This is a genomic window from Collinsella aerofaciens ATCC 25986, from assembly GCF_964259375.1.
Classification (GTDB): domain Bacteria; phylum Actinomycetota; class Coriobacteriia; order Coriobacteriales; family Coriobacteriaceae; genus Collinsella; species Collinsella aerofaciens_BO.
On record NZ_CAXVJM010000001.1, the window covers coordinates 173,015 to 230,685 of the forward strand.

At 58.5% G+C, this 57,671-nt stretch carries 40 protein-coding genes (2 of these 40 running past the window's edge); 22 read left to right on the forward strand and 18 right to left on the reverse strand.

The genetic code is table 11. The features are described 5' to 3' along the window. A protein-coding gene (locus tag ACEXKH_RS00765) for a formate--tetrahydrofolate ligase (protein WP_373572706.1) crosses the window boundary here: on the forward strand, positions 1-1,309 show its 3' portion. It extends 359 nt beyond the left edge of the window; the window shows 1,309 of its 1,668 coding nt (coding positions 360-1,668); its start codon lies beyond the left edge, outside the window; the stop codon is at positions 1,307-1,309. Between the two features lie 236 nt (positions 1,310-1,545). Next, entirely contained in the window at positions 1,546-3,579 is a 2,034-nt protein-coding gene (locus tag ACEXKH_RS00770) for a zinc ribbon domain-containing protein (protein ID WP_373572707.1), read from the forward strand. Between the two features lie 292 nt (positions 3,580-3,871). Here ACEXKH_RS00770 and ACEXKH_RS00775 read toward each other — a convergent pair whose 3' ends face one another. Next, positions 3,872-4,108, reverse strand: coding sequence for a hypothetical protein (locus ACEXKH_RS00775; RefSeq protein WP_035137347.1), 237 nt, complete (start codon positions 4,106-4,108; stop codon positions 3,872-3,874). A gap of 138 nt (positions 4,109-4,246) precedes the next feature. Between ACEXKH_RS00775 and ACEXKH_RS00780 the strand changes: the two genes are divergently transcribed. After that, the gene (locus tag ACEXKH_RS00780; protein ID WP_373572708.1) at positions 4,247-5,203 is read left to right on the forward strand and encodes a hypothetical protein; all 957 of its coding nucleotides are present in this window, start codon (positions 4,247-4,249) and stop codon (positions 5,201-5,203) included. A gap of 110 nt (positions 5,204-5,313) precedes the next feature. Here the strand turns inward: ACEXKH_RS00780 and ACEXKH_RS00785 are convergent, their stop codons facing one another. After that, on the reverse strand, positions 5,314-6,495 hold the full coding sequence (locus ACEXKH_RS00785) for a cation diffusion facilitator family transporter (RefSeq protein WP_217750896.1): 1,182 nt from the start codon (positions 6,493-6,495) through the stop codon (positions 5,314-5,316). 253 nt (positions 6,496-6,748) lie between these two features. On the opposite strand from ACEXKH_RS00785, the gene ACEXKH_RS00790 reads away from it, so the two are divergent. The 3 genes from ACEXKH_RS00790 (at position 6,749) to ACEXKH_RS00800 (ending at position 10,384) form a co-directional block, all read left to right on the forward strand. Further along, positions 6,749-8,086: a hypothetical protein gene (locus tag ACEXKH_RS00790; protein WP_373572709.1), complete on the forward strand. Its 1,338-nt coding sequence runs from the start codon at positions 6,749-6,751 to the stop codon at positions 8,084-8,086. A gap of 208 nt (positions 8,087-8,294) precedes the next feature. Further along, positions 8,295-9,854, forward strand: a complete 1,560-nt coding sequence (gene xerA / locus ACEXKH_RS09660) for a site-specific tyrosine recombinase/integron integrase (protein WP_445012649.1) — start codon at positions 8,295-8,297, stop codon at positions 9,852-9,854. Next, positions 9,851-10,384, forward strand: coding sequence for a restriction endonuclease subunit S (locus ACEXKH_RS00800; RefSeq protein ID WP_373572710.1), 534 nt, complete (start codon positions 9,851-9,853; stop codon positions 10,382-10,384). The genes xerA and ACEXKH_RS00800 overlap by 4 nt, the downstream gene beginning before the upstream one ends. On the opposite strand, the gene ACEXKH_RS00805 is transcribed toward ACEXKH_RS00800, so the two are convergent. From ACEXKH_RS00805 to ACEXKH_RS00825, 5 genes are all read right to left on the reverse strand, one after another. Continuing rightward, positions 10,356-11,555: a restriction endonuclease subunit S gene (locus ACEXKH_RS00805; RefSeq protein ID WP_373572741.1), complete on the reverse strand. Its 1,200-nt coding sequence runs from the start codon at positions 11,553-11,555 to the stop codon at positions 10,356-10,358. The two genes, ACEXKH_RS00800 and ACEXKH_RS00805, sit on opposite strands and share 29 nt — an antisense overlap. Continuing rightward, the gene (locus ACEXKH_RS00810) at positions 11,545-13,068 is read right to left on the reverse strand and encodes a type I restriction-modification system subunit M (RefSeq protein ID WP_373572711.1); all 1,524 of its coding nucleotides are present in this window, start codon (positions 13,066-13,068) and stop codon (positions 11,545-11,547) included. Before ACEXKH_RS00810 ends, ACEXKH_RS00805 begins: the two co-directional genes overlap by 11 nt. 14 nt (positions 13,069-13,082) lie before the next feature. Next, the gene (locus ACEXKH_RS00815; protein WP_373572712.1) at positions 13,083-16,172 is read right to left on the reverse strand and encodes a type I restriction endonuclease subunit R; all 3,090 of its coding nucleotides are present in this window, start codon (positions 16,170-16,172) and stop codon (positions 13,083-13,085) included. 765 nt (positions 16,173-16,937) lie between these two features. Next, the gene (locus ACEXKH_RS00820; RefSeq protein ID WP_373572713.1) at positions 16,938-17,726 is read right to left on the reverse strand and encodes an ADP-ribosylglycohydrolase family protein; all 789 of its coding nucleotides are present in this window, start codon (positions 17,724-17,726) and stop codon (positions 16,938-16,940) included. A 63-nt stretch (positions 17,727-17,789) separates the two neighbouring features. Continuing rightward, positions 17,790-18,803, reverse strand: a complete 1,014-nt coding sequence (locus ACEXKH_RS00825; protein WP_373572714.1) for a PDDEXK nuclease domain-containing protein — start codon at positions 18,801-18,803, stop codon at positions 17,790-17,792. A gap of 203 nt (positions 18,804-19,006) precedes the next feature. Between ACEXKH_RS00825 and ACEXKH_RS00830 the strand changes: the two genes are divergently transcribed. Continuing rightward, positions 19,007-19,276: a hypothetical protein gene (locus tag ACEXKH_RS00830; protein WP_022095134.1), complete on the forward strand. Its 270-nt coding sequence runs from the start codon at positions 19,007-19,009 to the stop codon at positions 19,274-19,276. A gap of 95 nt (positions 19,277-19,371) precedes the next feature. Here ACEXKH_RS00830 and ACEXKH_RS00835 read toward each other — a convergent pair whose 3' ends face one another. The 3 genes from ACEXKH_RS00835 to ACEXKH_RS00845 form a co-directional block, all read right to left on the reverse strand. Continuing rightward, complete coding sequence (locus ACEXKH_RS00835) at positions 19,372-21,861, reverse strand: phosphatidylinositol-specific phospholipase C (RefSeq protein WP_373572715.1); 2,490 nt, start codon at positions 21,859-21,861, stop codon at positions 19,372-19,374. A 306-nt stretch (positions 21,862-22,167) separates the two neighbouring features. Beyond that, positions 22,168-22,761, reverse strand: a complete 594-nt coding sequence (locus tag ACEXKH_RS00840) for a hypothetical protein (RefSeq protein WP_373572716.1) — start codon at positions 22,759-22,761, stop codon at positions 22,168-22,170. Between the two features lie 242 nt (positions 22,762-23,003). Further along, the gene (locus ACEXKH_RS00845; protein WP_373572717.1) at positions 23,004-23,606 is read right to left on the reverse strand and encodes a hypothetical protein; all 603 of its coding nucleotides are present in this window, start codon (positions 23,604-23,606) and stop codon (positions 23,004-23,006) included. A gap of 338 nt (positions 23,607-23,944) precedes the next feature. Here ACEXKH_RS00845 and ACEXKH_RS00850 point away from each other — a divergent pair, with 338 nt between their 5' ends. Beyond that, the gene (locus tag ACEXKH_RS00850; protein ID WP_373572718.1) at positions 23,945-24,775 is read left to right on the forward strand and encodes a zinc-ribbon domain-containing protein; all 831 of its coding nucleotides are present in this window, start codon (positions 23,945-23,947) and stop codon (positions 24,773-24,775) included. Between the two features lie 303 nt (positions 24,776-25,078). Here the strand turns inward: ACEXKH_RS00850 and ACEXKH_RS00855 are convergent, their stop codons facing one another. Further along, entirely contained in the window at positions 25,079-26,572 is a 1,494-nt protein-coding gene (locus ACEXKH_RS00855) for an InlB B-repeat-containing protein (RefSeq protein ID WP_373572719.1), read from the reverse strand. A 440-nt stretch (positions 26,573-27,012) separates the two neighbouring features. On the opposite strand from ACEXKH_RS00855, the gene ACEXKH_RS00860 reads away from it, so the two are divergent. The 7 genes from ACEXKH_RS00860 (at position 27,013) to ACEXKH_RS00890 (ending at position 41,479) form a co-directional block, all read left to right on the forward strand. Then, positions 27,013-27,645: a cyclodeaminase/cyclohydrolase family protein gene (locus tag ACEXKH_RS00860; protein WP_373572720.1), complete on the forward strand. Its 633-nt coding sequence runs from the start codon at positions 27,013-27,015 to the stop codon at positions 27,643-27,645. A 2-nt stretch (positions 27,646-27,647) separates the two neighbouring features. Further along, the gene (locus ACEXKH_RS00865; RefSeq protein WP_373572721.1) at positions 27,648-28,502 is read left to right on the forward strand and encodes a bifunctional 5,10-methylenetetrahydrofolate dehydrogenase/5,10-methenyltetrahydrofolate cyclohydrolase; all 855 of its coding nucleotides are present in this window, start codon (positions 27,648-27,650) and stop codon (positions 28,500-28,502) included. A gap of 366 nt (positions 28,503-28,868) precedes the next feature. Continuing rightward, positions 28,869-30,392, forward strand: a complete 1,524-nt coding sequence (locus ACEXKH_RS00870) for a C69 family dipeptidase (protein WP_373572722.1) — start codon at positions 28,869-28,871, stop codon at positions 30,390-30,392. Between the two features lie 148 nt (positions 30,393-30,540). Further along, positions 30,541-30,957: a hypothetical protein gene (locus ACEXKH_RS00875; protein ID WP_368155735.1), complete on the forward strand. Its 417-nt coding sequence runs from the start codon at positions 30,541-30,543 to the stop codon at positions 30,955-30,957. An 8-nt stretch (positions 30,958-30,965) separates the two neighbouring features. Next, on the forward strand, positions 30,966-32,729 hold the full coding sequence (locus tag ACEXKH_RS00880; RefSeq protein WP_368155733.1) for an ABC1 kinase family protein: 1,764 nt from the start codon (positions 30,966-30,968) through the stop codon (positions 32,727-32,729). 665 nt (positions 32,730-33,394) lie between these two features. Then, positions 33,395-40,594: a DUF4430 domain-containing protein gene (locus tag ACEXKH_RS00885; RefSeq protein ID WP_373572723.1), complete on the forward strand. Its 7,200-nt coding sequence runs from the start codon at positions 33,395-33,397 to the stop codon at positions 40,592-40,594. Between the two features lie 9 nt (positions 40,595-40,603). Beyond that, positions 40,604-41,479 carry a DUF4430 domain-containing protein gene (locus ACEXKH_RS00890; RefSeq protein WP_373572724.1) on the forward strand — a complete coding sequence of 292 codons (876 nt, stop codon included), beginning with the start codon at positions 40,604-40,606 and terminating at the stop codon, positions 41,477-41,479. 592 nt (positions 41,480-42,071) lie between these two features. Here ACEXKH_RS00890 and ACEXKH_RS00895 read toward each other — a convergent pair. The 3 genes from ACEXKH_RS00895 to ACEXKH_RS00905 all read right to left on the reverse strand — a co-directional run bounded on the left by ACEXKH_RS00895 (position 42,072) and on the right by ACEXKH_RS00905 (position 45,089). Beyond that, the gene (locus ACEXKH_RS00895; RefSeq protein WP_195520714.1) at positions 42,072-42,479 is read right to left on the reverse strand and encodes a GtrA family protein; all 408 of its coding nucleotides are present in this window, start codon (positions 42,477-42,479) and stop codon (positions 42,072-42,074) included. A gap of 219 nt (positions 42,480-42,698) precedes the next feature. Beyond that, positions 42,699-43,094, reverse strand: a complete 396-nt coding sequence (locus tag ACEXKH_RS00900) for a GtrA family protein (RefSeq protein ID WP_373572725.1) — start codon at positions 43,092-43,094, stop codon at positions 42,699-42,701. A 78-nt stretch (positions 43,095-43,172) separates the two neighbouring features. Continuing rightward, positions 43,173-45,089 (reverse strand): fructose-1,6-bisphosphatase, encoded by a 1,917-nt coding sequence (locus tag ACEXKH_RS00905; protein WP_373572726.1) that lies wholly within the window; start codon positions 45,087-45,089, stop codon positions 43,173-43,175. Positions 45,090-45,409: 320 nt separating this feature from the next. Between ACEXKH_RS00905 and ACEXKH_RS00910 the strand changes: the two genes are divergently transcribed. Then, complete coding sequence (locus tag ACEXKH_RS00910) at positions 45,410-46,300, forward strand: DegV family protein (protein WP_373572727.1); 891 nt, start codon at positions 45,410-45,412, stop codon at positions 46,298-46,300. A gap of 80 nt (positions 46,301-46,380) precedes the next feature. On the opposite strand, the gene ACEXKH_RS00915 is transcribed toward ACEXKH_RS00910, so the two are convergent. Further along, positions 46,381-47,472, reverse strand: a complete 1,092-nt coding sequence (locus tag ACEXKH_RS00915) for a hypothetical protein (protein ID WP_373572728.1) — start codon at positions 47,470-47,472, stop codon at positions 46,381-46,383. Positions 47,473-47,663: 191 nt separating this feature from the next. Between ACEXKH_RS00915 and ACEXKH_RS00920 the strand changes: the two genes are divergently transcribed. Further along, positions 47,664-47,834, forward strand: a complete 171-nt coding sequence (locus ACEXKH_RS00920; RefSeq protein ID WP_373572729.1) for a hypothetical protein — start codon at positions 47,664-47,666, stop codon at positions 47,832-47,834. A 24-nt stretch (positions 47,835-47,858) separates the two neighbouring features. On the opposite strand, the gene ACEXKH_RS00925 is transcribed toward ACEXKH_RS00920, so the two are convergent. Together ACEXKH_RS00925 and ACEXKH_RS00930 are read right to left on the reverse strand one after the other, a co-directional pair. Further along, positions 47,859-48,962 carry an RsmB/NOP family class I SAM-dependent RNA methyltransferase gene (locus ACEXKH_RS00925; protein ID WP_373572730.1) on the reverse strand — a complete coding sequence of 368 codons (1,104 nt, stop codon included), beginning with the start codon at positions 48,960-48,962 and terminating at the stop codon, positions 47,859-47,861. Between the two features lie 59 nt (positions 48,963-49,021). Next, on the reverse strand, positions 49,022-51,172 hold the full coding sequence (locus ACEXKH_RS00930; protein WP_373572731.1) for a class I tRNA ligase family protein: 2,151 nt from the start codon (positions 51,170-51,172) through the stop codon (positions 49,022-49,024). A gap of 132 nt (positions 51,173-51,304) precedes the next feature. On the opposite strand from ACEXKH_RS00930, the gene ACEXKH_RS00935 reads away from it, so the two are divergent. The 3 genes from ACEXKH_RS00935 to queA all read left to right on the forward strand — a co-directional run bounded on the left by ACEXKH_RS00935 (position 51,305) and on the right by queA (position 53,794). Beyond that, on the forward strand, positions 51,305-51,874 hold the full coding sequence (locus ACEXKH_RS00935; RefSeq protein ID WP_373572732.1) for a DUF3267 domain-containing protein: 570 nt from the start codon (positions 51,305-51,307) through the stop codon (positions 51,872-51,874). Positions 51,875-51,936: 62 nt separating this feature from the next. Continuing rightward, a complete protein-coding gene (locus ACEXKH_RS00940) occupies positions 51,937-52,512 on the forward strand; it encodes an epoxyqueuosine reductase QueH (protein WP_373572733.1) in 576 nt (191 codons plus the stop codon). Between the two features lie 70 nt (positions 52,513-52,582). Beyond that, positions 52,583-53,794 carry a tRNA preQ1(34) S-adenosylmethionine ribosyltransferase-isomerase QueA gene (gene queA, locus ACEXKH_RS00945; RefSeq protein ID WP_373572742.1) on the forward strand — a complete coding sequence of 404 codons (1,212 nt, stop codon included), beginning with the start codon at positions 52,583-52,585 and terminating at the stop codon, positions 53,792-53,794. Between the two features lie 297 nt (positions 53,795-54,091). On the opposite strand, the gene ACEXKH_RS00950 is transcribed toward queA, so the two are convergent. After that, the gene (locus ACEXKH_RS00950; RefSeq protein WP_373572734.1) at positions 54,092-55,873 is read right to left on the reverse strand and encodes a hypothetical protein; all 1,782 of its coding nucleotides are present in this window, start codon (positions 55,871-55,873) and stop codon (positions 54,092-54,094) included. 294 nt (positions 55,874-56,167) lie between these two features. Here ACEXKH_RS00950 and ACEXKH_RS00955 point away from each other — a divergent pair, with 294 nt between their 5' ends. Then, positions 56,168-56,968 carry an SDR family NAD(P)-dependent oxidoreductase gene (locus ACEXKH_RS00955; protein WP_118079591.1) on the forward strand — a complete coding sequence of 267 codons (801 nt, stop codon included), beginning with the start codon at positions 56,168-56,170 and terminating at the stop codon, positions 56,966-56,968. A 430-nt stretch (positions 56,969-57,398) separates the two neighbouring features. After that, positions 57,399-57,671: the 5' portion of a tRNA guanosine(34) transglycosylase Tgt gene (gene tgt / locus ACEXKH_RS00960; protein ID WP_195622157.1), read on the forward strand. Its footprint extends 867 nt past the window's final position; 273 of the gene's 1,140 nt are visible here — the first part of the coding sequence; its start codon is at positions 57,399-57,401; its stop codon lies off the right edge, out of view.

The following is a 57,671-nucleotide window of genomic DNA, read 5'->3' on the forward strand; positions in this document are numbered from 1 at the left end:
CATCAACCTGCACTTTACCGGTGACTTCCATGCCATCGGTGCCGCCAACAACCTGCTGGCAGCCATGCTCGACAACCATATTCAGCAGGGCAACCAGCTCGGCATCGACGTTAAGCGCATCACCTGGAAGCGCGTTGTCGACATGAACGACCGTCAGCTGCGCCATGTTATTGACGGCATTGGCGGCAAGGCCCAAGGCGTGCCGCGCGAGGATGGCTTCGACATCACTGTTGCCTCCGAGGTCATGGCGATCCTGTGCCTGTCCACGAGCATCAATGACCTCAAGGAGCGCTTGGGCGAGATCGTTGTCGGCTATAGCTATGCCGGCGAGCCCGTCCGCGCCCGCGACCTTAAGGCTCAGGGCGCCATGGCGGCCCTGCTCAAGGACGCGCTCAAACCCAACCTGGTTCAGACACTCGAGGGCACCCCTGCGTTTGTCCACGGCGGTCCCTTCGCCAATATTGCCCACGGCTGCAACTCCATCATGGCCACCCGCATGGCCATGCGCTTTGGCGACGTTGCGATTACCGAGGCCGGTTTCGGCGCCGACCTGGGTGCCGAGAAATTCCTGGACATCAAGTGCCGCATGACGGGCGTTCGCCCCAGCGCTGTCGTGGTCGTCGCCACTGCCCGCGCGCTTAAGTACAACGGCGGTGTTGCCAAGGCCGACCTCAACGAGGAGAACCTCGAGGCCCTCAAGGCCGGCATGCCCAACCTGCTGCGCCACGTCGACAACATTCAGAATGTCTACGGTCTGCCCTGCGTGGTCGCCATCAACCGCTTCCCGACGGACACCGAGGCCGAACTCGAGCTCATCGAGTCCGAGTGCCAGAAGCTCGGTGTCAACGTTAAGCTGTCCGAGGTTTGGGCCAAGGGCGGCGAGGGCGCGCTCGACCTGGCCGATGAGGTCATGCGCCTGATTGAGCAGCCGAGTGAGCTCAAGTTTGCCTACGAGGACGGTGCCGATGTGGCCGACGCCCTCGAGGCCGTTGCCACCAAGGTTTACCGCGCCGACGGCGTCGACTTTACGCCGGCTGCCAAGCGCCAGCTCGCCGAGCTGCGCGAGAACGGCTTTGGCAACCTGCCGGTGTGCGTGGCCAAGACGCAGTACAGCTTTAGCGACAACGCCAAGGCGCTGGGCGCTCCCGAGGGCTTCCGCATCACCGTGCGCGAGCTCAAGGTTTCCGCCGGTGCCCACTTTGTGGTCGCGCTGACTGGCAGCGTTCTGACCATGCCTGGCCTGCCCAAGGTTCCCGCGGCCGAGAACATCGACGTCGACAACGACGGCAACATCACCGGCCTGTTCTAAGCCCGCTGCTCATAGCCGCTTGCCCACCCCGCCGCGCCTACCAAGGCCCGGCGGGGCTTTTTGATCCCAAGGGGACGGAGGAAAACGGATCATTTTGCGGCTGTTGGGTCAATGAGGCTATCCGTATAGGGTCGTTGCGGCAATGTTGCGCAACAAGAATCACGATTTCTCCCGTACGGTGTAGTTGGAAGAACTGCGCGGGCGCATTGCGGCTGCGACGAGAGACGGGAGATGCGATGTATTGCACCAAGTGCGGAGCTCAAATACCCGATGGCTCCACGTTTTGCACGAGCTGCGGAGCACGCGTGGACGGAGTTGAGGACCAGGCGGAGCCTGTGGCATTTCCGGTAGGGGATGCGCCGGCGACCGCTCCTGCGGGGCAGCACGCCCCTCAGGGTGCCTCGACTCATATGGAGGCGCAGTCTCGTTATGAGGAACCTATGGCCGAGCCGGTCGAGCCCTCTCAGCCGTTTGTTCCGACGCCGCAGCCCAAGAAGCCCAAGCACAGGGGCCGTATCGTCGCTGCCGTTTTCGGCGGTGTTGCCGTTGTCGCCATTGTCGCCGCTATCGTGATCGTGCCGCGCATCGGCTCGTCGTCCGAGGTGACTTCGGGCGGCAAGGGCTACGTTGTCTGCGCGTGCGAGACTAAAGTGCTACCCAAGAACAGCAAGGGTAAAAAGCTCAAGAGCTATACCGTCGAGCTGGCGCCCGCGAATGGCAAGGGCAAGAGCTACACCATTAAGGTCGATGGCGAGGACGGCTTTGCCATGGAAGACTTTGGCGAGCTGCCCGACCAGAAGTACCAGATGACCATCACCTCGGGCAAGGGCAAAAAGAAGAGCACGACCACCATGAAGGTCGACTATACCAAGGAAGGTTCCGACGCCCCCAAGAACGTCGAGCTCACGCAGTCCAAGAAGGAGGCCAAGGCCTCTGCCAAAGCAGCGGTCAAGACGGCAAACGAGCTGTTCACCGACAAGATCCTCGAGTACCAAAAGAAGTACGGCGAGGGCGAGGCCGTCGCGATTGATGAATACACATATGGAGCCCAGGGAGTTGCCTACGCCAAGCTTATAGACTTTGATGGCGATGGTCAGGATGAGCTCTTGATTGAGTATTCTGACGAGCCGCTCGAAAACAGCAATGGCGCCACCGCCGCTAAGGCCGAGGTTTGGGCATACCGCGACGGCAAAATTGAGAAAGTATATGAGCCCGATATCTGGGTTGACGTTATGTGCGTTGGCGTTTCGCTCCGTGTATACGATTACGATGGCACCTATGGGTTCAGGCGATATTTGCATGACGGGGAGAAGATCAACGTCAAAGAGGTTCCAGTCGGGATGGACGAATCTCGTGATGGCTATGAGTGCGAATTCGATGCCTACGATGGTAAGGCGTTCAGCGCCGTTGCCGGTCCGGTGCCGATAAGCGATTCGAAGATTGCCGGCACCAATGAAGTGTCCGAGCTGAGCGCCGTGCTTACCAGCACCGAAGAGAGCGTAGCCGGCACCATCGCAACGGTGGCCACGACGCTGGAGCAGCTGAAGTCGAAGGACGCCGGCGACGATACGCAGGTGAGCTACGAGGCCGTCTCTGCCACGCAGGATGTCGACTTTACGGCCGCGGTTGGCGAAGGCCCGCTGGACCCGTCCCCCGATGACACGTGCCAGATCACGGCTACGTGGACCTATCCCCAGGTGAAGGGGCAGGGCGTGGGCGTCGCCAAGTTTAACAAGGATATGGTCCAGCTCGTCGCGGATACGCTCGACGCGAGCAAACAGGCCTCGATGGACGACGAGGACAGTCGCGTGACCATGATGTATACCGCCGAGATCGTCTCGATTGACGGCGATATTGCCTGCGTGCGAACCTACACCGATAGCTATCAACCTCCGTATCGATCGGAGCGAGTGACAAGGTCGGCGTACTACAACCTCAAGACGGGTGAGCAGGTTTCGCTCGAGGATTCGCTTGCGCAGCACGGGCTTTCGTTTGACACGCTCAAGAGTGAGGCAAAGCAGGCAATTAGGACGGCAAAGCCGGATATAGACTCCGTGTCTGAGGACAACATCGACGATGACGATAACTACACCGAGGATCATTTCTACTACGACGGCAAGGGCTATATCGTTGTCCTCGATACTGGCGAGTTTGACTGCATGGCATGGGATACCCACGACTTGGTTGCGCACGCCTTCGACTCGAGCTATTCCAGCGGCCAGGACGTAACGCCCGAGCGGGCTAGGGCCACGTACGTACCCAACGAGTAGAGTAAAGCCGCAAGAAGCGAATTACAAAGTCCCCCGGTGAAGCAAAACGCAGCGCCACCGGGGGCTTTTTGATCCCAATTGGCTCCGAAATAAGCTATCTGGGCCAGCCGCGCCACGAAAAGCGCCCATCTACTACGTTTGCCAGGGTTGGACCGACCATGGAGCGTTTTTTAACAATGCGGCAAGACGTTTACCTGCGGTTTTGTTAACACAAATATGGCTATGGTTGGCACCCTTGGGTTAAACGTAGTAGATGGGCGCATTTTTTGGCGCACAGCCCAAGAAGAGATCATTAGCCGCGCTGGAGGCCGAAGAGTTTGGCGTTGCGCTCGGCGACCATCATGTTGATATCGGCGATTTCCATCTCGCCGTCAATGTAGGGCTGGTAGGTGCCGTACGGGTCGCCGGCTCCCAAGCTGCAGCTTCCGCAGTTATCGCAGCTGCCGTTGCCGCAGCCCGCGAGTGCCAGCTTAATGATCTCCTCGCGCTCGGCGCGCGTTGTGTCTTTGATGAGCTTGCTTTTTGCCATGACGTATCCTCGATTCGCTTATGACCGTCGGCCGCGCATGTCTTGTAGATACCGGCGGGCTTTGCCCATCATAGGCTTTTGCGCGGGTAGAATGCATGGATAACTTGATGCTTACGGGCGACGGAAAGGAATCGTTGCATGGACCAGGACAAGACGACCGTAATGGGTGGCTACGACTCCCCGCGGACGGGCAATGGCGCCGATGAGACCCGCGTCGTGCCGAATCCCGGCTACGCTGCTCCCGATACGACGCAGGCGTCGGCCGATCCCACGCGCGTTGTGAATTACGGAAACGCAGCGCAGGACCCGTATGGCGCCTCGTCGCAGAGCCCCTACGGCAACGCGGCGGCAGACCCTTATGATGACCTGCTGCAAAATCCCATTCCGCAACCTCAGCAGACGACATATATGCCGCGCACGGCACAACCGCGCTACGAGTCGCGCGACCGATATGCGCGCGAGCCGTATCGTGAGTATCCCAAGTCCATCCCCCAGTATGGCGAGGACGAGGAGAAGAAGCCTTCGCGTTCGTCGGGCGTAATCAAGAAGATCCTCATCGTGCTGGCGGTCTTCTTTGCCCTGTCGGTTGTGTTCGCCATCGTGTCGGGCATGCTCAACAAGCGGAGCGCCACGACTGATACCACAGCCGAGCAGACCGAGACTACCCAGTCCGGCACTGTCGACCTGAGCGATATCCCGGGTCAGTACTGGTCCAACGCCAAGAAGCTCCTCAAGTCGCGCGGGGCCGATCTTTCGAACGCCGTGATTCTGACCGAGGATGGCTCGACGCCCGTTGTCGATGCCAATTGGGTCGTAACGTCTGCCTACTATAACGACAACGGTAACCTGGAGGTTCAGCTTACGCGCAAGGACAGTTCGTCGGGCAATGTGTCCGGCGATCAGAGCGGTACGGACAGTTCGAGCTCTAATACGCTGGAAGACCTGAGCAACAAGGCCCAGGAGCTGGGAGACAAGGCCCAAGAGCTGGGCGATACGGCCCAAAACCTCGGCGACACCGCGCAGAACCTGGGCGACATGGCGACGGATGCCTGGAACGCGCTGCAAAACGGCATTTCGGGCGCACAGGGGAACTAGCGGCTGAGCTGCTAGAGCCTTAGCGGTGCAAACAAAAACGGGACGCAGTGTCGCGTGACCGGGCGCATGTGCGCGCTGGTCGGCGGTCCTGCGTCCCGTTTTGCCGTCGATTACAGTTGCTCGGCCGGGCGCTCGGGCGAGCTAAAACCCGAGTCAAACGTGACGACGCACGAGGCGTCGGGCCGGCGCTCGTGCACGATGCGCGTGACGAGTTCCAGCAGCTCCTCGTCGGATATGTCAAAACCGTCGGGGCGCACCAGGTCAAACGAGACGAAGCCGTCGTGCTCGTGCAGGTCGTGGATGGAAAGTGCGGGGTCGATCTGCATGATGCCGCGCTTGACCCAGCCGCGCAGGTCGTCGCCGGTTGTCGCGATGGGGTCGCAGTGCAGCGTAATATCGATGCCCATTTGATGCTTGATATCGTGCTCGATGGTGTCCAGAATCTCGTGGTGCTCAAACGCATCGCTCTCGCCGGGCATCTCCACGTGTGCGCTGGCAAACTGGCGACCGGGGCCGTAGTCGTGCACCATGAGGTCGTGGGTGCCTAGCACTTGCGGATAGGACATGATTTTGTCGCGAATCTCCTGCACCAGCTTGGGGTCGGGAGCCTGTCCCAGCAGCGGGCTGATGGCATCGCGCACCAGGCCCATGCCACTGACGCAGATAAAAATGCCCACGCCCAGGCCGGCCCAGCCGTCGAGGTCGAAGCCGGTTGTCTGTGAGATGAGCGCCGCCGCCAAGACCGAGCCCGAGGTGATGACATCGTTTTTGGAATCCTGCGCCGTGGCGATGAGCGTCTCGGAATCAATACGGTCGCCCAGCGCGCGGTTGAACGCGGCCATCCAGAACTTGACGAGCATGGACGCGACCAGCGCCGCAACGGAAATGAACGTGTAGGCGGTGGGAGAGGGCTTGATGATTTTGGTGATGGATTCGAGCACCAGGTTGATGCCGACGGCGCAAACGAGGACGGCGACAAACAGGCCGGCGAGGTATTCGTAGCGACCATGGCCATAAGGGTGACCTTCATCGGCCGGGCGACTGGCAAGCCGGAACCCGAGCAGGCTCACGATGTTGCTCGAGGCATCGGAGAGGTTGTTGAAGGCGTCGGCGACAAGCGACACGGAACCGGCGAGCAAGCCCGCGATGCCCTTGGCCAGGCACAGGGTGATGTTGAGGCCGATGCAGATGAGGCTTGCGGCAAAACCAGCATTGGTGCGGCAGGAGGTATCGACCGGCTCGCTTTCGCTGCCGGGAACAAGCGTATGTACCAGCTGATTTACAAATAGCATAACGGTCTTCCTCACAATCATGGTTAAGGGGATAGTGTAGCTCGAGCGGTCGCATTGCGTGCCAATGTTCAGAAAATGCAGTAATGGTCTACCTGCGCTAACGAGTGACGTGGGGCGGGCTGCCGGCGGATTTTCGCTGCCGCCCCTAAACGTTTGTCCTAGCGTCCAATTTTGGGCCACATGGGTATGGGCATGCGTCTGTTTGCTCGACATACTTAATGTCGACAGTCCCTGTGCAAAGGAGGACGTTTCCATGGACGAGATGTTTGCCATTAAATGCCAAAACTGCGGCGGTCCTATGTACTCGCACCAGGCAAAGCGCAGCTTTGAGTGTGCCTATTGCGGAACAGTCATTCCGTGGGAGGCCGATGCGGGGGAGCCCAAGAGCGCCCTGGGCATTCGCCATACGCCGCTAACGGTGGTGGACGGGCTGCTCAAGCTCACGCATGTCTCGCAGCTCGAGCGCCCGGAGGACCCGGACTGGTATTTCTTCAATTCGCACTGGCGCAATCAGTCGGTTCTTGAGCATCTGCTGTGGGAGGACCGCGGTACCGCGCAGGAGTTCCAAGAGGCCACACACGTGAGCATTCCCTGCCCCTTCTGCGGCGCGTCCTTTGAGGGCGAGTCCACCCAGCGTGTATTTGAATGCCCGTCGTGCGGCAACAAGATTGGTGTGGCCGACTTGCTCAAACCCGGCACGTTTAGCAAGCGCCTGACCATGGGCGTGGGTGCCGAGTATGTGCCAGAGCAGGGCATTCCGTGTGAGATTTCCCCACAGCAGGCGCGTGCCAACGCGCTGCAACTGGTGCGCCAGTATCCGGACGCGTTTGCCGGACACGATGTAGAAGATGCGATTCAAAACGACATGATGCTCTTCTATTTCCCCATGGCGCTGGCGGACCTGCGTATGATGGCGTCCTTCCCGGGCAAGGGCCTGAGCAAAGAGACCCTGGTGTACTACGAGGTGCTCGATTGGGCATACCCCAGGGCCAACTACCTGGACGTTCGCCTTATGGGCATTTTGGAGCCGTGGGACTTTGCCAAGGTGGGGCCGTTCGATCCTGCCATGCAGGAAGGCGACTTCCGCGTCGTCTCCGTCGATGCGTCCACCAAGGACCAGGTGGTCATTGACAAGCTGGCGCTCGACGTTGCGGGCAACGATGCCGAGGCGACCCTGGGGCTCAATAAAAAGAGCATCCGCACGTGGGCGCGCAAGGCTCGCAAGCATAAGGACGGTCTGGTGATGGTGCCGGTCTACTTTGTCGATCGCCCGGCGTCGGATGATCGTGATGGCGAGCAGGTGCGAATTGCCGTGAACGGTCAGACGGGCCGCGCAGCCGCGGTGGTGTTTAGCGACAAGCGCGAGACGCATATCGTGGCGCCGCTCAATCCAAGTGTGATGCTGTCGAGTGAAAGCACCGTGCACGCCACGCCCATCGAGGTCAAATACGTCAAATCGCCGTTCCTATACCAGATCGTCCGCCGCGGAGGCGGCGAGCAACCGCGCCAGGTGGCAGCCGCAGTCGAGGGCTCCTACCGAGAGGAAAAGCCCAAACGCCGCGGCCTGCTGGGCGCGCTATTTGGGAAGTAGGGGAGTGGTGCTGGTTAGTCTTATGACGCGATAGCTAGGGGTGCGGGGCAGTTCGCAGAAGCGCGAGCTGCCCCGTTTTTGTGCGGCGAGACATGGCGTCCGAGCTGCCGTAGAGACTTAGCTAAATGGCTATTTAGAAGAACAGTGCGAAGCGGTTGCCAATCACGAAAAAGGCCTCGCTGTCGAGCTTTCCTCGCTATGCGATTTAGTGAAAGAAAAAGCCGATTACAATGAGGCTGACTTTGATACCTACGTTTCAACAGAGTCTCTGCTCCCTGGCAAGAAGGGTAGGCAGGCACCGTCGTCCCTGCCCCAAACCGGAAAAGTTACGGTCTACAAGGCCGGGGACATTCTGGTTTCGAACATTCGCCCATACTTTAAAAAAATTTGGTATGCAGACCGAACTGGAACCTGCTCGGGTGATGTCCTAGTGTTTAGAGCCAAGCAGCCGGAGCAGTCCGGTTACCTCTATTCATGCATGCGCAGCGATGCTTTCTTCGATTACGTCATGAAGGGCGCAAAGGGCACAAAGATGCCAAGAGGGGACAAAAAGCAGATGCTCACTTATAAAGTTGCGAGTAATCCAAGTGGAGCAACCGTTGATTTTATTGAATCAGCGCTTAGCCAAGCATCAAGCTCAAGTAAAGAGAACCATCGTCTTGCCGCTCTTCGTGACAATCTCCTCCCTAAATTAATGTCAGGAGAAATCGACGTCTCGAAGGTCGATCTCAAGCAGCTAAATAGCCATTTACTTCACTATGCACAACGCGCCGTCCACACTGTGGCTATCGTACTCGACGAAAGGAGCAGCGTGGAAACCGTTATCAATGCCGTGCTTTCGGAAATGCAGAGCCTTCTTGACCCACATCAGCTCAAGCATCTAACTATTACGCTTAGACGGGCACTTGGACCGAAACAGGCGGAGCCAGGACAAGATCTACTTGCGCTCTTTCTCACCGCTAAAGAGGTCGAGGGATGCTCTCCTAAAACCATTGCATACTATGAGGCAACCTTACGACATATGAACACAGCGCTTGCTAAGCCCTACACCCAGGTTGAGAGTGACGACTTGCGCCGCTATCTCAATGATTACGAGGTGAATCGCGGTTCTAGTAAGGTCACAATCGATAATATACGTCGTATCATGTCGAGCTTCTTTTCATGGCTTGAAGATGAGGATTACATTGTGAAAAGTCCTGTAAGGCGCATTCGTCGCGTCAAAACAGCTCAGGTAACCAAAGAGGTGCTTAGCGATGAGGAACTGGAGGTATTGCGAGACGCCTGTGAGTCCAAGCGAGATCTTGCTATCGTTGATCTACTCGCTTCGACGGGCATGCGTATTGGCGAACTTGTGCGACTCGACAGGAGGGATGTCAATCTGCACGAGCGCGAATGCCTTGTAATGGGAAAGGGAAATAAGCAGCGCCCCGTTTACTTCGATGCGCGCGCTAAGCTTCATCTTACGGAATATCTTTCGAGCCGTGCTGACAAGAGTCCTGCATTATTTGTCGCGCTCGATTCCTCAGCTCGACGTATTACGGTGGGGAGCATAGAACTTCGTTTACGTGACCTAGGCAGAAGCGCCGGTATCAACCGCGTTCATCCGCATAAGTTTCGCCGTACGCTTGCCACTCATGCTATCGACAAGGGAATGCCCATAGAGCAGGTGCAAAAGCTGTTGGGCCATGCGAAAATAGACACAACCATGTACTACGCCATGGTTAATCAGAGCAATGTGAAGGCTTCGCATAGGAAGTATTTGGAATGAAGCTTGGGGATATTTGCAGCAAAATCGGTAGCGGCGCTACGCCCCGCGGCGGCAAGGACTCATACAAGGATTCTGGTACGGCCATCATAAGGAGCCAGAACGTTTTCGATTGGAGCTTTAGCTCTAGCGGTCTTGCGTTCATCGACGATGACCAGGCGGAGGCTCTTTCGAGCGTTGAGGTCAAACATGGCGACGTGCTTCTTAATATTACTGGCGATTCTGTGGCGCGTGCTTGTATCGTTCCATCAGAATTCTTGCCTGCCAGGGTAAATCAACATGTGGCTATTATTCGGGCAAATGACAAAGCTAACAACCTGTTCCTCCTCGCTTGGTTGCAGGCGAACAAGGGTATCCTTCTAAAGCTCGCGTCCTCTGGCGCGACACGAAATGCTCTGACCAAGAGAATGCTAGAGAACCTGGACGTCAATCTTCCGCCGATCGACGTCCAGAATAAGGTTGCGGCATTTATCGATTCGATTCAAGCCAAGATTACCCTCAACACTAAGCTAAATGGCTATTTAGGTGCTTGAGGTCGAGCTTTGAGACATCGATCTCGCCCGTCATGAGTTTGGGGAGAAGGGCGTCGCGAAGCTCCTCGAGTTGCTTCGAATTGCGTTCATTGACTTTTATCTGCTCATATAGCGGGTTTGCAAACGCACAGAAATCTTCGACGGCTTCCAAACCAGGGTTGGGAATCGGATATGTTAGCGTTGCTTTAGGCTGCGCCCTTTGGCGACTACCCGTTGAACCGGTGACATGCGCAAGAAGGAAGTCTCTAAAAGCTGGTGCGCCAATTGCGGCATAGTAGAAAGCTATATGGACGGGGTTCTTTGGCTTGTAAACAATGAATTCCGTTGAACACACAGCCCGCTTGCTTGAGCAGGCAGGCATCCAAATTCTCCTGATACTAGGGTTAAGCTTGGAAATTAAGATGCAATTGGCATCAATAACATATTTGTTGCTTTTGATATCGTCGGCCAACTCAAAAACAGGCCGACGGTTTGCATCATAAGCGGGAATGCTGTAATGCTCCCAAATTTCTCCGTGACAGTTTTGCGGTTTCAATGTTTTTGTTGAAATCGAGAGAACCTTACCGAGATCAATAGACGATTCAATCTCGCCAAATCGTCTAGAGAACTCAAGCGCGGCCAGCTCTTCTAAATAGCCATTTAGCTTAGTGTTGAGATGTATCTTGCGATAGATGCAGTCAGCAAAATGGGTCACTTTATCTCTGGCGGCTTCGTCAAGAACGGGGACCGGCAGCGCTTTAAGCCTATCGGTCGCTAGTTTCCCAGCACCAATGCCCGTTGTCTCCAGCATTGCGGAAATGGAAGGCTCCAGCGATGTGAGTGCATAAAAAAGATACCTATTTGATATGCCTTTAGCGGCTGAGTTGACGCACTTTATATCTTGATTAAATGCGACTTCCTTTCCGGCGATAGCAAGTGGTATTCGTTTAAACAGCCCGCTACCTCTCGTTAAAAGCAACAGTGAGCCCTTTGGCGCTAATTTGCTACCAGCCTCAAGGCCTTCCTTAGTAATTGCAAGGTCGCTCTCATAGACCGTATCTCCCACAAGCGTCTTTGCGCTAATCCAGGGTATAGAACCATCCCAGTATCTTTTGTTCTTTTTGCTCGGGGTTCCGCCCGACTCAAACTTAGCTATTTCGCCCAGTGGGACATAAGATGCCCTACATCCCATAGCCAATCGCCTCCAAGTTCTCCTTGATTTGCTCCTGCAAGCGGTTGGACTCTTCAAAGCACTTTGCAATCTCGCTAGTCAGGCGTGCCATCTTCTCATCAAACGGCTCACCGTCGTCTTCGACCTCGGCAATGCCTACGTAGCGACCGGGCGTCAGGATGAAATCTTGCTTGGCGATTTCATCCAAATCCGCTATGGCGCTGAACCCCTTCACGGGCTCGAACTCGCCCTTGCGGAAGGAGTCGAATGCGGATGCAACTTTGTTGATGTCCTCTTCGGTAAACTCGCGTAGTTTGCGAGAGACCATGGTGCCCATTTCGCGGGCATCGATGAATAGCGTCTTGCCGGACTGAGCCTTCTTCTTGTTCAGGATCCACAGACACACGGGAATTTGGGTGCTGTAGAACAGCTGCCCCGGCATGGCTACAATGCCCTCGACCAAATCGTCCTCTACGATAGCGCGTCGAATATCGCCCTCGCCGCTCGTCTGGCTCGAAAGCGACCCGTTTGCCAATACGAGGCCAATCTTGCCCGTGCCGTTAAGATGCCAAATCATATGCTGCATCCAAGCGAAGTTGGCGTTGCCCGTGGGCGGCATGCCGTACTTCCAACGTACGTCTTCCTGCAGCGCTTCGCCGCCCCAGTTCTTGAGGTTGAAGGGTGGGTTTGCCAACACATAGTCAAACTTTTCATTCTTGTGCTGGTCGGCGCTGAAGGTGTCTGCATAGTTGCCCAAATCGGCCTCGATGCCGCGAATACCGAGGTTCATCTTTGCGAGCTTCCACGTGGTAGGGTTGCTCTCCTGGCCAAAGATGGTGATGTCCTGTACTACGTTGCCGCCATGGTGTTCGACGAAGGCGGCGGACTGCACGAACATGCCTCCGCTGCCGCAGCAGGGGTCGTACACACGACCGTGGAAAGGCTGGAGGATTTCAACCAGCGTGCGCACGATGCACGACGGCGTATAGAACTCGCCGGCGTTTTTGCCCTCCATTGATGCGAATTTCTGCAGGCAATATTCGTATGCGCGCCCTAACAGGTCTTTCTCGCTCTCGTTATCGGTCATTTGTACGTTTGTGAATAAGTCTACGACGTCGCCTAAGCGTCGCTTATCTAGTTCGGGACGAGCGAAGTTCTTGGGCAGCACGTCTTTGAGCTTGTCGTTCTCGCGCTCGATGGCGCGCATGGCATTGTCAATGATCTGGCCAATTTCGGGCGTATGCGCCGCCTGTGAGATGTTCGCCCAACGCGCTTCTTCGGGAACGAAGAAGACATTCTGCTCCATGTAGCAGTCACGATCTTCCTCGTCGCCGTAACCCTCTGCGACGAGCTCTAGATAGCGTTCGTCGAAACGGTCCGAGAGGTACTTCAGGAAAATGAGGCCTAATACGACGTTTTTGTACTCAGCAGCGTCCAAGTTGCCGCGCAGCACGTCTGCGGCGTTCCACAGTTGGTCCTCAAAGCCAACATCGGCCGTGTTCTTCTTGGTGTCCTTAGCCTTGCTTTTAGCCATGCTGTTTTAACTCCCTATGCTGCATTGTCGGCCCAGAGTTCGCACTGATCCATCACGGTGGCCAGTGCCGACTCCATGCCCTCTGGCGGATACTTATGATGTTTGAGCAGACGCTTGATTGCAACGCGCATAGCAGCGCGTGCACTTTGTTTCTTCTGCCAATCGACCGTGCGCATTTCGCGCATCTTCGCAGCGAGCTCTTGCGTGATGGCGACCAACTCGTCATTCCTTTCGCGATAGTAGTCGGCGACTGCCTGCGGTTGTGTTAGCGCCTCGTAAAACGCAAACTCCTCTTCGCTAAGCCCAAGCGCCTTTGCCTTTTGGTTTTCGGAAAGCATCTCTTTCGCCATCTTGAGCATTTCTTCGAATACCTCAGCGTTTGTGAGCTGCCCGTTGAGATAGCCATTTACCATGCTTTGCATGAGTTCCGAGTACTTTTTTGCCTGCGTTATGCTCTTTCTGCGGTAGCCCTTGATCTGGTCGTCGATGAGTTTTTTCAACAGCTCGTAAGCCAGGTTTCTCTCTTTCATACGCGAGAGGCTCGACAGAAACTTGGGATCAAAAATCGAAACCGTTTCGTCTTCCACCTTAAACAGGTCTATTACGCCGTCGGTATGGACGATGTTCTGTTCGAGTAGCGCATTGATGCGGTCATTTACCTGCTTAAGGGTAAGTTTGCCTCCGTTTTTGCTGCGGGCGCCGCCCTGCTCGGTGAGCTGAAGGATAAGCTCTCGAACAACCTGGAAATAGCCAGCCTCGATGCGCTGCATGTCTGTTGCGCGACTTTTGGCGAGTCCATAGGCTTTGAGCATGACTCCTGCCTGCTCAACAAAGTCGCGGGTGGTATCTTCGTCGCCGGGTGCAAGGATATGATTTACTCCACCCGTTATGAGTTCGCTTCGACGTGCGGCAGACTCGGTGCTCATGAATTCCGAATAATCGTAACCAAACATTTTGTCGCGACAGACCGCTAGCTTTTCCAAGAACTTTGGATAGGCGGTTTTCCCGATATCCATGTCGCCGTATTTCTTTTGGTCGCGCTTGGTGTAGTCCTTCATGGCGCGTTTAAGGGCGTTAGCTATGCCTACGTAGTCAACAACCAATCCACCAATCTTGTCTTTATACACTCGGTTTACGCGTGCGATTGCCTGCATCAGGTTATACCCGCGCATGGGTTTATACACATACATAGTGGCAAGGCTCGGCACGTCAAAACCGGTGAGCCACATGTCTACGACGATTACGATTTTGAGCGGGTCGGCGTCATCCTTAAAGCGCTTTGCCATCTCCTTCACATGGGCCTTATTACCTACGACGTCGAACCACCACTCGGGGTCCTGATTGCCCATGGTCATGACAACGCCGAGCTTGCCCTCGTCCTTCCAAGAGGGTCGCAGCTCGCATATACGTTGATATATAGCCATGGCAGCGGGGCGCGAATACGCAACGATCATTGCCTTGCCGGTGAGTTCGTGCGCACGGTTGGTCTCATAGTGCTCTATGATGTCCTGACATAGGGCATCGATGACTTCGGGTGCACCTAGAACGGCGTCCAGATTTGCAAAGTTACGCTTGCTTGCGTCAATGGTTTCGGCGTTAGCCTGCTCGGTGAGCTTTTCGTACTCATCGTCAACTTTTGCAAGGATGCTCTGATCCAGTTTGAGTGCGACGACGCGGCTCTCGTAGAACACGGGTCGAGTTGCGTCGTCCTCTACTGCCTGAGTCATGTCGTAGACGTCAATATAATCGCCGAAAACCTCGCGAGTCGATCGATCTTCGGCAGAAATAGGGGTGCCGGTAAAGCCGATGAAAGTCGCATTCGGAAGGGCGCGGCGGATGAGCAACGCGGTGCCCGTGTGCTTCTTGCCGTCACGGTCGTATTTCTCCTCGAACCCGTACTGCCCGCGGTGCGCTTCATCCACCATCACGACGACGTTCTTGCGCTCGGAGAGGGCGATGGCCTCCTCCTCGAATTTCTGCATAGTGGTGAAAATGATGCCGTTGGCGCGGCGGCTCGAGATCTGCTGTGCAAGATCGGCGCGGCTCTGCGCCTGAACGGGCGTCTGGCGCAGGAAATCTGAGCATCTGGAGAACTGCGCGAACAGTTGCGAGTCGAGGTCGTTGCGGTCGGTAATTACCACGATGGTCGGGCTGTCGAGTTTCTCTTCGAGCAGATGGGCAAGGAAAACCATCGAAAGCGACTTGCCCGAGCCCTGCGTGTGCCAGAAGACGCCGCCCTTGCCGTCGCCGCCGATGGCCTCATGCACGCTCTCGAGTGCTTTGTTCACCGCGAAGTACTGATGGTATCCCGCGAGGATTTTCGCGTCCTCGGAGAACAGAATGAAGTTCTTCAGGATGTCGATGAACCGCTCCTTGGGGAACATGCCGTTCAGAGGGGTTTTCCAATCGGCGTACTGGGTGGCTTCGTAGCTTCCGTCGACGCTCTTCCACTCCACGAAGCGCGACTCGTTTGCAGTGATCGTGCCGACCTTGGTGTGAAGCATGTCGCTGATGACGCAGAAGGCGTTGTACACGAAAAGCGACGGAATCTGTCGTTTGTAGTTTTGAATCTGTTGGTAGGCATCTTCGCTGTCAGCGTCGGCTCGAGCGGGTGACTTTAATTCAAAGAGAACGAGCGGAAGCCCGTTGACGAATACGATGACATCTGGACGTTTGTTGGTGCCACACTCGATGTAGGTCCACTGGTTAACAACGTGGAAGCAGTTCTTTTCGGGATTGTCGTAATCGACCAAGCGCACGATGTCCGTATGCTCTTCTTTGCCGTCAAACCAGCTTGTCTCCACACCGTTCTGGAGCATGTCCATAAAGATGCTGTTCTTGGCGATGAGGTCGCTGCCCTCGATTTCCTTTAGTTTGGTAATTGAGGCATCAATCGCTCGCCGATTGAGCGTGGGGTTAATGCTCTCAAGAGCGGGTCCAATGACGTCAGGTAGGAAGGCGTCGTCAAACGCGTCGGAGGAACGAGCGACATCAGGTCCATAGAGGTGCTCGTATCCCAGACTCGTTTGCAAGTGGTCAATGATGCCTTGTTCGAAAGCATCCTCATTAAATGACGTTGAGGAGCTGTAATCGACAGCAATCATGCGCACTCCTTACCTTATGCTTCCACGACGTTGGTGAGCCTGTCCACCATTGCATTCTAGCAGTTAATCTTGCGTATATTGGTATATCTGACACCCGTTAGTTGCCATTTGGCCTATTGGCTGATCGTGCCCGAATGACAATTGGTGGCAAGGCTTTCTGACTTATTTAAATAGGCTTCTATTTATGGGCGCTCGTGTTGTGACAGTTGCCCAAGCGCTTGCTTGAAGCTGTTGTTGGTGATCTTGAGGTCGTTTCCCGCTTGCATTTTAATGAGTGTCGGGCCGGAGGCGATGGCGGATGTGGTGCGATGGTGCCAAGAAAAGCGCCTAGACCTGGGTGAAGAACCGAGGCCGCGGGCGCTTTTCTATTTCTTTGGTCGCATGGATTGTCTGTTCTGTTGGCCGCGCCGGCGTTGTTTCTTTGCTCTCGTTCGCGCGGCATCCGCTTGTGGCGGTGGATGTAAATAAAAGGCGGAGCGACTGCAAAAGAGCCGCTTCACTGGGTAAAATCAGGGTGTACCGCGGAACCCGCTCCTCAGTCGGTCAACTTTGGAAGCGCGGGCAACGCAGGTGCTAATGTCTAAAGGGTCGGCTGCAACCGGCCCTTTTCTGCGGCAGCGGGGATTCGAATACCAACACGGTGTACGGCCCCACGGTACTTTGCTCTGTGATGAACGGACCCATGACGGTGCATTCTGTAATCATCATTTATGCGGTCCCTTAGTCATTTGCGTTGACTGACGTTGTCTTCGTTGAAGACGTGTCCTAAAACAAACACCGTTCAATCAGCTCTTTGCCGCGCAGGGTGTCGATCCACTCTTGCGGAATTGCATCGATGCCGCATGCCGTGCCGGCGAGGGCGCCTGCGACGGCTGCGGTGGTGTCGGTGTCGTCGCCCAGATTGACGGCGGCAAGCACGCAATCTTCGTAACTGTTGGTGTTGACGAAGCACCAGGTAGCGGCCTTAAGCGTGTCGCGCACGAAGCCACCTGACCTGATTTCCTGCTCAGGTACGCCTTTCAGCCGCAGTGCCCACGAGGGGAGTGCGCCGTTCAGCACGTCTCTCATCAGCTCGACAAATATGACGCATGCATCGGTCGACGTTCTGTGGGCGTGCGTTATCGCGGAGACCTCGCAGATCTCGTCGTCAGTCGCGTTGACAAACGCCAGGGGCGCGATGCGCATGAGCGAACCGTTACCGTTGTCGCGTTCGCCGGAGCCTCCTTTGCCGGCATGCAAGGCGCGGGCGGTCGTGCCGCCGTAATCGAAAACGCCGTCGATCGTATACTCGCCACGGGCAATCCAACCTACGAACTTGTCGCGCATGTCTGAGGCGTCGATATGCCCGAGCTCCCTAATCGAGTCGCAGGTAGCAAGCGTCATAGATGTGTCGTCGCTCCAGGTGCCGGCGGGCTGCCCATGTGTGCCGTAGCCGATCATGTCGGTGCATTCGAACGTGCCACGAGGCCTGAACTCGTAGGGAACGCCCAGTGCGTCGCCGACGGCGAGTCCGTAAATGCAGTCGCGTAGCGTTGTTTTCGGTCTGCCTGTCATGGAATGCTCCTCTTATGCCAGGGGAAGTGGAACGCCGTCGGGGGTATCGGTCGTAACGTGCTACTACACTTGCGCTTCGCCATTAGTCGCTTCGTTGATGGCGCGATACTCGGCACTCAGCTCGCGCGCCAGCTCTTCCTTGCTTGGAAGGTACGGCAGGTATTTGGCGGCAAACACTTGGTCGTTGTCTTCGGGCAGCGTGTACTCGACAATCGAGTCGCTTTTGTCCGCGCAGAGCACGATGCCTATAGGCGGATTGTCGCCTTCGTTCATGAGCTCACGCGTGTAGTAGTTCACATACATTTGCATCTGGCCCAGGTCCTGATGCGTAAGGTCATCGGTCTTAAGGTCGATGAGCACGAAGCAGCGCATTAGATAGTTGTAAAACACAAGGTCAATATAGAAATGGCGCCCATCAAAGGTGATGCGCTTTTGGCGCGCCTCGAAAGCGAAACCACGGCCAAGCTCCAGCAGGAACTTCTGAAGATGCGTGATGAGCGCCTGCTCTAGATCGCTCTCGCGAAACGCAGCATCGTCCGAGAAGCCTAAAAATTCCAGCACATATGGGTCGCGGATGATATCCTCGGGGCGACGAGCCGGGGCGCTCTTTTGGATTTCCTGAGCGACGGTCTCTGTGTCCTTGCTGGTAAGTAGACGCTCGCGGAACATGGTGTTGATTTGGCGCTCGAGCTGACGCGTGCTCCAGCGAGAGTCGGCGCATTCGTTCATGTACCAAATGCGAGCTTCGGGGTCGGGAATGCGAGATAGCCTGCGATAATGTGTCCAGTTCAATTCGTGACGCAGTGCGTCACGAATTGGGAATGCTAAATAAAACTGCCGCATGTAGCGGAGGTTTGAAGTGTCAAAGCCTTTGCCGAAATCTGTGGTAAGCCTGGTCGCGAGTCCTTTAAGCAGCGCCTCTCCATACCTGGCGCGCTCTTCTCCGCCTTGTTCCTCAACAATGCTCTTGCCGATCTCCCAATATGCCTCAACCATCGCAAAGTTAACGGCGGCATATGCCTTGTTGCGAGCAGCGTTGAGAATCGAGGAAACCTGCTTGTAAAAATCTTCTGGCACGATTGCCGATTCCCCGCGGTTTACCAGTTCACCCATTAATATCGCCCGACTTTCCTCTTAAGGAATGCATCTTTATTGCATTTAGTTTAAAGCCTCGCGCGGACACGAATTGCTGTGCTGTCTGGCGCCTTCGCATGGGGCCTTGCGGTGACTAAAATGTAGCCATAGAGACAGTTTTAACGAACCCCATGGGGGTGACGCGTGTGGACAACAACACCTTGCTGTTCCAGGACAAAGGTTCGGGTAGGTTTAAAGACGTTAAGATCTACCCCAACCGTATTGAGGTGCTCAAGAAGGGCACTTTCGGCGGCAAGCACACCGAGATTGTCTATCTTAAGGACATCACGGGGGTCAATAGAATCAAAGGCCGCGATGTTTTTCTGCGCAATCGACTGTTAACCGCTTGCGTCTTTAGTCTGAGCAGTCGTGCGAAGGCCCAGGAGTTTGTTAACGCGCTGAACATGGTGATGTAGCCCATGGCGGCGTTCGGGCCAAGATAAAAATCGGGGGCACAGAACGGTGTCCTGCGCCTCCGATTGAGTCGATGCGTCTAAAAAGGCAGGCTTGTCTATTCGCTGTCGTCCCCAGCGTTTTCGCGGTGACTGGCAAGCATTGCTGCGCCGGCGACCGTCGTCGCTACGGCGGCGGCAGCTAGCCCGGCGGCAATGCCGGAGCCGTCGCCCGTGTCGGCGAGTTTTCCGCCCGAGCCCTTGCCCTTGTTGCCCTTGCCGTTCTTGTCGGCGCTGTCCGTGTTGGCATCGTTGCCGTTGCCGCCGCCGGTACCGTTGCCGGTGTCGCCCGCGTTGCCCGAAGTCGTCACAGTAAAGCTTGCGGCTCCGTCGGTGGCAAGCGTGTAGTTTTGCGCCGCGTCGCCCAACAGGCCTTTCGCACGTACCCAATACGTCCCCGCGGCAAATGCCTCACCCTCGGCCACTGTCGTGCCCGGAGCGCCGTTTGCATCGTGCATAAACTCGAGTTGGGCTGTGCAGGCATCGTTTTCGAGCTTGCCGTCGAGCGGCGCCGTGACCTTGGCGCGCACATCCTCACCGGCCTTAAGGCCTTCGAGCCCCTCAAAGTGGGGTGTCAGCGCGCGTGGGTCGATATCGATGGGCACGGAGCCCCGCAGCTCCGTAACAGTCTCGCTGCCCAAGGCGTCGACATCCACATATTCGATGACAAACGCATGGCCCGAAGCCGCCACGTTGAGCACGCTGCTGCTGTCGACGAGGCGGAAATGACCCTCGCCAACGGTCTTGCCGTCCTGGAGCGAGGCGTCGCTCAGCGAGTCGCCATATGTCATATGCATGCGGGCTGGGAGGTAGCACGAAGCTGTCTGCTTGTGCTGCGTATCGTAATTGCGCTGGTAGATGCTTCGGGCCAGTGCCGCATCAACAAAGTCGGACGCAATGATGCCAATGTGCTTACGGCAGTCCTCTTTTGTGCCCTCAACTCCGGTATTGTTTATATACGAGCTCTTGTACAGGTGCTCGTCGACCACTCGCGCCGCGGTAAAAGGGTTGTTTTGCGTGCAGCTCGTGTAGTTGATAAACCAGCAGCGCTCCGTTGTCTGCACCGTTGTCCCGTCCGCGGCAGTGATATCTACGGTGCCGCGCTTGAACTCGGCCGCCGCCTTCAGGGCCATATCGACCCAGTCGATTTTACTGGACCCCGTGCAGTTGTAATGGTCTTGGGCATATACCGCTGTGCTATAGGGCTCTTTGTCGCCCGTATTGCCCGCAGCCTCAAAGCCTTGCTCGTATTTCACGAGGCACATGGACTTTCCGGAATGCGCCTTGATTTTGTCGTCCCATTCGGTGAGGTCGAGGCCCCACGTGTGGCCGTCTACACTGTCGCCGGCGAGTTTAAATCGACGCAACAAGACGATCTTTCCGCGCACCTCGTTCAGTGTGGGGACATGGCTCGACGTATAGAACAGATCGGAGTTATTGTCCATAACATTGGCGAAAGCCGTCGTAACACTGTCGTCGGTGGCTTCGTCGTTGCCTCGTGACACCAGCATGATGAGCGCTTCTGACGGGTTTTCGTTCAAAAATGTTTTGAAGTAACCGATGACATCGGAGAGATGTATAAAGCCCCCGTCTTTTTTGAGCAGGTAGCATATTCCATGGTCGATGCCGGGGTCGCCGTTCTCGTTGTTCTTTCCAAGTCGGATATCAAAATAGCGAATGCCTTCGAGCAGCTGCGTGGGGATGTAATCCTGCTGGCACTTTGCAAGCGAGGTTTGGGGCTCGGTGTCGTTGTCGACGCTGCAGGTGCTTGAATCATGCGTGCCCGGGATGCTCAGCTCGTCGAGGTATTTGTTGCCGTCGACGTATTTCATCCAGCATGGTCCGTCGACGTAGCTGCTATACGTGATCCAGTCGATACTTCTAACCGTGGTATTGATCTCGCCCTTGTCGTAACCGACAAGCTCGAGCTCCCACGGAATGCTCTTACTCTTATGGCAGATCTTATTGTTGTCCTGGTCTTTGCCGTCCTTTTCTATGGCCAGGTACTTAATGTCTTTTTTCTCGGTTTCTTTCTCGACCGTGCGGTCTCGGATGATATAGGTACCGTTTGGTTGACGCTCGAACGCAAAAGAGCGACTGGCCTTGCCGTCATGCTCGCCACTCCATACATGGATGACCTTTCCATCTTTGTCCGAGTCGCCATCGACCGACCAAATGCTGTAGCCTGTCTTCTTGTGCTCTTCGAAATTGAGCAGAGTGCGGATGGCATACCAATTTGTATTTCCTGTATCGGTCGCTACGTGCTCAAGGATGAGCTTGCTGGACGTGCCGTCATTAAACAGGTGGCAGACGTTGCCGATGACGTTGCCGTCTTCGTTGACGCTCGCGGTGCGAAAATAGCCCGCGGGGCGAAGGCGAATGACGAACTTGTCGAGGTTGGCCGCCGGTGTGGGCGTGTCTTCTGCAAATGCCGCTCGCAGGGGAATACCCAGCGTCGCGGTTTCGGGCAGGCTTGCAAGCGGCGACAACGCCGCAAGTCCTAGGCCCAACGTAAACGCTCGGCGACTGATGGCGTGGTGTTCGGTCATAACTCCTCCATTCGCAGGGTGCGGTTATGCACTCGTTTGGGTCACTATACTGCCCAGATGTTTAAAGGCGCCGGCTTAAATTGTGTGCGCGGCGCTATAAATCGGCGGGTGGACGTGTTGGGGTGCTTGCCGTTTTCGTACTGTTGCCACATTTGGAGTGGTTCCGGCGTCCGGCATCTTCGCGTTCGTCGGCTGCCGGCATAAGAAAGGGAGGGTCGGTTTACCGGCCCTCCCTGGGTACGAAGCGCTGGGGCACCGCCGCTTGTTAGCACTGCGCTCGTGTTTCCCGTTGCGCTCGCCAGTCGCTTAGCGCTTGATCTCGATGTCGTCGAGCTTAACGTCCATGGCCTCGGTCTTGGCCTTGGCGATGTCGTCGGCAAATTCCAGAGACTTCATCATGGTTTCGACGGCATCCTTGTGCTCCTCGACGTTGTCGATGCGCACGTAGACGCTGCCGCCGCCTGCTTCGGTGAAGTACTCAGTCGTCACGCCGCCCGAGTGTGTATAGGAAGCGTTGCGCCAAGTCTTGCCGTTGTACTTGACGGGGTCATTCTCGGTCCACTCAAAGCTGGCATTCCACTTTGCCTCGTAGTCGAACAGCTCATCGGCGTTCTTGTCAGGATCGAAGACGGGGATGAAGCGATCGCTGGCGTGCTCGCTCTCGGTGAACTTAAACTGGGCCCTGTCGGCGGTATCGCCTGCGACGTCGATGACCTCGACGCCCTCGGGGACCTCGACCTTAAACCAAATGAAGTCGGTCCTCATATCCACGGCTGGTTTTTCTGCTCCGCCGCCACCGCCACTTCCGGTAGCGCCGCCGCTGCCACCGCAGCCCACCAGGGCAACTGCGGCAAAGAGACTGATGCAGAGGGTGAGAATCGCAAAGGCCTTCTTTTTCATGGTCGTGTCCTCCTCGATCTGTAACCGCCCATGGATTACCTGCCTTTACTGTACGCGTGGACGGCTCGCTAGGGTGGGCCATGTGTCCCATTCTGAGGGCCGGATTTGCGCCGTTAAGTGGCAATATGTTCAGGCGCAAAAGAGGGGAGGGCCGATGTTGTCGGCCCTCCCCGGGGTTGGGTGCTCGTTGTTTTAATGGGGCACATGTGCGCGGGTGCGCGTAGGCGCGTGCGGGTGTCCCGTTACTTGATCTCGATGCTCGAAATCTCGACTTCGCGTGCCTCGGAAACCGCCTCTTCCATGTCATCGGGGAACTCGATGGAGTTAAGGAGCGCCTCGGCTTCTTTCTTGTGCTGATCGAAGTTCGCGATGAGGACGTAGACGCTTCCCGGCTCAACGTCGGTAAAAAGCATGGTTGAGATGCCGCTGTTGTCCTCGTATGTTCCGACGAGCCACGTCCTGCCGTTATACTCGACGGACCCGCCATCCTTCCACTGGAACGTATCCCTCTTCTTTTCCGCCTGGTCGGCGTGGGATTCCTCGGCCGTCAGCGCTTTTTTCCAAACGGGGATAAAGCGATCGGCCGAACCGTTCTCGTCTTCGGGGAAAGTGAGCTGGACCTTGTCGGCATTCTTGCCAGCGGAGTCGCTTACGCCAACGCTCTCGGGCATCTCGACCTTAAACCAGATAAAGTCAGTCTTTTCGGCGACGGGGGCCTTTTCCTTACTTTCGCTCTTGGATGCGCTGCTGCCCCCGCCCGATGCGTTCCCGCCGCAACCGACAAGGGCGAGTGCGGCAAAGAGGGCGATGCAAAGGGAAAGGATCGATAGGGTCTTTTTCTTCATGGTGGCGTCCTCCTTGTCTGCCGATGACATCACGGCGCCGCATGCTGTTGGGGTACTGATTGCGCTGGCGGCGGATGTCGTTGTGTGTGGTGCGGCGATACCTCCGTTCTTAGTTTTCGGCCGTTGAGTGGCCGTGCCCCAACGGGTTCCTTACTTATAGATATGCCCCAGCTTGTGCTGCCCGGGAGTCTCGAAAGGTGGGCCATGTGTCCCATGTTTGGGGCAGGCGCATGGGACGGTACGGCTCGGCATCGGCTTTTTCATGTTGCGCAACAGCGCCCTGGGTGGGGGCGTATAGACTTGGCTGTGACAAAAGCTAAACCACGAAAGGTCGAACGATGTTCTGTCAAAAATGCGGACAGCAAGTTCCCGATGGATCGACGTTTTGCACGCATTGCGGGGCGTCGCTTGCGGGTGGCTCCGCGCCGGCATCTGCAGGCGCTGGTCCTTCTTCTGCCCCGGGCCTAACCCAATCGATGCCGCCGGTTGCGCCTGCACCTCAAAAGCCCAAGAGCAAGGCGCCGGTCATTATCGCGGTGGCGTGTGCCGCCGTGGTACTCCTCGGGGGTGGCACGGTGTTTGCGCTCACGATGCTTAACGGGTCCAAGAGCTCAGACACGCAGATTTCGGTGATCGATACCGGGTCTTCTGACGAGAAAGATTCTTCTGCCAAGAAGAAGGATGACAAGTCCAAGGCCAAGGAGTCTTCGTCGTCGGATGGCGAGGCCGTTCCCGAGGACGAATCGGCATACTACGGCTCGGACGATTATCTGACCGATGTGCATACGTACACGAACGACCTTCACCCTTATAGCATGTCGATTCCCAATCGCTTTGAGATGGAGGATACTCCCAGCGGCAGTGGCGCCAGGTATGAGGATCCGGAGACGGGTTTTGTGATCAACCTGTTTGGCTACGTCAACATTAACGAAGAAACCGTACACGAGATGTTCGTCGACGTGGACACCTCGGGCAAGGCCGACCTCTATACCGCAGAGGGCGACAACTGGTACGTGGTCTCGTGGTGTGAGGGCGACACGATCATTTACGAAAAGACGATCGTCACGGATTCGACGATTGCCACGGCGCATCTGGAGTATTCGACTGCAAACCGCGACATGGGGTCGAAGATTATCGACACGCTGCTGCCGACGTTCCAGGTGGACTAGGCGCCCGTGCCTATAGCCGGCAATCGGAAACACCGATAGCCAGAGCTCCTGATCTGTAACCGCCCATGGATTACCTGCCTTTACTGTACGCGCGAGTGACTCGTAAGGGTGGGCCGGGTGTCCCATGTTTGGTGCGGTGGGGCGGAGCGTAGCCGGGGGCTGCGAATCTTGACGACGGACGCATCCGGTTAGTCATCGTGGGTGTCTCGCCACAGTTTTTTGTGCAAAAAGGGGTCCGCACCTTTTGCGGTGCGGACCCCTTTGCGTTGCAACAAGTTGCTGCGGCGTGTTTCGAAGTTGAAATTACTTGCGAACCTTAGACACGACAGCGCTGGCGACAAAGCAGGCGATTGCCATGATGCCCATAGCAGCGACGATGTTGGCTGAGGCGTCACCTGTGTTGGGCAGATCCTGCTTGTTTGCCTTGGTCTTATTTGCAGGCTTGTCGGAAGGCTTGTTGTCGGAAGGCTTGGGCGCGGGCTCGTCCTTCTTCCACTGGGCGTAGAGCGTTACCGGGGCTTCGAGCACAATATCGGCGCCAGCCTCGTGGCTCGTGCCGGAGCCGTCCGCGGCCGTGTTCCAGCCTGCGAAGGAATAGCCCTTGCGCGCCGGCTTATCGGCCGTGACCTTAGTCTTGGCAACGTGCTCGACGGTAGCGAAATCGGCGGTCTGCTTATCCTTGGAACCGTTCAGGTCGTAGGAGAGATCGTAGGCGCTCTCCTCGGTCGGGCCCTCCTTGTGGTGACAGTAGTTGCAGGTCTTGGTTACCTCGCGGGTCCAGGTGCCGGTGCCGGCGTCAACAGGGGCCCAGTTGGTGTAGGTGACATCGTAGGCATTGTCATGCTCACCGTCGGTGTACTCGTGGGTGACCATCTTGCCAGCGGTCCACACGAGCTTGCCGTCAATGTTGACATCGGTGCGGCCGGAGTTACTTACCGTCTCCCCGCCAAAGCCAAAGAGTTGCGAGCAGGTAATGTCGTCGCGCTCTGCCGTAACCGTAGTGCTACCCGTATTGATACCGGTAATGTTGAGGGTGTACTTGTAATTCCCCATATTCGAATCGTTGATTTTTAGCGCCTGCTTATGCTTCTTCGCACCGGGGGCCGCCTTCGTCGAGTTGAACGTGCAATTATTCACGTTAACGGTGATGTCCTGCTTGGCGGCATCGGTGTAGACGTTGATGACCTTACCGGTTGCGTTAAAGGTGCAGTTGTCAAACGTCATGACCGGCGAGCTGTACGTCCAGAGGGCATAGTCGCCAGTTGGCGGGTTGAACGTCGTGTATTTAAACTCCGCTGATTCATACCCCCAGTAGAAGGTCTTGCCGTTAATGACACAATGATCAACGACGGTCTTATTGGCACGAATGAAGCCAAGGTAGTCTGCGTTGCCGGAGCGCAGCGTCATGTTCTTGAACGTCACGGTGCCGGCGCCGTCAAAGGAGTAGTCGCCGTTGTACTCGGTGCCAAAGTTGGCAGGATCGGGTACGAGTGCACCGATGTTCCACGCGGTTTTATCGGTTCCCTGGCCCACAAAGGTGAGGTCCTTGCCTCTGGTGGTGCCTGTGGAACTCACGTTATAGAGTGTGTAGTTGCCCTCGCCGAGCACAAGGGTGTCTCCACTGGTCGCCTCCTTGGTGGCAGTGGCGACGTCTGTGTAGACGATACCGGTCCTTTGATTGGTGATGGTCACTGTTGCGCCATCTGCAAATGCTGGTGACGCGAGGCCTATCATGACAAACGCAGCGGCAACAAACGCAGCGATCGCACGATACGCCGTTCGGGTTAACGACTTCATGCTGACACTCCTTTTATTCCGGTGGCATTAACCAACATATATAGTTTAGATTCTGTAGAATCTTTTCCGGTCGTGTTAAAAATTAGATTGCCGATAAGTTAAAACCACGCAGAAAAAACGCAAGAATTTGTAAGATGTTGCAACTGTTTTTGCAACAAAATTGCGCCAGCGACAGCATTTTGGGCGGTTGCAACGCTCTCGCCTCTTGTCTTGGATTGATTGCTTGCCGACTGCGCGACGGTGCCGCTTTAGGTGGAATTATCTATTGCCGGCAATCGAAAACGACAATAGCCGAGGCTCCTGACAGCCGCTTCCTTATGGGTTAGACTGGGCTTCGAAAAATCCGATGAATGGGACAACTGCCTCCTGGCATCGTTGCCCCATTTTTATTTTGGCGTGTTATGGCCTCAACTGCCGGCGCGCCAGATAGAGGTGTTCCGATGAGCCAAGAGATGATGGACAAGACCTGCCGCGGGTTTGCCGAGGCGCTGGCCGCGCGCGAGCCGGTTCCCGGCGGCGGCAGCGCCAGCGCGTTTGTGGGAGCACTGGGTGCCTCGCTGTGCGGGATGGTTGCTCGCTATGGCGCGACCAATCCCGCGCTTGCCGATCGCGCGGACGATCTGACGCACGCGTTTGCCCAGGCGGATGAGTTGGCGCAGGAACTTGTGGGTCTGGTCGCCGAGGACGTTCGTGCGTACGGCCAGGTGTCTGCGGCATACGGTATTCCGCGCGAGGATCCGGCTCGACCGGCTGCGATTCAGGATGCGCTGCACGTGGCAGCCATGCCACCGTACCGCATTATGGATGCGTGCGGTCGTGCGCTGGCGCTGCTCGAGGACATGGCCGATAAGGGCTCGCGCCAGTTGCTGTCCGATGTGGCCTGCGGTGCCGTGTTCTGCCGTGCCGCCATGCAGGGCGCGAGCTTGACGCTCTTTGCGAACACCACGTCTATGAAGGATCGTGCCCGCGCCGAGGAGCTCGAGGCTGCATGTGACGAGCTGCTCGATACGTGGCAGCCGCGCGCCGATGCGCTGGCGCGCCGCGCCGCTGACGCCGCAAGGAAGAGGGGATAGCCATGGCTGAGTTGTTGAAGGGCGCTCCCGTTGCCCGTGCTTTGACCGAGAAGCTCGCTGCTCGCTGCGCGGCTTTGCGTGAGCGCGGCGTTGTTCCGACGCTGGCCATCGTGCGCGTGGGCGAGCGCGAGGATGACCTGTCCTACGAGCGCGGCGCCCTCAAGCGCTGCGAGAAGGTTGGCATCGAGGCTCGTCGCGTTTTGCTTCCTGCCGATGTTTCGCAAGATGAGCTGATCGCGGCTATCGAGGGCATCAATGCCGATTCGACTGTTCACGGATGCCTGATGTTTCGTCCGTTGCCCGCTGGGCTTGACGAGGATGCGGTTGCCACGGCACTCGATCCCGCCAAAGATGTTGACTCCATGACACCTGCCTCGCTGCTCACCGCGCTTTCGGGTCGTGGCGAGGGCTTTGCTCCTTGCACGGCCGAGGCCGTGCTGGCGTTGCTGGACCATTACGGCGTTGAGCTGGATGGGGCCAAGGTCGCGGTCGTCGGTCGATCGCTGGTGATTGGCCGTCCCGTTGCCGCCATGCTTACGGCTCGCAACGCTACCGTGACGACGTGCCATACGCATACGCGCGACTTGGCTGCCGAGTGCCGTTCTGCCGACATTGTTGTTGCCGCGGTTGGACGTGCGCGCACGATTGGCACGGACGCGGTTCGCGAGGGCCAGGCGATCATCGATGTGGGCATTAACTGGGACGAGGCCGCTGGCAAGCTGGTCGGGGACGTCGATTTTGATGCTGCGGAGCCGATCGTTAACGCCATCACACCCGTGCCGGGCGGCGTGGGGGCTGTAACGACGGCGATTCTCGCCAAACACGTGATCGAGGCGGCGGAGCGTGCATCGAAATAGGCGTTTTGGGCTGTTTGAGGGGTTTGACATATACCACGCGGTCAAAAAACGCCAAATATGAGTACTGTTGCCAAGATAGTCACATATGCTTTACGTCTTTTGGACTCCCTAACGATATTCATTCTCGTTGGGGAGCCCATTTTATTGAACCTATGGGGAATAACGTTGTCTTGCTTTTGGACAATTGGGGATTTCCGGCACTCATTACAAGGAAATTTGCTGCTACTAAATTGGTGACAGTACTCATATTTGGCATTTTTTGCACACAGGGGTCCCGAAGGGGTCTCGAAGAGTCGCGGTTTCGCCCTTTTTGCGCCGAAGCGATACACTGTTACCGTTTGATTTCTTCGCTCAAGGAGGACGCGCATGCCGTGCACAACGATTTTGGTTGGTAAGAACGCGAGCTACGACGGGTCGACGCTGGTTGCTCGCAACGAGGACTCGTCCAACGGGGTGTTTGAGCCCAAGCGCATGCGCGTGGTGCATCCCGACGAGCAGCCGCGTGTCTACACGAGTGTCCTGAGCCATCTGACCGTTGAGCTGCCCGACAATCCCATGCGTTACACAAGCGTCCCCGACGTCGTCCCGGGTCATGGCATTTGGGCCGAGGCCGGCTTCAACGAGCTCAATGTTGGCATGTCCGCAACCGAGACGCTTACCACCAACGAGCGCGTCCGCGGCGCCGATCCGCTCGTGGACTACGTGCCCGCCAAGGGCAACGAGGGCGAGGACGGCTATGTTCCGGCACAGCCCGGCGGTCTGGGTGAGGAGGACATGGTGACCCTGGTGCTGCCGTACGCCAAGTCTGCCCGCGACGGCGTGCGCATTCTGGGCGAGCTGCTCGAGCGCTACGGTACCTACGAGAACAACGGCATCGCCTTTAGTGACGTTGACGAGATTTGGTGGCTCGAGACCATCGGCGGGCACCACTGGATCGCCAAGCGCGTGCCCGACGACGCCTATGTGACCATGCCCAACCAGCTGGGTATCGACAGCTTTGACCTGGACGATGCCGAGGGCACCCAGGCAGATCATATGTGCTCTGCCGACCTGCGCTCCTGGATGGCCGAGTGGCATCTGGACCTGACGCTGGGCGTCGAGGGCGACGGTCCGGCTGCGGTCTTTAACCCGCGCGAGGCCTTTGGCTCGCACAGTGACAGCGACCACGTCTACAACACGCCGCGCGCCTGGTACATGCAGCGCTGCCTCAACCCCAGCGATGTGTGGGACGGTCCCGAGGCCGATTACACGCCCGAGAGCGACGACATCCCCTGGAGCCGCGTGCCCGAGCGCAAGGTGACCATCGAGGACATCAAGTACGTGCTTTCGAGCCACTACCAGGGCACGGAGTACGACTGCTACGGCAGCAAGGGTACGTCCGCCACGCGCGGCGCCTATCGTCCCATCGGCATCAACCGCAACAGCCAGCTCGCCGTGCTGCAGCTGCGTCCCTATGCGCGGCCGGCGTATCGCGCCGTGCAGTGGATGGCGTTTGGCTCCAACTCGTTTAACGCGCTCGTGCCGCTGTACGCCAACGTCGAGACCATGCCCGAGTACTATGCCGACACGCAGGCCCGCGTGACGTCCGAGAATTTCTATTGGGCAAATCGCTTGATCGGTGCCTTGGCCGATGTTCGCTTCCATGAGTGCGGTCGCGCGGTCGAGGATTATCAGGAAAAGGTCGGCGGCATGGGCCACAAGCAGATTCACGACGTTGACGCTGTCGTGGCCGCGCTGCCCGAGGCCGAGGTGCCCGCCGAGCTTGCCCGCGCCAACGAGGAGTTTGCCGAGCGCGTGCGGGTGGAGACCGATGCTCTGTTGGGCAAGGTCCTCTACACCACGAGCTGTGCCATGAAGAATTCCTTCGCGATGAACGACAATGTGAGGTAAAGCCGACCTTGCAACGAGCGAGCGGGGCAAACGCCGTCGAGGGCTTTGCCCCGCTCGATTCCTACCTTGGCGGTAAAACGATTTTGTGTCGTTCGCCCAATCTTGGGTACAAGAAGGCCAATGCAGTTGTTCATGATTGGAGCCAACCATGGTTATGAAACTCGATCAGCTTGTTAACGGTGCCATCAACGTGGGCTTCGGCGCCGCCGCCGTTGCCGTCGAGGGCGGCAAGAAGGTCCTTGACGACCTCAATACCAAGGGCGAGCAGGTCCGCAAGGATGCCGGCACCCCCGATATCGCCCGCAGCGTGTCTGACATGTTCGAGCAGGCGGGTGGCACCATCTCCGACCTGACCGAGCGCCTGGGCATGCAGGGCGAGACTGCGGCGCAGCGCGTGCTCGACGAGCTCATCCTGGCCCGCGTCCGCGTTATGACCGCCCCTGAGCGCACGGCCTTTTTGGCCCATGTGCGCGACATCGTCGATTCGGTCGAGGACAACGTGACCTCGGTGCCCGTCGAGTCCGTTGAGCCCGACGACGCAGAGGACGCCGAAGAGGCCGAGTAGCAGCGCAGATGGCAGATTCCACCACCGATTACAACAATCTAGATCCCTTGGGTGACGAGACGGCGGTTGTCGATGAGGTTGAGGCCGCCGTCTCGGGCGCTCGCAAGAAGCCGCGCGCTGTCGATATGGTCCCCGAGGAGCCCGACGCGATGGCGCCGGACGAGGAATACCAGCTCACGCCGGCAGGTCGTCGTGAGCGCATTGGGCAGATCGTTCGCCTGATCAAAAAGTATCGCGTATGGGATAACCTCACGCCGGTGCGCCTGCGTCGTCTGCTCGAAGAGCTCGGCCCCATGTTCGTTAAGATGGGGCAGATTCTGGCCAACCGCTCCGAGATTTTGCCGCAGCGGTTTTGCGACGAGCTGCGTCGCCTGCGCTCCGACGTAGAGCCGGTGCCGTATGAGGTAGTGCTCCGCTGTCTGGAAGAGGAGTACGGCCAGCGCTTGGGGCAGATGTTCGACGCGATCGACCCCAACCCGCTCGGAAGCGCGTCGCTCGCGCAAGTTCACCGTGCCCGTCTGGTGACGGGCGAGGACGTGGCCGTTAAGGTGCAGCGCCCCGGCGCGCAGCAGGTCATGGCGCAGGACATCGACATCATTCGTTCGGTGGTGCGCATCGTTTCCAAGTTCGTCAACACCGACCAGTTTGTTGACTTGCATGCCGTCGTCGAGGAACTGTGGGCCTCGTTTCGCGAGGAGACCAACTTTTTGGCTGAGGCCAAAAACCTCAACGATTTCTATGAGTTCCATAAGAGCGTCCATGGCGTGTCGTGTCCTAAGTCCTACCTGGACCTTTGCACCGAACACGTGGTGGTCATGGACTACATTGACGGCATCTCGATTGCCGATCCCGAGCGCCTGGTGGCCGAGGGCTATGACCTGGAAAAGATTGGCTCGGCGATTGTCGAGGACTATTCGACGCAGGTGCTCGATGACGGCTTTTTCCATGCCGACCCGCATGCGGGAAACATCATTCTCAAGGACGGCATCGTCTACTTTATCGACCTGGGCATGGTCGGGCGCATGTCGAGCCACGACCGCGGTATCGTTAAGGACATGATTTTCGCCGTGGCCGAGGGTGACGTTCCCAAGCTCAAGGACTCGCTTATGCGCTTTGCCGTGACGCGCGGCGACTCGGCCGAGCTTGACCATTCGGCCTTTTTGTCCGATCTGGACTTTATCGTTGCTGACTTCGCGGGTCTTGACCTTAAGGATCTTGATATCGGCGAGTTTTTGACCTCGCTGCTAAATTTGGCGCGCAAGAACGATGTTGAGCTGCCGAGCGTGGTGACGATGTTCGCCCGCGGCATGGTGACGCTCGAGGGCCTGCTGACCGAGTACATGCCCAACGTCAACATGATCCAGATCATCCAGACGCATATCAAAAACGAGAAGAGCACCTATGCGCGCGTCCGCGAAATGGGGCGCGATCTTGCCGCGAGCAGCTATCGCGCGGCAAAAGGCTCGCTCGAGGCGGCCGAGTATCTGGGCTTGGCGTCGCGCATGCTCACGCGCGGCCAGCTTAAGCTAAACACGCAGATTATGAGCAGCGATAAGGCGCTGCGGCAGCTGGGTGGAATTATCGACCGCATGTCGATGGCAATTGTGATTGCCGGTCTGTTTATCGGTTCGTCGGTGGTGTACTACGCGCGCATCGAGCCGGTTGTGTTCGGTATCCCGGTCATTGGCTTTATGGGCTACGTGAGTGCGCTGGTGCTGGCGCTGATGCTGGGCCGCGAGATCTGGCGCAACAGCCACGGCGGCAAACGGTAACGATTTTCCGGGGTCGGGGGAAACGGGTTATTTTGCCTCGCGTCGCGCCGGCGTGGGCTGGTCCGAACAAAACTATGCCGGTTTACGGGGCTGGAGTGCCGAACCTCGAGCATACCGAAATTCGCACTTTTAAAACCGCAGGTAGATGAGTCGTTGGTTTTCGAAAACGGCAGATATGGTTGCGAAGTGCTGAATCAGCCCCGTAATCCGGCATAGTTTTGAAACGAGCTGTTCTTGCAAGGTCCGACGTCAGTCCTTCCTATTGCAAACCATAGTTTTTACCTTGGGCTTCGCCTGCGTGCGGGGCCCTTTTGCGTGCTACCATATCGACAGTAATAATCGATGGCCTAGATGGTGGTGCGGAGACGCACGAATGCGCAGTTTTCCTGCGCGTTTGGGAGAATCGGGGTGCAAGTCCCCGGCTGTACCAGTAACCGTAATTCCTCTTGGCCCGGGATGTTCACGTCGCAGATCGGACGGCGCGCCCGGGTCGGTAAGGTTAAGTCGGATCGCCTCCCATCTTGCACGCGACCGCGGCGCATGCTGCCGGTACGCGTTGGGCTCTGGAGGGAAGGGGGACCCCGATGGGGGTACTCAAGCGCGATATGCGCGATGACGTGGGGCAGCCGCTGGGCAATGCTCCAAGTTCAGACAATAGGAGACAAATGGATATGTTTGAAGACGAGCGCCAGCGTGCCTCGTGGCGTCGCCATGGAGCGATTGCCCGTGGCGTAGCCAAGCGCGGTCTGGTTGCATTCTTGGCGTTTGCCATGGCTTTTGGCACCACGCCGGCGCAACTTTGGGCCGAGGGCGCCGAGGGCATTGCCGAGGCCGTGGCCCAGACTGCGACGGGCGGCGAGGGCACGGCGGCCGACGAGGGCACTGCTGCCGGCGCCGACGCGAACGGTGCTGCCGTGGAGGACGGCACGGGTACCAGTGACGCTGCGGCCGGTCAGGGTGCAACTTCGGGCGCCGCGAAGGGCGATGACGCCGCAGGTGATGCGGCTGATTCCGGCAGTTCCACCGCGATGCCTGCTGTCGCTTCGGAGCAGGGCGAGCCGAAGGCCGCTGCCGCTTCTGCCACGACGCTTTCCAGCGTGGCCAGGGTCTGCATCCAGGACACCAAGGATGAGAACTACTCGTATTCCACGAAGTCCGGCGCGCTCAATGCGGGTGATACGCTCTGGGCCAATATGTACGATAAGGATGAGGACGACTACTACAGTTCGGCTTATTCCGTCTCCAATCCTGGCACCTGGACTTACACCTGGCTCGCCGGCACGACCAGGGCCAGCAGCAATGTCGCCGACTACACCGAGGTCGTAGGCCACGAGCAGTCGCTCACCGTCACCGCCGCGATGGAAGGCAAATACTTCATCTGCAAGGTGACCGCGGACGATAAGGACTACTACGGTCCGTCCGTCTCTGATGGCTCGGGCATCAATGCCAACTTCATCCCCGGTCCCGTGTTGGGCGCCGGGCAGATGGAGCTTAGCAGCGTCAAGCTCAGTAGCGACACGCCGAGCATGGGCGATACCCTTACGGCGACTCCGTACAAGGATTGGTCGAGCCCCGCGGGCTCCGACGCCAAGGTTACCTACACGTGGTCCACATCCACCTCGCAGTCCTCGGGCTTCACCAAGATCGAGGGCGCGACGGGCGCTTCCCTCACGGTAACCGATGACCTCGAGGGCAAGTACATTAAGGTCGAGGCCACTGCCGGCGTCAACACGGTGAGCAAGACCACTTCCAGCAAGGTCAAACAGGCCGGTGCGGTCGAGATTTCGGCCGTGTCCATCATCAACACCAAGGACAACACGAGTGTCTTTGCGGTGGGGGATACCGCTAAGGCCCGCGCCAAGGAGAAGGGCGGCGCGTACGGCGCATTCGTCGACGCGAGCAAGCTCAACTATCAGTGGCAGTGCTCTGGCACCAAGAGTGGCACGTATACCGACATTGCGGGCGCTACGGGTGAGACCCTCGAGCTAACCGATGCTTTGGGCGGCAAGTACCTCAAGTGCAAGGTGTCTTCGAAGATCGGCTCTTCGAGCTTGACCAACTCGACGGGTGCTCTCGTTGCTGCCGCCGGTTCAATTAATGTCACGAGCGTGACCATGAGCCCGACTTCGGGCAAAGTCGAGGTTGGCTCCACGATTACGGCGACCGCCAAGGTGGGTTCCACCGACGTTACCACCGATTCGCATGTCACGTGGCAGTGGTATAAGGGCACCTCGAGATACGCGAGCTCGTGCAACACGCCTATCGAGGGCGAGACCGGCAGCACCTTGACGGCGACCGCCGCCCTTAAGGGCTACTACGTCGTGGCTAAGGCCAATGGCGGCTATGGCGAGCAGAAGCCGTACTATGCGGCGGGTCCTGTGTCCGTCGCTGGCCAAGTTGAGCTTTACGACGTACAGTTTGAGGGCTCTCCCGCCACCAACGGCGTGCACGTGGGCGATACGCTCAAGACCAAGGTGCGCAAAAAGGACGGCTCGAACTGCAGTTATATCGAACGTACCGATAATGTGACCTATCAGTGGCAGTATGCAAATACCAGCTCGAGCTACGACTCCGCTTATACCGATATCCCCGGTGCCACCGAGGCCACCTATACCGTTGACGCCGCCTATGCCGGCAAGTATCTGCGCGTGAAGGTGACAAGCGAAAATACCGTTTTCAGCACGCAGAAGAAGAGCTCGTACAGCGGCACGCAGTCTATTGCTCCGCTTGGTCCCGTAACGCTTAAGGGCCAATACAAGCTGGCGGGCATCGAGCTTGCCGAAAAGAACGTTACGCTGAGCGTGGGTTCAAAGATCACGCCGAGCGTGCAAGTGCCGGGAAGCTGGTCGGGCTCGACCAAGGACGTGCCCGATGATGCCGACCTCACCATGGCGTGGTACGCCAAGGGCGAGGGCGATGCCGACTGGACCGAGCTTACCGACGGCATCGATACGACCGATGGTAGCCTGACCATTTCGGACGTGCTTGTTGGCAAGCGCATCAAAGTTACGGCGAACGCCCTCGACAACACCGTTGAGTGGGTTTCGCCCGATAGCGTCACCGCGGCGGGGGAGTATAGCCTGCTGCGCGTGATCACTACGCCGCAGATCAATAGCGATTCGACCCATCTCGTTTCGGGCGATAGCGTCAAGGCGACGGCGCAGGCTAAGCGCGCTGACGGTTCGACCACCAACGGCATTGACGTGACCGCTCAGGCGACTGTTGCCTGGTATGCGGCGGACGATGCGAAGGCTTCGGCGGCCGACTGGACGCTGCTGTCCGATATGTCGGGCGCCGAGGCGACGGTCTCGGCTTCTGCCGCGGGCAAGTATCTGAAGGCTGTCGCCACGAGCGGCAGCTCGACGGTCGAGCTCGTCTCCGCCAACCCCGTGATCGCCGCAGGCTCTCTTGAGGCCGCAGTTCAAAAGCTCAACGATTCCAATAAGCAGATCTCCGTTGATTACAGCGCTAAGGGCGGCAACGTTAACGACGCGCTGAAGGCGCAGCTTGCCGATCTGGGATTTACCGACGTTGACGTTAAGGTCTCCGAGGGTGGCGTGCTCTTTAAGGCCGAGGATGCTAAGGCCACGGTCGGCATCTCCGACGCCCAGGATAAGACCAACGGCGATGTGACGTTCTTCTACGTCGACCCCAACGACTACACCGGTTACAACATCGACGGTCTGCGTAGCGCCGATGTGGTGTTTGAGCTGTCGCGCGATGGCAAGACTGAGCCTTACCAGCCCAACAAGTCGGTACAGGTTGCTTGGGACGAGGCTAAGCTGCAAGACCTTCTTGACAGTGCTGCCGAATCCCTGCAGATTGGCTACGCGTCGGGCGAGTCCGCCGATGGCGTGACCCAAAATGTCACGCTTCCGTACAAGGCGGGTTCCGCAAAGAAATTCTCTGTTGAATGGACAAGCTCCGACACCGAGCGCCTGTTTGTTTCTGGTTATAGCTGGGAAGATAAGACGGGAAAGGTTTCGCGCGCATCGAGCGATCGAGACGTGACGCTGACCGCCAAGGTTACGGTTACGAGCGGCGACATCAAGCTTGCCGGCTCGCATGACTTTGTCGTGACGGTCAAGGGTGATCCTGAGAAGGTCGCCGCCGACAAGAAGGCACTGCAGGAGAAGGTCGATGCGGCCTTTACCTACGACAATATCAAGTACTTCGGCACCGAAACGCCCGCCAACAAGGACGGCTTGACCGCCGACCTGCAGATGCCGCGCACGAGTACGCTCAATATCGACGGCAAGTATTACGAGGTCAAGTACTCTGCCAGCACCGATGACATTACGTTCAACGGCTACAAGGGCACGGTCTATCAGCCGCTGCCTGGCACCGAGGCGGCGAAGACCAAGATTACCCTCACGGTGACCGATAAGTCCAACGCCGAGGTCACGGCAAGCAAGACCCTCGACTTTGCGATTGCCCCGCAGGACCAGGACGAGCTCGATACCGAGCTTTCTCTTATGGAAAAGGCGAAGGCCGGCTATGCTGCCGCCATTCTGAATGGCCAGGACGCCAATGCCGTTTCGGCCGACATGCACGCGTTCCAGAAAGCGTATCTGGATGCTGACGGCAACCTTGCCTGGAGCTACAACAAGGCAACGACCGATTCGACGTCCCTTGGTATTGTTCCGGTGGATTTGCCTGGCTATGACGCGATGTCCGGGCAGGATTGGCGTCTGTTTAAGTCGAGCAACAGCTCTATTGTCTCCGCAGAGAATCTCAAGGTCACGCAGCCGCAGTACAACACGAAGGTTGTCGTTTCCTCGCGCCTGACGAGCGAGAAGTACGCTCGCTATGCTGAGCGCTATCCCGACAATGCCACGTATGCCAAGCTTGCCAACCAGGACGTATCGGCAAAGATTACGGTTCTGGGCACGAGCGGCCAAAATAGTCCCGAGGTTACGGCGACATGCTCCGTCATTGGCATCGATGCCAAGGGCAAGCAGCAGACGTGGGCTGCCGCCTCGCAGTACACGCTCAAGAATGGCTCGACTGCCGCCGATCTTTCCGAGGAGCTCTTTAAGCAGGCCGGCCTCAAGGCCGACTACGATCCCAACGGCGCTTGGGGCTGGGTGCTCAACTCCATTACGTCGCCTTTCGAAGCCGATCGCACCCTTGCATACGACCATGCTACGGGCGCCTATTGGCAGCTGTTCATCAACGGCACGGCTGCGTCGGTTGGCGCTGGCAAATACACTCTCGAAGCGGGCGACTCTGTCGTCTGGTGCTACTCGAAGTACGGTGACGCTGCGCCCACCGACCAGCTTTCGGTAAGCTGCACCGTTATCGGCCAGGATGCTTCAGGTGCTCAGCAAACGTGGGCTCAGCCTACGACAGCGCTGGTGGAAGAGGGCGCAACTGCTGCCGATCTTTCCGAGCAGGTCTTTAAGCAGGCCGGCATTGGCGCCGACACGGGCAAGGGCTCGTACGGTTGGTTCCTCAATTCTCTGACGTCACCGTTCAATAAGAACGTGACGCTTTCGACCGAGCAGGTTAACGAGAGTACCTGGAAATACTGGCAGTTCTTTGTCAACGGCAAGAAGGCCAATGTCGGCGCAGGCAACTACACGCTCAAGGCCGGCGATGAGATTACCTGGGTCTATGGTTCCGATGGCACCATGCCCGGTCAAGTTTCTGTCTCGATGGAGATCATCGGCAAGAAGGGCGATAAGGCACAGCGCTGGACCGATCCTTCGACGCAGGTGTTTGTTGAGGGCACGACGATCAAGGACGCCACTGCCGCCTATTTTGATGCCCTTGGCATCGAATCTGAGATGTACGACCAGCAGGGCTATTGGGGTGTCCATAGCCTCGTCTCTCCGGTTGATCGTACCAAGCTGTCTGGTGCCTGGTCGTTCTTTGTCAACGGTGTTCCTGCTAATCAGCTTGACAATGACTACGTTGTCAAATCGGGCGACACGATCGTCTGGGCTTATGCTGCTGGCGATACGGTTCCCAATCCCGACGAGGTCGTAGTCAATCCGAGCGCCCCGCGTCCGTCCGGTTGGAAGTCCGATTGGGATGGCAAGTCCAATGCGGCGGTCGAGAACGTTTCGACGCCTACGGGTGCGCTAGCGAGCTCCTGGACGTTCGATTGGAAGGCGTATTCTGGTTCGGCGTATCCCAACGCGAGTGAACCTATCGTCGTGAACGGCAACGTGTATCTTGCCGTCAACAAGCGTTTGCTAAAGATTGACGCCGAGTCGGGCAAGGTCCTTGACGAGTCGAATCTTAAGGCTGCGGTCGGTTACACCTCGCGCCCGATTTATGCGAACGGTTTGGTTATCGTTCCGCTTGACGGCGGTGCGGTCCAGGCCCTGACGGCTGACGCGCTCACAACGGTTTGGGTCACTGACTCCGTGAACAAGACTGCTCAGTCGAATTCTCAGCTGACGGTTGATGGCAATTACCTCTATGTCGGCACCGTTGATGTCGACTATGGAAAGGGTACGTACAATAACGGTCATCTGACGCGTATTAATATCCTGACCGGCGCTGTTTCTTGGCAGCATGTTAATCCTGATGAGGGCTATTACTGGACAGGCGCGACGGTGGGCGATGACTATGTCTTGGTTCCCACCAGTGCTGGTACCGTCGAGATGCTCAGCAAGTCAACGGGTGATGTGCTCGGCAGCGTTTCGGTTGGAGCGATTGTCAACTCCACCTGCGTGCTTTCGGATGATGGCAGCCATGCCTATCTGATCTCGCGCGACGGCAAGCTGCACGTGTTGGCGATTTCTGATGGCGACTCACGCGATGCGGATGCCGCTTCGCGTATTACCGAGGAGCGCGTAGTTGACCTTGGCCTTACCGGCTGCGCGTGCGTGCCTACGACGTATGATGGCAAGCTGATTGTTGGCGGCGAGGTTGCTGGCGGCTCTGCGCTAGCGATTGTTGATCCGGCCAACGACTTTGGCAAGACGCTGGTTTCGTCTGCCGATGGCTCTGCGCTTCCTACAGGTGGCATCAAGGGCGCTCCGCTGGTGAGTGTCCAGGGCGAAGACGCGTATGTCTACTTCACGGTTAACTACGGCGAGAGCCCTGATTTCGTTAACTACACCTCGGGCGGTGGCGTATATCGTTACAAGTTGGGTGACGCTGGGGCTTCTGGTGTGTTTAGCGCAACAGGCCACAACAACTACTGTGACTCGCCAATCGCTTGTGATGCCCAGGGCAACTTGTACTACATCAACGACTCTGGCACGCTGTTCAAGCTGAATGCTGGCGTTAAGGTTTCGTTTAGCGCTGGCGAGGGGTCCAAGGTCGATTTTCAGACTACGGCCGCCAACGGCTCTATCGCCAAGCCTGCCGATCCGACACGCGAGGGCTACACCTTCGCTGGTTGGTATACCGACGAGGCTTGTACGGAGGCGTATGACTTTAGCGTTGCGGTGACGGCCGATATGACGCTGTATGCCAAGTGGATCAAGAATGCCGTTAACCCTGGCGGTAACGGCGGCTCTGGCTCCAACGGCGGCAATGGCGGCTCGGGTAATGCCGGTGCTGGTTCTGGCTCCGGCAACGGCACAAACGGCCAGCAGAGCGGCGGCGCTGTTTCGCCTGGGCAGAAGCCGGTGTCTACCACGACTACGACCGAGACCAAGGACGGCAAGGATTCCAAGAAGGATTCCGACAAGTCCGACAAGAAGGACAACAAGAAGTCTGATAAGAAGTCCAGCAAGTCCGGCTCCAAGTCCGATACGGGCGCGGCCGCCACGACTACCGCTAAGAAGTCCGCTGAGGCTCCTGTGCAGCAGTCTGGCTTCAATCCGCTTGCCATCGTTGGTGTTGCGGCCGGCGTAATCGGCCTTGCCGTCATCGGTGTGTTCGTATTCACCAAGCGTCGGTAGGTGAGGGCTATGTCCAATAAGCCACAGGACGCCGACTCCAAACAACTCGACTCGTCGTTCATTCAGCTCGACGATGCAAAGCAAAAGGGCGCCGCTTCGGCGGCGTCCGCCCCTCGGCGCAAGGCGCTTTTTGGCGCCCTGACGGCCGTCTGCATTGCGCTGATTGTCGTCTCGCTGGGCTTTGTTCACCCTTCCGTCAGCGGTGCATGGTCCATTGATTGGATCGCTCAGGCTGTGACAGGGGAGAGCGTCGTTGCCAAGGATGCGTCGGTTTCCGGCTCGACTACCGCTTCGGGTAAGACTGGAGTCAAGGGCTCAAAATCTTCGGATGATGCGAGCTCTGAGTCCAAGGATTCGGACGAATCCGACTCCAAGGACGATTCCGAGTCTTCGGACAAGGACTCGAAAGAGAAGAAGTCCGAAGGCAAGGGCGGCAAGAAGTCCGGGGATAAATCGGGTTCGCAGAATTCTGAGTCCACTGGCGGATCGAGCGCTTCTGACGGCTCATCTTCGGGCGGGGGATCGACGACCGGCGGTGGCGCCTCTGCGGACAGCCAGGGCGGCTCGCAGCAGCCTGGCTACGTCACGGTGACGGTCTCGGTCACATCGAGTGCCGTAGGCAATCCTGTGTCTTCTAGCGGTACGTTCACCTTCAACGAGGGCGCCACGGTCTATGACGCCCTGTGTGCGCTGGGGCTTTCCGTCAATGCGCACGGCTCGTCGTACGGCACGTATGTCGCCGCCATTGGCGGTTTGGCCGAGAAGGAGCACGGCGGCACGAGCGGCTGGATGTACTCCGTTAACGGCGTAACGCCCAATACGGCCTGCAGCAACTACGTTCTCAAAAACGGCGACAACGTAGTCTGGTATTACGTTACAGGCTAGAGGCCTCGACATAACACGCCAAACGGGCGGTTCGGACTAACATCCGAGCCGCCCGTTTTCATGCGAATGGGACGCCGTTTCCCAATCGAGGCTCAACCGGAAATTGCATCCCACTCCGAAGGCGAATTCCGGGACGCAGTTTCCGCATCAGCATCCATTAGGAAAGCGCATCCCGTTCTGGACATCAATTACGGGATGCGCTTTCCGTTTCGGCATCCGCGGGAAACTACGTCCCGGAATCCCGGCTCAGACCGGGATACAGTTTCCCGATGAGGCGGGTTTCGGAAAGCGTGTCCCGCTCTGAGGGCTCATTCCGGGATGGATTTTCCGCATGGGGCTCATCTGGAAACTGCGTCCCGTTCTGCTGACTGAATCCGGGACACAGTTTCCGCTAGGACGGCGTTGCGGAAGCTGCATCCCATTCTGAGGCTGCAATCTGGGATGCAGTTTCCGCGGGGCGCCCCTAGGGAAACTGTGCCCCATTCCGACGCTGCAGCCCGCCTCGTACGCCTTCCTCGGCAGGCTCTGTAAACAAAAAGCCGGTTGGAACGTGAATTCCAACCGGCTGCGAAGCGAGGTTATGTTGGGCCGTCTACGACTGCGCGCCTTCGAGGAAGAAGCGACGGCTAAAGTAGTTGTACCAGGTGACCAGGAACGTGGCGATGGCCTTCATGGCCTGGTAGCCGATGCTCAAAAACGTGACGCCCACAAACATGTACAGGTCGTTGAGACCCAGACCAATCACCGACAGGATGGTGAAGATCGTGAACTCGCGCTTGCGGCTCATGCCCTCGCGATGGTCGAACACGTACTTCATGCTGAGCCAGTAGTTGACCACGACGGACGTGATAAACGAGATCGTGGTGCTCATCAGAAAGTCGAGATGGAACAGCTCGACGAGCGCAATGAGCATGCCCCAGTCGATGCCAAAGGAGATAAGACCCACGACAGCGAACTTGAGGAATTGCTTAGTATGAGGTTGTGCCAGTGCCTTGCGCACGTAATCACATCCAATGCGTTGACGAATCGAGCAGAGGATACTTTAGAGCTTTTGCAAGGGAAACGTAAGGGCTTTGCCAAGAACTATACGAACTCGTCAAATTTGCAAGAGACAATCCGCAAACGTCGTAAATCCTTCCGTAAACGAGCAAGGCCCACGAACAACGCAGCGCTCGACGCACGTCGTCCGTGGGCCCTGTAGTGCAACGAGGAGGCCGAGCTACTTGGTCTCCTCGCCCTCCAGGAAGATCTTTCGGGTCACAAAGTTGTAGACCATAACAAGCGCGGTGGCGCAAATCTTGGCGATATTGGCCTCGAGCCCCAGGCCGGCGTTGAGCGCCAGCACGATACCGTCGTTGAGGGCCAAACCGATCACGGACAGCACGACAAAGATGATGAACTCGCGGCGGCGGCTCATTCCCTCCTTGTGCGCAAACACGTACTTCATGCTCGCGACGTAGTTAAAGATGAGCGAGATGATAAAGCCGCTGGTATTGGCGATCAGGATGTTAAGGCCCAGACCGTAGTGGAGCAGATTCATGATGCCAAAGTCGATGACGGTGGCAACGACGCCGACGACGCCAAACTTCATGATCTGCGCAAGGAGCTTTTGCATGGTACCTGCCTTAGGGTGGCGCCGGAGCGCCGCGGGGATGACGAACTCAGCAAGTTTAGCCAATCCCCGCAGGCGGGGCTAGGCGCGCTCCTCGATAGCACCGTTTCTATATGCATCGAGCAGTTGGCGTAGGTCCTGGATTTGGCTGCGGATCTTGGCACCCGTATCGGTGTCGCTCACCATGCGGCGGCGGTCGGCCTCGTCAAAGCGGTTGGTCTCGCTCTCGATGTCTACATTGCGGGTAAGTGCTTCGGCAACCGTGGTAAAGGCTTGGTGAGACTTAAGACGACATCCGCGAGAACTGGAGATAAGCGTGTAGCCGGCGATGCCCGTCTTGGGATGGTAGGCGCGGCAGAAGCCACCATCGATGACCAGCAGCTTGCCCTCGGCGCGGATGGGCTGCTCGCCCTTGGTGGTCTTGACGGGCGTATGGCCATTGATGATGTGACCGGTCGGCGAACATGCCATGGGGGCAACGCCGAACTCGCGCATGATGTCGTCGCAGACCGAGGGCGACTTGGTTAGCGTAAAGTACGGGTCCATCGGCTCGACCCAGGTGCTCTTATCGGCGATATAGGCGCGCTCAAAGGTACGTACCAGGCGTCCGCTGGCGGGTGAGTTAAAGCCGATCCACAGGTACCACATCCAGTCGAGGGCATCGCGGTCGCCGACGCGCCAGGCTCGGCGGGCGATATGGTCGCAAAAATCGAGATAATCGCGGCCTGCGTGCCAGGTGCCCAGGCAGTTCATGCTGCTAAAGGTACCATCCTCGTTGAGCGGCACGCAGCCATGGAACAGCAGATTGCCGTTGGTGACCTTGTACATCGAGCCGTGGGTGTAGAGGAAATCGATATGGCGATGCAGGTGATCGGCGGTGACAAACTCGGACACGAGCTTGTCGATGATGTGTTGCTCCTGGGGCGTGAGCGTGTAGGGGTCCGTCGGGTCGACGGTGGGGAAGTCGTTGGTCGTGAGCGGCCACACGCTGCCGTCGGCGAGCGTGACTGTGCCGGTGTCGTGGTCGATCTTGTCGAGCAGCAGACGGTCGGCCATGTCGAACTCGGGGTGACGCTGGATAATCTGGCCCTCGAGTTTAAAGAGCAGCACGTTGATGGCCTTGATCAGCGGGCTGATGGACTCGCCGGCGGAATAGGTGGCATCGGCAAAGGCGACGAGCTCGCGCAGCGAGATGCCGTAGTCGTTCTCGAGGATCTCGTAGTTGTCGTAGCGCAGGTTGTTGCGCAGCACCGTGGCGATGCAGGCAGGCTCGCCGGCAGCGGCGCCCATCCACAGCAGGTCGTGGTTGCCCCACTGAATGTCGAGCGAATGATAGGTAAGCAGACGGTCCATAATCTTGGCCGCGCCGCCACCGCGGTCGAAGATGTCGCCCACCAAGTGCAGGTGGTCGACGGCGAGGCGCTTGATGAGCGAGGCGAGCGACTCGATAAAGTCGTCGGCGCTGGCGGTCTCCAAGATGGATTCGATAATGCGCTCGTGATAACGCACGCGGTAGTTGTTCTCGTCTGGATGCGTGTGCAGCAACTCGTCGATGATGTAGGCGTAATCGCGCGGGATGGCCTTACGCACCTTGGAGCGGGTATAGCGGCTCGAAAGCGAGCGCGCAACCATGATGAGCTGGTCGAGCATTGTCTTGTACCAGGTGGGGGAGTCCTCGTGCTGGCTGCGGACCAGCTCGATCTTCTCGCGCGGGTAGTAGATGAGCGTGCACAGCTCGCCCTTTTCGTCAAAGGTGAGCGTGTCGCCAAAGATCTCGTCGACATGTTCGCGCACGACGCCCGAGCAGTTGTTGAGGATGTGCATAAAGGCTTCGTACTCGCCGTGCACGTCGCTCATAAAATGCTCGGTGCCTTTGGGCAGGTTGAGAATGGCCGAGAGATTGATAATTTCGGTAAACGCGGATTGCTCGGTGGGAAATTGTCTCGACAGCAGACGCAGATACTTAAAGTCTTGCGGATTGCGATCGAATGCGACCATGAAGCACCTTCCGATATGGTTGGTAAAACTGATAAAACAGCGTCAAGCGTTTACCAGTATGCGCCGGCTTTGTTTCGATTTTGCGCCGGCGGCTGAATTGTCAGCTGAACGGTTTGCTAAATCGATTTAGTTGAGGTTGATGTGTCGGTTAAGTGGAGACGAAGGGCGTGATTTTGCCCATGCTGGCCCATGGCGGGGATGGGGATGTTCATGATAAAGATATTCAATACAAATGGTTCGTATTGGTAAATAGTGGACATTTGTATCGTATTTAGGCTTGCTGTGCGATAATTTGCACAGCAATACTTAAGGAGCCTCATATGAGTGATTTTGTCCTGACCTGTGAATCCGCCGCCGACCGAACTCGTGAGTTCTTTGCGTCGCGCAATATCCCTGTCGTGTGTTTTCATTACGAGATCGATGATGTTGTCCATGCGGACGATCTGTACCAGTCGATTTCACCGGACGAGTTTTTTGCCCAGATTGCCGCGGGCGCCATGCCCAAGACGTCTCAGGTGAGCGTGGGTGAGTACGAGGAGTTTTGGGAGCCGTTTGTTGCCGAGGGGAAAGACGTGCTGCACCTGACGTTGTCGTCGGGTATTTCGGGCACGTATGGATCGGCCTGCGTTGCGGCGCAGATGCTCGCGGATCGCTATCCCCAGGGCGGCAAGGTGCGCGTCATTGATTCGCTGGCGGCGTCTTCGGGCTTTGGCCTGTTGCTGGAATATGCCGCCGACGTTCGCGATAGTGGCGCTTCGCTCGACGAGACGGCCGCTTGGATCGAGGAGCACAGGCTCAACCTGCACCATTGGTTCTTCTCGACCGATCTGTCGAGCTACCTGCGCGGCGGTCGTATCTCGGCGGCCAGCGCGATTATTGGCTCGGCGCTCAAGATCTGCCCGCTCATGACCGTCGATTGTGAGGGCAGGCTGTCTCCACGTGAGAAGATCCGCACTAAGAAGCGCGCGATTTCCGAGATGGCTAAGACCATGATGGCACACGTGCAGGACGGTGCGGATTATTCGGGTAAGTGTATCTTGTCCCATTCGGCGTGCCGCGTGGATGCCGAGGCCGTTGCGGCGCTGATTGAGAAACGGGTCCCGCAGCTCAAAGGCAAGATCGAGATCAACAATATCGGTGCTCTGATCGGTTCGCACACCGGACCTGGTACGGTGGCGCTCTTCTTTATGGGCGACAAGCGCGTGGATTAATTTGCCCCATCACGTCACTGCATGATTGCTCAAGCGAAAACGGCCCGCCTCACGTTTGTGGGGCGGGCCAAGATGTTTTGCTAGCGTTTCTTTCCGCGTAAGAAGAATCCGTGCAGTGACGGCTTGAGGCCGCGGTTGGCGCGACGCTCCTCGATATGATCGTGGATCGAGGCGACGCGCTCGATGACTTCGTCGGGAATTGGCACGTCGGGATTCATATTCTCGACCTGGCTGACCTCGGCGGCGGCGACCTGGTCGATAATGGGAACATCGTCGCGCGAGATGACAGGCGTGGCGTCTTCCTTCATCTTGCGGTAGCGCTGCATCATGTCTGTCTGCAGCTGCTGGGCCGAAGGCGGCGTCCAGATGATGGCGTTGGCACCGGCGGCGATGGTTTCACGGATGCTCTCGGGCGTCTTGCCGCCCGGTGCGATGAGCGGCAGGTTGGGATAGTGCTCGCGCAGCTCACGCAGGACCTGGGGCGTGTTTTTGCCGGCGGCGATGTTGAGAATCTTGGCTCCGGCGCGCACCTTGGCGTGAGCATCGTCATCGCAGCGAACGACCGTTGCGATGACGGGGATGTCGGCGATGTTGGTGATGTGCTCGACCATCTCGGCAGTAGCGGGGGAGTTGACCACGCAGCCCGCCGCGCCCTGCATCTCGGAGACGGCTGCCATCTGTACGGAGCGCTTACCGGTGGTGGTGCCACCGCCCACGCCTACGAAGACCGGGCACTCGGCAACGGTCAGCAGCGCCTGCGTAATGGCGGGCTGCGGCGTGAAGGGGTAGACGGCAAAGACGGCATCGGCGTTGGAGTTGCGGATGACCGCAACGTCGGTGGTGTAGATAAGCGACTTGATGCGACGACCGAAGAGCGTAAAGCCGCTGGCCTCCTCGATCTCGTCGGGCATGCGGAGGGCCGCCTTTCGCAAACGCCCGTCGATGGGCAGCGGCTCCATGGGGAGCAGTCCGTTGGGGGTCACGGCTACCTGGGGCTCGGTGAACTCGTCTGCGAGCTCGACCTCGGAAAAATCGACCGAGGCGACGATGTCCTCGTGAACCTCGGCGGGAACATCGATGGGGGCTTGGTCGTTTGCCGTGACCGGCGTGTCGAAGGAGCTGGTGCCGACAAAGGCGTCGACGCGCTCGTTTAGGTCGTTGAGGGTATCCATGGATCCTCGATTCTATGCGATGGTGGCCGGCAAGGCGCCGGCAGCGTTGTGCTTGCTAAATCGTTTGACGAGTTGATTTTTCCCCGCCGCGCCATCCGTTAGACCGAAGGGCCGGCGAACGTGAAGGAGCTGTGGTGGCGGGTATTGAGGTGCTATCTTGAATGTCCCGTTTAAAAGAGAGGTGACGCGGTATGGAAATTACGACAATATTGAGCTCGATTGGCCTGTGTGTGGGCGCAATCGTAGCCGCCGCGGTCATCTACTTTGTGGTTACGGCCATTAAAGGCAAAAGAGCCGAGCGCAAGGAACGCGAGGCACTTAAGCAGCACCGTGACCAGCAGGACAAGCGCGCACAGAGATAGCTTGTTGAGTTTTGAATCCGTGCGCTAGCTGCGTTTTCGGATCAGGGCAATGTAGAAGCCCTCAAAGTCGCGGCTGGGCGGAATGGTCAGCGTGCCGGGCATACCGTTGGCGATGGACGAAACGTGGCCGGCGGCGATGGCCTCGGTGAGGGGGTTGGACTCGATACGCGGCTCTTCGCCAGCTTCCTGAGCGCGGCGTGCTTCGCTTTCGCTCGGCGTGCCATCGAGGGGGATAAGCTCGCAGTCCATGTGCTTGTCGAGGGCCTCTTGCAGGGCGTCCTCGTTTTCCTGCGGCATAATCGAACAAGTGGAATAGACGAGCGTGCCGCCCGGTTTGAGAGCTCCCATGGCGCGGTCCAGAAGTGCTCGCTGCGAGCGGGCGCACTTGCCGAGCAACTGCTCGGTGAGGCCGCGCAGGCTCTTTTCGTTGCCGCTGATGACGGTGCCCGTGCCGGTGCAGGGAGCGTCGAGCAGGATGCGGTCAAAGCGGAAGAATTCGTCGAGCTCGCGTGCATCGATGCGCATGACGGGCACGTTTTTGGCGCCTTGGCGATGGAGGTTGGACTCAAGCTTTTCGGCGCGGGGAATGCTCATCTCGCAGGCCGTGAGGTGTGCCTGGCCCTGGGTGAGGGCAGCGATCTGCGTCGTCTTGCCACCGGGGGCCGCGCACATGTCCAGGATGTCCTCGCCGGCCTGAGCGCCCAACACCAAAGGCGGCATCATGGACGACAGACTCTGCAGATAGATCTTGCCGTCGCGGTAGATGTCGAGGTCCCACAGGTCGGAAACCTGGGCCTCGGGCAGGATGAAGGCGTCCGGATACCAGGTAACGGTTTGGTGCGCGATGCCGGCCTCGTCGAGTGCGGCGGCGATGTCCTCGGCGGTTGCCCTGAGCGTGTTGGCGCGCAGCGTGACTGGGCGTGTGGCCGCGGCGCCGAAGCCTTCAATCATGAGCTCGGCATCGGTGGGGGCATAGGCGCCGGCGACCGTGTCGACCATAAAGCGCGGCAGGTCAGCGGCGGAGTGTTGGGCGGCAAGCTGGTCGGAAAGCTCGGTAGCGGCAAACTGCCTAAGCTTGAGCTCGGGCTTAACCTGCTTTTTCTGCTTACGACGACGCGGCTTGGACATCTGTCTTTCCTTCCCGTCCCAAATAGACTACTTTCCGGGCACGCCGCTGCTGGCGTGCTTTAGTACTGGCTCTCGTGCTTGCTGAAGAAGTCGAAGCGCGGGGGCAGCGGCTTCACGCGGTGCTCGCCGGGCTTCTCGCCCAGGCTCTCCACAAACTCATCCGTGGAGGCAAAGATGTTGTCCCAGCTAAAGAAAGCGACCGGGTCGACGTCGAAATACTCGCAGATGAGCTCGCAGCCGGCCGGCACGATACCGTGCATGAGCACGGTGGCCACGCGCAGCTCGGTAAAGGCATCGACGAGGGCCTGCGTCATGGCGGTATTGGCTGGCTCGCCCTCGAGCTTGTTAGCGGCCTTGGAGGCGTCGCTCCAGCGCTTGTTGGCGGCGCGCACGTAGTCGTCGCACACGGCGAGCGCGCGGTGCGTCTCGAACTTGTACATGGCCTGCTCAAAGGCAAGGGCGGCCTGCTCGGCAGCCTCGACCACGGCGGCAGAGGCGGCGCCAGCGGGGATGCAGCCGTTGCGGTAGGGGCTCTCGTCGCCTTCCTTGACGGCGACGCCGTAGAAGCAGCTGCGGGCCAGGCGGTTGAACACGCCGGTCAGCAGCGCGCTCTCCTTGAGGGCCGGATCGATGACGCGCTTGTCGTCGCAGGCGCGCACCTCGTTGCCGTCCTTGTCCTTGCCGGTCGCGCGCGTGTCGTATGCCTTGGGGCTAAAGCTTACCGGCTTCTCGGACAGGCCGAGCGACAGCCAGTGCGCGCGCATCTGCTCGCAGGTGTAGTGGTTGAGCAGGTCGTCAGCCGGCGGGGGAGGCGTCTGCGAGGACGAGCTGGCCTTTTTGCCCATGTAGAGCAGGTGGTAGCAAGCGCTGACGGTGCTCTGCGTGAGGTCCCAACCCAGGGCCTCCCACATGGCGGTCTGCGCGATGCAATAGAAGTAGATGTTGTCCTGGCCGATGAACTGGTAGATCTGTGCGTCGTCTGAGCACCACCAGTCGCGCCAATCGAGCGAGCTGTGCTGATAGGTGGGTGCGGGCACCTGCGTGGAATCGGTAGCGGGCTCGCCCATAAGGGCGGCGTCCTGGGCGGCGACACCCTCGGTCACGCCGGCGGCGCGGGCGTCGCGGGCGAGTACGGTACGCGTATAGCTGATGGGCGCCCACAGGCTCTCGGGCCAGCACCAGCAGGTGACATCGGTCACGCCGTCGACTTCGGGCACCGGAACGCCCCAGTCGATGTTGCCGGTGATGCGGAAGGGCACGAGCGCCTTGCCGCTGCGGAAGCGCACGCCGCCGTTGGCGAGCACCGCGTGGGCGTCGTCGCGTTCCTTCCAGCTGGGGAAGGTGACGGTAAAGCTGCTCTTGTTGCCCTCGGGCTCCAGCACGGTGTGCTCGGGCAGCTGGTCCTCGACGGCGTCGAAGGCCTCGCGGAACTTGTTCTGGATGTAGAGCTGTGCCGGCAGCAGCCACTCCTCCATGGTCTTGGAGACCACGGAGCGAACCTGCGGGTTTTGGGCGAGCTTGGCGGTGTAGGTCTTCATAAAGTCGAGGTAGGCCGGCAGGTCGAAGTAGAGGTTGTCGACCGGGCGCAGCTCGGGCACCTCGCCGGTGAGCTGGCTTTTGGGCGCGATGAGCTCCTCGGGCTCAAACTGGTGACCCAGATCGCACTCGTCGGCATAGGCCTTCTCGGACTTGCAGCCCTGGATGGGGCAGCGGCCGATCACCTGGCGGCCGTTGAGGAACGTATCGGCCTTGGCGTCGTAGAACTGCAGCGTGGAGCGCTTGGAGATGGTGCCCTGCTCGTGCAGGCGCTCGATAATCTCGGCGGTCACCTCGTTGTGAATCTGAGCAGCCGGTTCAAGGCCTGAGCCGCCGTAGATATCGCAGCTGATGTTGTAGTTGTTGAGGGTCGCGGCCTGGCGGGAGTGATTGGACTCGACGTACTCGCTAATGGACTTGTCGTAGCCCTCGTTCTCCTTGAGCTTGCGGTAGCTCTCCATGATGGGCGAGCCGTAGCAGTCGGTGCCCGAGGTGAAGATGACGTTCTCGCGGCCCAGGCGGTCGCGCAGGAAGCGGGCGAAGAAGTCGGCCGGGACAAAGACGCCGCCGACGTGGCCAAAGTGAAGGCCCTTGTTGCCGTAGGGCTCGCCGGCAGTAACGATGGCGCGGCGAGGCCAGCTGGGACGGTCGTTCATGGAGTATTTGGATGCCATGGGACTCCTTCGCATATGGTGAGAGCGCGGCCGGGCCCGGGGCTCGGCGACGCAGTGGTCAATTCGTGCATATCGTTCGACATTATCGCACATGCGGGCGGGTGCGTGACGGGGGCGCTATCCTTAGATGCTATGAATGAGATTTCCAACATACATGCGTTTGAAGACGAGGATTTCCTGCACGCCTGCTTTGTGTGGGGGATGGCCGTGCTTGGCGCATTTGCCGTGTGCCTGGTGCCGTTGTTTATGCTGCTGGGCGGACCTGCAGACTTGGATGCGGCCGACGCGGGCGGCTGGACGGCGGTCTTGGGCTGGATAGTCGGCTTGGTTGCGGTTTCGGCGGCGTCATTTGCCGTGCACGAGTTGGCGCACGCGGTGTTCTTTAAGCTGTTTGCGCCCGCCGGTGCTCGGGTGACCTTTGGGGCAAATCTCGAAACCTGCATGATTTACGCCTGCGCCGAGGGCGTTGTGTATTCGCGCCGGCGGTACGTGGCGGTTTGCCTAGCGCCGACGGTTGCTTTGACGGTGGCGTTTGCCCTGGGGTTTGCGTTCTCGGGCTATCCGCTGCTGTGCTACCTGGCGGCCGGCTTGCATTTGTCGGGTTGTGTGGGCGATTGGTATTACGTGCGGACCATCCTGCGCGACCGCCGCATTGTCGCCTGCGAGGACACGTCCTTTGGCGTTCGCTTTTTCGCAAGGTAGTCTTTTTGGGATGATTTTTCTGGGACGGGGATTAAAGAATCATTGCGGGGGAGGAGATGTAGATGAAGCCGTTGCTGCTGCATGCTTGCTGCGCGCCGTGCTCGCTGGAGCCGGTTCGCCTGCTGCGCGAGGAAGGGTTTGAGCCCACGATTTGCTGGACCAACCCCAATATTCAACCGCGCGATGAATGGCAGCGCCGCTTGGACGAGCTGCGCCGGTGGTGTGCCGATGGCGACATCGAGCTCATCGAGGCAGGGGAGGACCGCAATCGCTGGGAGACCGGCGTGGCACCGCTGGGTGCCGATCGACCTCGTCGCTGTCGCGCGTGCTATGCCTTGCGCTTGGCCGAAGCGTGCCGCGTGGCCCAGGAGCGCGGGTTCGAATATGTGGGTACGACGCTCGCCGTCTCGCCGTATCAGCTGTTCGATACCTGCAATGACGTGTTGGAGCGTCTGGCTGCCGCTCGCGGTCTCACTCCGGTGATTCGCGATTTTCGCCCGTATTACCCCGAGGCGACACGTCGTTCGCGCGAGCTGGGCATGTATCGGCAGAACTACTGTGGTTGCCGCTTCTCTGCCGTCGAGGCGGCCATGGACCGCGCCCGCATCCGCGACGAGCGCAAAGCCGCCAAAAAGTAGTTCTTTTGGGCTGGCGGCCTGCTAGGATGTAGAGCGGACTTTAGCTATATAAGGAGTATCCGACGTGTCTATGCGTACCGATGATTTTGATTACAACCTTCCTGAGGAACTGATCGCCCAGGCTCCTGCCGAGCCGCGCGACTCCTGCCGCCTGCTGGTGGTGGATCGCAAGGGTTCCGAGGCGGGGACGCCGCTGGAGCACGGCGGTACCGTTGAGCACCGCATCTTCCGCGACATCATCGACTATATCGAGCCGGGCGACGTGCTCGTTATCAACCAGACGCGCGTGATGCCGGCTCGCCTGATTGGCCGCAAGGCAGGCTCGGGCGGCGTGGTCGAGACGCTGCTGCTCAAGCGCCGCGAGGATGTTGACCCGCTGGGTCACGTTTGGGAGTGCCTGGTCAAGCCGGGCAAGCGTCTGAAGCCCGGTGCTCAGATTGAGTATCGCGCCGGTGGCGCACATGCGCCCGAGGGCGCGCCCGTGGTACTGACGGCCGAGGTCGTCGACTTTGTTACCGATAGCCGCGGCGGCCGTCTGGTGCGCTTTGAGCCGGCCGGTTGCAATGCCGCCGGCGACCCGCGCACGCTCGACGAGGCCATCCATGCTGCCGGTCACGTGCCACTGCCGCCCTACATTACCGACTACGAGGGCGACCCCGAGAAGTACCAGACCGTCTACGCCATGAAGGAGGAGCACTCGGCTGCTGCTCCCACGGCGGGTCTGCACTTCACGCCCGAGCTCATGGCGGCTATCGAGGCCAAGGGCGCGAAGTTTGCCGCTGTCGAGCTCGAGGTCGGCATCGATACCTTCCGTTTGGTGGAGGAGGACGACCCCACGCAGCACGTGATGCACACCGAGCGCTACCACGTATCGCAGGAGGTGGTCGACGCCGTGCATAAGGCTAAAGCCGAGGGGCATCGCGTGATCGCCGTCGGCACCACCGCGGTGCGCTCGCTCGAGAGCGCGTTTGACGCGGACGCGTCGGTGTCCGATCCGGCTGTGACGGCGCGCTATTTTGAGGGCCGCGAGGACGGCGCCGACACGCTCGGCCGCGGTGACATCGTGGTGCGCGAGAACGCGACGACGCAGCTCTACCTTATGCCTGGCTCGACCTATCACGTGGTCGACGCGCTGATCACGAACTTCCACGTGCCGCGTTCCACGCTCATGATGCTCGTGAGCGCGCTTGCCTCCCGCGACCAGATCATGGATGCCTACGCCGCTGCTATCGAAGAGCGTTACCGCTTCTTCAGCTTTGGCGACGCCATGCTCATTCAGTAGGTTACGGCGTTTTCCAAACGCCGTAACCGGCCGACGCTGCGCGGGTCGCGCCAAAACATCGGTGTTGCCGTGGTTCAACCTGCCAAAAAGGGACAGGTTTATTTTGGCAGGTTTTATCTGGGCAAACGTTGTTGGCGCAATGGAGACTGGTCTATACGCGCCAAGTTGGTGCAAAGTAGCTTGACCCCTTTGCACCAATCAAAAAGTTGCGGTGAGATAGTTCTTGAATTGACCTTTTTGATGGCTAAACAGGAACTATCTCACCGCAACTGCGTTGAGTGTTTTTTGGCAGCTGGTTTACTTGCTCGCGAACAGCCAGATCAAGACGATCACGAGGACTATAGCGGCAATGCAGACGATGGCGCCGGTGAATTTGATGCGTGAGTCGCGGGTGCGCTCGCGCACGTCGTCCTCGGCGGCTTCGAGTTGAGCCACTTCGCGCTCGGTTTCGGCGTGCTCGGCCTTATCGCGGGCCAAGGAGCCCGCGAGCGATTCGGTAATCTCGGGATGGTCGTGCACTTCGGTCGCCTGCTCGATGATCGACTGTGCGTGCGCGACGTCCGCCTGGGCATCGGCAATGGCCTGCTCTTGCTCTCGACGTGCCTTGTCCTCGGCGGCGATCTTCTCGCGCAGTTCGCGCTGGCGCGTTGCAGCGGCGGCTTTTGCGGTCTGTAGCTCGTCGCGCGCGGTATCGGCCTCGGCCGTCACGGCCTGATGGGCGCGCTTGGCGTCGGCGATGGGGGCTTGCGCCTGCTCGACGGCGTGCTCGGCGGCCGCGAGCGAGTGCTCAAGATCGGCGGTGATGTGCGGGACATCTTCCTCGGCTTTGCGCAGGGCATCGGCCGTGTCGGAGATCTGCATCGAGAGCTCGCTGGTGCGCACGGTGTAATTGGCGGGGTTTGCCGAAGGATTGCGCTGCAGCTCGGCATACTCGTGGCGCAGTGTTTCGAGCTGAGCACGCGTGGCGTCGACGGTTTGCTGTGCTGCGGCAACGCCGGCGTCGCGCTCGGCCTGCACCTTATCGCGGATGCGCTTGGAATCCTCGAGACGTCGTACGAGGCGGTTACCGGTCTCGCGCGAGCTGGCTTCGCGTGCCTCCACCGCGTCGAGCGCGGCTTTGAGACGCCGCTCGGTGGCATCGTCCTCTTCTTTTATTTGCTCGAGCTGCGCCTTGAGCTCTGTTGCCTTGGCAGCATGGGTATCGCGGCCGATTTCTGCCGCCGCGGCGGCCTTTTGTGCCGTTTCGATAGTCTGGCGCTGCTCGGCGACGATTTGGTCGTAGCGGCCTGCGATATCCTGGCGTGTCTCGAGCTCCTCGTCTTGATCGGCGATGCGCTGCTCCAACTCTGCCAGGTGTTCGCGTGCATCGGCGAGTGCCTTTTTCGCGGCGTTCATCTCGCGCATGGCCGAGGCGCCCTGGGCAATAAAAGTGCCTACGGCGTTGGCGGTGTTTGAGACGGCGCTTCCCAGATCGCGGCTGGCTGCGGGGGTGTGCGGGGCGGTCGGGTGAGCGGCGTTTTCCGTGCCCACATCGGGCGCCTGTGACGTGGCGATGCTGCCGGTGCCGCCCTCGACTACGGAAAAGCCGGCAGCGTGCGGATCAACTGCATCGGCACCAATGGTAGGGTGCTCAAGCTGCAGGAACGAGGGCATGGTGCTGCCTTGGTCGGCAACGGGGGTCTCGCCGGGCACGAAGGTCGAGGCGGCCTCGGCGGCTTCCTCTTCTTCGGCGTCGATATCGGCGTCGGACACGGCGTCTTTCATCGCTTTGACGGCATCCATCATGGAGTCCATGACGGCATCGAGCTCTTCTTCCGAAGACACCTCGATGGGTCCTGTTGCTTGCGGAGCGTTCTCAGCCTTGGGCTCTGTATCGCTCGGGTCCGGCTGCTCCAGCTGCTCTTCTTTGTCTTGCTCTGCGGCGACATTTGCGTCTGCGGCCTCGTTTGCGGCGGCAGGAGCCTCCTCGACAGCGGCATCAATGCCGCCATCGCTGCTGGTGGAAGTATCGCAGTCGTCAATGGTGTCTGCTGAATCGTCAATATGCTGTTGAGTCTGGGGGTCCAGCTCGTCTGTCATAGGCATGCGCTCCTCATCGTTGTTTGTCACCCTATGATAAAGTCTCGCGTCGACATCCCGCGCGCTGCAGCAAAGTTTCAAAACGTGTTCGATGGTTCGCTTGGATAGCAAAAATTCGGCCTCTATATTCAGTTTGCGCTTGACATTCCCTTCGCCGAAAGACGTTGCGCCGTTCGCCTGCTGCAGCCTTTATTTTTCACTTGAACCCGCTAAAGTTGCATTTCAGCTTTTGGCGCGTGAAGTTGGATGCGCGCTGTCGGCGGGTGGGCCCGTCGCGATTTGAAAGGACTTCGTATGGGACTTTTCACTGGTAAGACCGTAATCGTCACCGGCGGTGGCAAGGCCACGCTTAAGGACGGCTCCGCTGGCTCCATCGGTTACGGCATTGATATCGCTTTTGCCAAGGAGGGCGCAAACCTCGTTATTACCGGCCGCAACGTTGCCAAGCTCGAGGCTGCCAAGGAGTCCCTTGAGGCCGACTACGGCGTCAAGGTTCTGCCTGTTCAGGCCGATGTCTCGGCTGGTCAGGACAACGAGGCCGTCGTCCAGAACGTCATCGACAAGGCCATCGAGGAGTTCGGCCGCATCGACGCCGTCGTCAACAATGCCCAGGCCAGCGCCTCGGGCGTGACCATCGCCGACCACACCATGGATCAGTTTAACCTGGCCATCTATTCCGGCCTGTATGCTACCTATCTGTACATGCAGAAGGCCTACCCGCACCTGAAGGAGACCAAGGGCTCCGTGGTCAACTTTGCCTCGGGCGCCGGCCTGTTTGGCAACTATGGTCAGTGCAGCTATGCCGCTGCCAAGGAGGGCATCCGCGGTCTGACTCGCGTTGCCGCCAACGAGTGGGGCAAGGACGGCATCAACGTCAATATCGTGTGCCCGCTTGCTTGGACCGCTGCGCTCGAGAACTTCCAGGATGCCTATCCCGAGGCGTTCAAGGCCAACGTCCACATGCCGCCGGCGGGCCACTACGGCGACGTCGAGAAGGAAATCGGCCGCGTGGTCGTTCAGCTCTGCGGCCCCGACTTTAAGTACATGAATGGCGAGACCGTCACCCTCGAGGGCGGCATGGGCCAGCGGCCCTAAGAGTTACGCGGTTTTACCAAACCGCGTAACCAGTTGATGCTGCAAACCCGCCAGAGCGGCAATCTGCCTTTCAACTTCGGTGGCATGATCAAAAGATCAATGCCGCCTTGTTTCAAGGCACCTTGCTCGCTCTGGCGGGTTTTCGCTGTCGGTGCCATAACATCGGTGTTGCCTTGGTTGTCTAAGAGTCCGCACAGATGCTCTGCCGAATGAGCGTGGATAATCTCCCGTTTTTGACCTGTGTTTTGGGCAAAAGTGGGAGATTATCCACACTCATGAGGTAAGCGTCCAAAAATCCACGCTCATTTGCCGTGTCCTTGTCGTGTCCCCGCCACGCCGCCTCTCGCGCCAGTTTCTGTCGAGTCGGTGCGGTTGGCTGGTTGCTCGTATAATGGTCTGCGTATGAACCGCAACCAAGGAGTTCCAGTTTATGGACCAGAGCCTTTTTAAATTCGACCTGATTGCCGAGGATCCGACGACGCACGCGCGTGCCGGCGTACTGCACACCCCGCACGGCGACATCGAGACGCCGATCTTTATGCCCGTGGGCACCAAGGCAAACGTCAAGGGTATTCCTACCGAGACCGTCAAGCAGCTCGGTGCCCAGATCGTGCTTGCCAATACCTACCACCTGTCCATGCGTCCCGGCGAGGACACCATCGCCGAGCTGGGCGGGCTGCACAAGTTTATGAACTGGCACGGC

Bases quoted from the DNA above. Each gene is read 5' to 3' on its own strand.
- ACEXKH_RS00925 (WP_373572730.1), bottom strand. From the start codon at position 48,962: ATGTCCAAGCCGCGTCGTCGTAAGCAGAAAAAGCAGGTTAAGCCCGAG.
- ACEXKH_RS00885 (WP_373572723.1), top strand. From the start codon at position 33,395: ATGGATATGTTTGAAGACGAGCGCCAGCGTGCCTCGTGGCGTCGCCAT.
- ACEXKH_RS00775 (WP_035137347.1), bottom strand. From the start codon at position 4,108: ATGGCAAAAAGCAAGCTCATCAAAGACACAACGCGCGCCGAGCGCGAG.
- ACEXKH_RS00870 (WP_373572722.1), top strand. From the start codon at position 28,869: ATGCCGTGCACAACGATTTTGGTTGGTAAGAACGCGAGCTACGACGGG.
- ACEXKH_RS00855 (WP_373572719.1), bottom strand. From the start codon at position 26,572: ATGAAGTCGTTAACCCGAACGGCGTATCGTGCGATCGCTGCGTTTGTT.
- ACEXKH_RS00920 (WP_373572729.1), top strand. From the start codon at position 47,664: ATGGAAATTACGACAATATTGAGCTCGATTGGCCTGTGTGTGGGCGCA.
- ACEXKH_RS00835 (WP_373572715.1), bottom strand. From the start codon at position 21,861: ATGACCGAACACCACGCCATCAGTCGCCGAGCGTTTACGTTGGGCCTA.
- ACEXKH_RS00890 (WP_373572724.1), top strand. From the start codon at position 40,604: ATGTCCAATAAGCCACAGGACGCCGACTCCAAACAACTCGACTCGTCG.
- ACEXKH_RS00875 (WP_368155735.1), top strand. From the start codon at position 30,541: ATGGTTATGAAACTCGATCAGCTTGTTAACGGTGCCATCAACGTGGGC.
- ACEXKH_RS00790 (WP_373572709.1), top strand. From the start codon at position 6,749: ATGGACGAGATGTTTGCCATTAAATGCCAAAACTGCGGCGGTCCTATG.
- ACEXKH_RS00845 (WP_373572717.1), bottom strand. From the start codon at position 23,606: ATGAAGAAAAAGACCCTATCGATCCTTTCCCTTTGCATCGCCCTCTTT.
- ACEXKH_RS00940 (WP_373572733.1), top strand. From the start codon at position 51,937: ATGAAGCCGTTGCTGCTGCATGCTTGCTGCGCGCCGTGCTCGCTGGAG.
- ACEXKH_RS00915 (WP_373572728.1), bottom strand. From the start codon at position 47,472: ATGGATACCCTCAACGACCTAAACGAGCGCGTCGACGCCTTTGTCGGC.
- ACEXKH_RS00880 (WP_368155733.1), top strand. From the start codon at position 30,966: ATGGCAGATTCCACCACCGATTACAACAATCTAGATCCCTTGGGTGAC.
- ACEXKH_RS00860 (WP_373572720.1), top strand. From the start codon at position 27,013: ATGAGCCAAGAGATGATGGACAAGACCTGCCGCGGGTTTGCCGAGGCG.
- ACEXKH_RS00900 (WP_373572725.1), bottom strand. From the start codon at position 43,094: ATGCAAAAGCTCCTTGCGCAGATCATGAAGTTTGGCGTCGTCGGCGTC.
- ACEXKH_RS00810 (WP_373572711.1), bottom strand. From the start codon at position 13,068: ATGGCTAAAAGCAAGGCTAAGGACACCAAGAAGAACACGGCCGATGTT.
- ACEXKH_RS00910 (WP_373572727.1), top strand. From the start codon at position 45,410: ATGAGTGATTTTGTCCTGACCTGTGAATCCGCCGCCGACCGAACTCGT.
- ACEXKH_RS00805 (WP_373572741.1), bottom strand. From the start codon at position 11,555: ATGGGATGTAGGGCATCTTATGTCCCACTGGGCGAAATAGCTAAGTTT.
- ACEXKH_RS00930 (WP_373572731.1), bottom strand. From the start codon at position 51,172: ATGGCATCCAAATACTCCATGAACGACCGTCCCAGCTGGCCTCGCCGC.
- ACEXKH_RS00955 (WP_118079591.1), top strand. From the start codon at position 56,168: ATGGGACTTTTCACTGGTAAGACCGTAATCGTCACCGGCGGTGGCAAG.
- ACEXKH_RS00905 (WP_373572726.1), bottom strand. From the start codon at position 45,089: ATGGTCGCATTCGATCGCAATCCGCAAGACTTTAAGTATCTGCGTCTG.
- ACEXKH_RS00935 (WP_373572732.1), top strand. From the start codon at position 51,305: ATGAATGAGATTTCCAACATACATGCGTTTGAAGACGAGGATTTCCTG.
- ACEXKH_RS00815 (WP_373572712.1), bottom strand. From the start codon at position 16,172: ATGATTGCTGTCGATTACAGCTCCTCAACGTCATTTAATGAGGATGCT.
- ACEXKH_RS00780 (WP_373572708.1), top strand. From the start codon at position 4,247: ATGGACCAGGACAAGACGACCGTAATGGGTGGCTACGACTCCCCGCGG.
- ACEXKH_RS00820 (WP_373572713.1), bottom strand. From the start codon at position 17,726: ATGACAGGCAGACCGAAAACAACGCTACGCGACTGCATTTACGGACTC.
- ACEXKH_RS00865 (WP_373572721.1), top strand. From the start codon at position 27,648: ATGGCTGAGTTGTTGAAGGGCGCTCCCGTTGCCCGTGCTTTGACCGAG.
- ACEXKH_RS00850 (WP_373572718.1), top strand. From the start codon at position 23,945: ATGTTCTGTCAAAAATGCGGACAGCAAGTTCCCGATGGATCGACGTTT.
- queA (WP_373572742.1), top strand. From the start codon at position 52,583: ATGCGTACCGATGATTTTGATTACAACCTTCCTGAGGAACTGATCGCC.
- ACEXKH_RS00785 (WP_217750896.1), bottom strand. From the start codon at position 6,495: ATGCTATTTGTAAATCAGCTGGTACATACGCTTGTTCCCGGCAGCGAA.
- ACEXKH_RS00800 (WP_373572710.1), top strand. From the start codon at position 9,851: ATGAAGCTTGGGGATATTTGCAGCAAAATCGGTAGCGGCGCTACGCCC.
- ACEXKH_RS00840 (WP_373572716.1), bottom strand. From the start codon at position 22,761: ATGAAAAAGAAGGCCTTTGCGATTCTCACCCTCTGCATCAGTCTCTTT.
- ACEXKH_RS00950 (WP_373572734.1), bottom strand. From the start codon at position 55,873: ATGACAGACGAGCTGGACCCCCAGACTCAACAGCATATTGACGATTCA.
- ACEXKH_RS00770 (WP_373572707.1), top strand. From the start codon at position 1,546: ATGTATTGCACCAAGTGCGGAGCTCAAATACCCGATGGCTCCACGTTT.